Annotated in this window: 53 protein-coding genes, 1 tRNA gene and 4 pseudogenes (2 of these 58 running past the window's edge); 20 read left to right on the top strand and 38 right to left on the bottom strand. The window is 68.9% G+C overall.

What is annotated here, in order from left to right; genetic code table 11:
* Positions 1-259: the 3' end of an L-aspartate oxidase gene (locus DFJ65_RS08935; protein WP_115922725.1), read on the top strand. The gene continues 1,184 nt to the left of window position 1, outside the view; 259 of the gene's 1,443 nt are visible here — the last part of the coding sequence; its start codon lies beyond the left edge, outside the window; it ends in the stop codon at positions 257-259.
* Entirely contained in the window at positions 256-1,140 is an 885-nt protein-coding gene (gene nadC / locus DFJ65_RS08930) for a carboxylating nicotinate-nucleotide diphosphorylase (protein ID WP_115922724.1), read from the top strand. Before DFJ65_RS08935 ends, nadC begins: the two co-directional genes overlap by 4 nt.
* A 45-nt stretch (positions 1,141-1,185) precedes the next feature.
* Here nadC and DFJ65_RS08925 read toward each other — a convergent pair whose 3' ends face one another.
* The 3 genes from DFJ65_RS08925 to DFJ65_RS08915 form a co-directional block, all read right to left on the bottom strand.
* The gene (locus DFJ65_RS08925) at positions 1,186-1,782 is read right to left on the bottom strand and encodes an MOSC domain-containing protein (protein ID WP_115922723.1); all 597 of its coding nucleotides are present in this window, start codon (positions 1,780-1,782) and stop codon (positions 1,186-1,188) included.
* A gap of 138 nt (positions 1,783-1,920) precedes the next feature.
* On the bottom strand, positions 1,921-3,144 hold the full coding sequence (gene hemW / locus DFJ65_RS08920) for a radical SAM family heme chaperone HemW (protein ID WP_115924215.1): 1,224 nt from the start codon (positions 3,142-3,144) through the stop codon (positions 1,921-1,923).
* Positions 3,145-3,276: 132 nt separating this feature from the next.
* Positions 3,277-4,320, bottom strand: coding sequence for a YeiH family protein (locus DFJ65_RS08915; RefSeq protein ID WP_211308404.1), 1,044 nt, complete (start codon positions 4,318-4,320; stop codon positions 3,277-3,279).
* Positions 4,321-4,402: 82 nt separating this feature from the next.
* Here DFJ65_RS08915 and DFJ65_RS08910 point away from each other — a divergent pair, with 82 nt between their 5' ends.
* On the top strand, positions 4,403-5,305 hold the full coding sequence (locus tag DFJ65_RS08910) for a LysR family transcriptional regulator (protein ID WP_115922721.1): 903 nt from the start codon (positions 4,403-4,405) through the stop codon (positions 5,303-5,305).
* Here DFJ65_RS08910 and DFJ65_RS08905 read toward each other — a convergent pair.
* The 3 genes from DFJ65_RS08905 to lepA all read right to left on the bottom strand — a co-directional run bounded on the left by DFJ65_RS08905 (position 5,289) and on the right by lepA (position 8,506).
* On the bottom strand, positions 5,289-5,753 hold the full coding sequence (locus DFJ65_RS08905) for a hotdog fold domain-containing protein (protein WP_115922720.1): 465 nt from the start codon (positions 5,751-5,753) through the stop codon (positions 5,289-5,291). The genes DFJ65_RS08910 and DFJ65_RS08905 overlap by 17 nt on opposite strands.
* Before the next feature lie 97 nt (positions 5,754-5,850).
* Positions 5,851-6,657 (bottom strand): tRNA (guanosine(46)-N7)-methyltransferase TrmB, encoded by an 807-nt coding sequence (gene trmB / locus DFJ65_RS08900; RefSeq protein ID WP_245950138.1) that lies wholly within the window; start codon positions 6,655-6,657, stop codon positions 5,851-5,853.
* Positions 6,658-6,661: 4 nt separating this feature from the next.
* Entirely contained in the window at positions 6,662-8,506 is a 1,845-nt protein-coding gene (gene lepA / locus DFJ65_RS08895) for a translation elongation factor 4 (protein ID WP_115922718.1), read from the bottom strand.
* 260 nt (positions 8,507-8,766) lie between these two features.
* Between lepA and DFJ65_RS08890 the strand changes: the two genes are divergently transcribed.
* Positions 8,767-9,384, top strand: a complete 618-nt coding sequence (locus DFJ65_RS08890; protein WP_115922717.1) for a hypothetical protein — start codon at positions 8,767-8,769, stop codon at positions 9,382-9,384.
* Positions 9,385-9,447: 63 nt separating this feature from the next.
* On the opposite strand, the gene DFJ65_RS08885 is transcribed toward DFJ65_RS08890, so the two are convergent.
* Positions 9,448-10,668 (bottom strand): MFS transporter, encoded by a 1,221-nt coding sequence (locus DFJ65_RS08885; protein WP_115922716.1) that lies wholly within the window; start codon positions 10,666-10,668, stop codon positions 9,448-9,450.
* A gap of 205 nt (positions 10,669-10,873) precedes the next feature.
* On the opposite strand from DFJ65_RS08885, the gene aceB reads away from it, so the two are divergent.
* From aceB to DFJ65_RS08850, 8 genes and pseudogenes are all read left to right on the top strand, one after another.
* Complete coding sequence (gene aceB / locus DFJ65_RS08880) at positions 10,874-12,472, top strand: malate synthase A (protein ID WP_115922715.1); 1,599 nt, start codon at positions 10,874-10,876, stop codon at positions 12,470-12,472.
* Between the two features lie 3 nt (positions 12,473-12,475).
* Positions 12,476-13,948 (top strand): FAD-linked oxidase C-terminal domain-containing protein, encoded by a 1,473-nt coding sequence (locus tag DFJ65_RS08875; protein ID WP_115922714.1) that lies wholly within the window; start codon positions 12,476-12,478, stop codon positions 13,946-13,948.
* Positions 13,948-14,382: pseudogene (locus DFJ65_RS18475) on the top strand (FAD-binding oxidoreductase); the annotation flags it as partial. The gene DFJ65_RS08875 and the pseudogene DFJ65_RS18475, both read left to right, overlap by 1 nt.
* Before the next feature lie 30 nt (positions 14,383-14,412).
* The gene (locus DFJ65_RS18060) at positions 14,413-15,153 is read left to right on the top strand and encodes an FAD-binding oxidoreductase (RefSeq protein WP_245950134.1); all 741 of its coding nucleotides are present in this window, start codon (positions 14,413-14,415) and stop codon (positions 15,151-15,153) included.
* A 65-nt stretch (positions 15,154-15,218) separates the two neighbouring features.
* Positions 15,219-16,529, top strand: a complete 1,311-nt coding sequence (locus tag DFJ65_RS08865) for a (Fe-S)-binding protein (RefSeq protein ID WP_115922712.1) — start codon at positions 15,219-15,221, stop codon at positions 16,527-16,529.
* A gap of 253 nt (positions 16,530-16,782) precedes the next feature.
* The gene (locus DFJ65_RS18470) at positions 16,783-17,166 is read left to right on the top strand and encodes a type II toxin-antitoxin system PemK/MazF family toxin (RefSeq protein ID WP_425452974.1); all 384 of its coding nucleotides are present in this window, start codon (positions 16,783-16,785) and stop codon (positions 17,164-17,166) included.
* Between the two features lie 204 nt (positions 17,167-17,370).
* Complete coding sequence (locus tag DFJ65_RS08855) at positions 17,371-18,699, top strand: acyl-CoA dehydrogenase family protein (protein ID WP_115922710.1); 1,329 nt, start codon at positions 17,371-17,373, stop codon at positions 18,697-18,699.
* A gap of 10 nt (positions 18,700-18,709) precedes the next feature.
* Positions 18,710-19,954 carry an acyl-CoA dehydrogenase family protein gene (locus DFJ65_RS08850; RefSeq protein WP_115922709.1) on the top strand — a complete coding sequence of 415 codons (1,245 nt, stop codon included), beginning with the start codon at positions 18,710-18,712 and terminating at the stop codon, positions 19,952-19,954.
* Positions 19,955-20,047: 93 nt separating this feature from the next.
* Here DFJ65_RS08850 and DFJ65_RS08845 read toward each other — a convergent pair whose 3' ends face one another.
* Both DFJ65_RS08845 and DFJ65_RS17465 read right to left on the bottom strand, forming a co-directional pair.
* Positions 20,048-20,413 carry a GntR family transcriptional regulator gene (locus DFJ65_RS08845; protein WP_115922708.1) on the bottom strand — a complete coding sequence of 122 codons (366 nt, stop codon included), beginning with the start codon at positions 20,411-20,413 and terminating at the stop codon, positions 20,048-20,050.
* Positions 20,414-20,543: 130 nt separating this feature from the next.
* A complete protein-coding gene (locus DFJ65_RS17465) occupies positions 20,544-20,684 on the bottom strand; it encodes a hypothetical protein (RefSeq protein WP_170144044.1) in 141 nt (46 codons plus the stop codon).
* Between the two features lie 198 nt (positions 20,685-20,882).
* Here DFJ65_RS17465 and DFJ65_RS08840 point away from each other — a divergent pair, with 198 nt between their 5' ends.
* Entirely contained in the window at positions 20,883-22,577 is a 1,695-nt protein-coding gene (locus DFJ65_RS08840) for an ABC-F family ATP-binding cassette domain-containing protein (RefSeq protein WP_115924214.1), read from the top strand.
* Between the two features lie 81 nt (positions 22,578-22,658).
* Entirely contained in the window at positions 22,659-23,327 is a 669-nt protein-coding gene (locus DFJ65_RS08835; protein WP_115922707.1) for a trimeric intracellular cation channel family protein, read from the top strand.
* Positions 23,328-23,340: 13 nt separating this feature from the next.
* On the opposite strand, the gene DFJ65_RS08830 is transcribed toward DFJ65_RS08835, so the two are convergent.
* From DFJ65_RS08830 to DFJ65_RS17455, 3 genes are all read right to left on the bottom strand, one after another.
* Entirely contained in the window at positions 23,341-23,814 is a 474-nt protein-coding gene (locus DFJ65_RS08830) for an ROK family protein (protein WP_170144043.1), read from the bottom strand.
* Positions 23,780-23,998 carry a hypothetical protein gene (locus tag DFJ65_RS17460; protein WP_170144042.1) on the bottom strand — a complete coding sequence of 73 codons (219 nt, stop codon included), beginning with the start codon at positions 23,996-23,998 and terminating at the stop codon, positions 23,780-23,782. Before DFJ65_RS17460 ends, DFJ65_RS08830 begins: the two co-directional genes overlap by 35 nt.
* A gap of 87 nt (positions 23,999-24,085) precedes the next feature.
* Entirely contained in the window at positions 24,086-24,235 is a 150-nt protein-coding gene (locus DFJ65_RS17455; protein WP_170144041.1) for a hypothetical protein, read from the bottom strand.
* On the opposite strand from DFJ65_RS17455, the pseudogene DFJ65_RS18465 reads away from it, so the two are divergent.
* From DFJ65_RS18465 to DFJ65_RS08805, 4 genes and pseudogenes are all read left to right on the top strand, one after another.
* Positions 24,229-24,786 (top strand): annotated as a pseudogene (locus DFJ65_RS18465) (MBL fold metallo-hydrolase); the annotation flags it as partial. The gene DFJ65_RS17455 and the pseudogene DFJ65_RS18465 overlap by 7 nt on opposite strands.
* A 58-nt stretch (positions 24,787-24,844) precedes the next feature.
* Complete coding sequence (locus DFJ65_RS08815) at positions 24,845-25,444, top strand: MBL fold metallo-hydrolase (RefSeq protein ID WP_115922704.1); 600 nt, start codon at positions 24,845-24,847, stop codon at positions 25,442-25,444.
* A 185-nt stretch (positions 25,445-25,629) separates the two neighbouring features.
* Positions 25,630-25,722 (top strand): annotated as a pseudogene (locus DFJ65_RS18260) (toxin-antitoxin system HicB family antitoxin); the annotation flags it as partial.
* A gap of 203 nt (positions 25,723-25,925) precedes the next feature.
* On the top strand, positions 25,926-26,582 hold the full coding sequence (locus DFJ65_RS08805; RefSeq protein ID WP_245950131.1) for a DinB family protein: 657 nt from the start codon (positions 25,926-25,928) through the stop codon (positions 26,580-26,582).
* 641 nt (positions 26,583-27,223) lie between these two features.
* Here DFJ65_RS08805 and DFJ65_RS08795 read toward each other — a convergent pair.
* Positions 27,224-27,296: transfer RNA gene (locus tag DFJ65_RS08795), tRNA-Ala, on the bottom strand.
* Positions 27,297-27,423: 127 nt separating this feature from the next.
* Between DFJ65_RS08795 and DFJ65_RS18350 the strand changes: the two are divergent.
* Positions 27,424-28,850: pseudogene (locus DFJ65_RS18350) on the top strand (amino acid permease).
* Positions 28,851-28,881: 31 nt separating this feature from the next.
* Here DFJ65_RS18350 and DFJ65_RS08785 read toward each other — a convergent pair.
* The 21 genes from DFJ65_RS08785 to rbfA all read right to left on the bottom strand — a co-directional run bounded on the left by DFJ65_RS08785 (position 28,882) and on the right by rbfA (position 50,474).
* Entirely contained in the window at positions 28,882-29,460 is a 579-nt protein-coding gene (locus DFJ65_RS08785) for a DUF4442 domain-containing protein (protein ID WP_245950130.1), read from the bottom strand.
* On the bottom strand, positions 29,457-30,113 hold the full coding sequence (locus DFJ65_RS08780) for a histidine phosphatase family protein (protein ID WP_115922702.1): 657 nt from the start codon (positions 30,111-30,113) through the stop codon (positions 29,457-29,459). Before DFJ65_RS08780 ends, DFJ65_RS08785 begins: the two co-directional genes overlap by 4 nt.
* The gene (rsfS, locus tag DFJ65_RS08775) at positions 30,110-30,559 is read right to left on the bottom strand and encodes a ribosome silencing factor (RefSeq protein ID WP_115922701.1); all 450 of its coding nucleotides are present in this window, start codon (positions 30,557-30,559) and stop codon (positions 30,110-30,112) included. Before rsfS ends, DFJ65_RS08780 begins: the two co-directional genes overlap by 4 nt.
* The gene (gene nadD, locus DFJ65_RS08770; protein WP_281269890.1) at positions 30,556-31,161 is read right to left on the bottom strand and encodes a nicotinate-nucleotide adenylyltransferase; all 606 of its coding nucleotides are present in this window, start codon (positions 31,159-31,161) and stop codon (positions 30,556-30,558) included. Before nadD ends, rsfS begins: the two co-directional genes overlap by 4 nt.
* 2 nt (positions 31,162-31,163) lie before the next feature.
* Positions 31,164-31,391 carry a hypothetical protein gene (locus DFJ65_RS08765; protein WP_115922699.1) on the bottom strand — a complete coding sequence of 76 codons (228 nt, stop codon included), beginning with the start codon at positions 31,389-31,391 and terminating at the stop codon, positions 31,164-31,166.
* Positions 31,392-31,467: 76 nt separating this feature from the next.
* On the bottom strand, positions 31,468-32,739 hold the full coding sequence (locus DFJ65_RS08760) for a glutamate-5-semialdehyde dehydrogenase (RefSeq protein WP_115922698.1): 1,272 nt from the start codon (positions 32,737-32,739) through the stop codon (positions 31,468-31,470).
* A gap of 96 nt (positions 32,740-32,835) precedes the next feature.
* Positions 32,836-33,519, bottom strand: coding sequence for a 4a-hydroxytetrahydrobiopterin dehydratase (locus tag DFJ65_RS08755; RefSeq protein ID WP_115924212.1), 684 nt, complete (start codon positions 33,517-33,519; stop codon positions 32,836-32,838).
* A gap of 194 nt (positions 33,520-33,713) precedes the next feature.
* Positions 33,714-34,538, bottom strand: coding sequence for an SDR family oxidoreductase (locus DFJ65_RS08750; protein WP_115922697.1), 825 nt, complete (start codon positions 34,536-34,538; stop codon positions 33,714-33,716).
* Position 34,539: 1 nt separating this feature from the next.
* Positions 34,540-35,379 (bottom strand): DedA family protein, encoded by an 840-nt coding sequence (locus DFJ65_RS08745; protein WP_115922696.1) that lies wholly within the window; start codon positions 35,377-35,379, stop codon positions 34,540-34,542.
* On the bottom strand, positions 35,376-36,509 hold the full coding sequence (proB, locus tag DFJ65_RS08740; RefSeq protein WP_211308402.1) for a glutamate 5-kinase: 1,134 nt from the start codon (positions 36,507-36,509) through the stop codon (positions 35,376-35,378). Before proB ends, DFJ65_RS08745 begins: the two co-directional genes overlap by 4 nt.
* 73 nt (positions 36,510-36,582) lie before the next feature.
* Positions 36,583-38,091 carry a GTPase ObgE gene (obgE, locus tag DFJ65_RS08735; RefSeq protein WP_115922695.1) on the bottom strand — a complete coding sequence of 503 codons (1,509 nt, stop codon included), beginning with the start codon at positions 38,089-38,091 and terminating at the stop codon, positions 36,583-36,585.
* A gap of 127 nt (positions 38,092-38,218) precedes the next feature.
* Positions 38,219-38,476 carry a 50S ribosomal protein L27 gene (rpmA, locus tag DFJ65_RS08730; protein ID WP_115922694.1) on the bottom strand — a complete coding sequence of 86 codons (258 nt, stop codon included), beginning with the start codon at positions 38,474-38,476 and terminating at the stop codon, positions 38,219-38,221.
* Positions 38,477-38,519: 43 nt separating this feature from the next.
* Complete coding sequence (gene rplU / locus DFJ65_RS08725) at positions 38,520-38,828, bottom strand: 50S ribosomal protein L21 (protein ID WP_115922693.1); 309 nt, start codon at positions 38,826-38,828, stop codon at positions 38,520-38,522.
* Positions 38,829-38,928: 100 nt separating this feature from the next.
* Entirely contained in the window at positions 38,929-41,667 is a 2,739-nt protein-coding gene (locus DFJ65_RS08720) for an Rne/Rng family ribonuclease (protein WP_115922692.1), read from the bottom strand.
* A gap of 381 nt (positions 41,668-42,048) precedes the next feature.
* The gene (locus DFJ65_RS08715) at positions 42,049-42,756 is read right to left on the bottom strand and encodes a TIGR03936 family radical SAM-associated protein (protein WP_115922691.1); all 708 of its coding nucleotides are present in this window, start codon (positions 42,754-42,756) and stop codon (positions 42,049-42,051) included.
* Between the two features lie 81 nt (positions 42,757-42,837).
* Positions 42,838-44,817 (bottom strand): TIGR03960 family B12-binding radical SAM protein, encoded by a 1,980-nt coding sequence (locus tag DFJ65_RS08710; protein WP_115922690.1) that lies wholly within the window; start codon positions 44,815-44,817, stop codon positions 42,838-42,840.
* 114 nt (positions 44,818-44,931) lie between these two features.
* On the bottom strand, positions 44,932-46,782 hold the full coding sequence (locus tag DFJ65_RS08705; protein WP_115922689.1) for an AMP-dependent synthetase/ligase: 1,851 nt from the start codon (positions 46,780-46,782) through the stop codon (positions 44,932-44,934).
* A gap of 118 nt (positions 46,783-46,900) precedes the next feature.
* Entirely contained in the window at positions 46,901-48,055 is a 1,155-nt protein-coding gene (gene rodA / locus DFJ65_RS08700; protein WP_245950128.1) for a rod shape-determining protein RodA, read from the bottom strand.
* 34 nt (positions 48,056-48,089) lie between these two features.
* A complete protein-coding gene (locus tag DFJ65_RS08695) occupies positions 48,090-49,055 on the bottom strand; it encodes a bifunctional riboflavin kinase/FAD synthetase (RefSeq protein WP_115922688.1) in 966 nt (321 codons plus the stop codon).
* A 67-nt stretch (positions 49,056-49,122) separates the two neighbouring features.
* Positions 49,123-50,040 (bottom strand): tRNA pseudouridine(55) synthase TruB, encoded by a 918-nt coding sequence (gene truB / locus DFJ65_RS08690; RefSeq protein ID WP_115922687.1) that lies wholly within the window; start codon positions 50,038-50,040, stop codon positions 49,123-49,125.
* Entirely contained in the window at positions 50,037-50,474 is a 438-nt protein-coding gene (rbfA, locus tag DFJ65_RS08685) for a 30S ribosome-binding factor RbfA (RefSeq protein WP_115922686.1), read from the bottom strand. The genes truB and rbfA overlap by 4 nt, the downstream gene beginning before the upstream one ends.
* A 170-nt stretch (positions 50,475-50,644) precedes the next feature.
* Between rbfA and DFJ65_RS08680 the strand changes: the two genes are divergently transcribed.
* Positions 50,645-51,199: a hypothetical protein gene (locus DFJ65_RS08680; RefSeq protein WP_147301362.1), complete on the top strand. Its 555-nt coding sequence runs from the start codon at positions 50,645-50,647 to the stop codon at positions 51,197-51,199.
* Between the two features lie 70 nt (positions 51,200-51,269).
* Here DFJ65_RS08680 and DFJ65_RS08675 read toward each other — a convergent pair whose 3' ends face one another.
* The 4 genes from DFJ65_RS08675 to nusA all read right to left on the bottom strand — a co-directional run.
* Positions 51,270-52,286, bottom strand: coding sequence for a TRM11 family SAM-dependent methyltransferase (locus DFJ65_RS08675; RefSeq protein ID WP_115922684.1), 1,017 nt, complete (start codon positions 52,284-52,286; stop codon positions 51,270-51,272).
* Positions 52,287-52,373: 87 nt separating this feature from the next.
* Positions 52,374-55,319 (bottom strand): translation initiation factor IF-2, encoded by a 2,946-nt coding sequence (gene infB, locus DFJ65_RS08670; RefSeq protein WP_115922683.1) that lies wholly within the window; start codon positions 55,317-55,319, stop codon positions 52,374-52,376.
* Positions 55,320-55,426: 107 nt separating this feature from the next.
* Positions 55,427-55,693, bottom strand: a complete 267-nt coding sequence (locus tag DFJ65_RS08665; protein WP_245950126.1) for a YlxR family protein — start codon at positions 55,691-55,693, stop codon at positions 55,427-55,429.
* 113 nt (positions 55,694-55,806) lie between these two features.
* Positions 55,807-56,636 carry the 3' portion of a transcription termination factor NusA gene (gene nusA, locus DFJ65_RS08660; RefSeq protein ID WP_115922681.1) on the bottom strand. The gene runs 199 nt beyond the window's last position, so only the last 830 of its 1,029 coding nucleotides appear in the window; its start codon lies beyond the right edge, outside the window; its stop codon occupies positions 55,807-55,809.

The raw sequence follows: 56,636 nt of genomic DNA, 5'->3' as shown, positions 1-56,636 counted from the left end.
CGTGGTGCCGCCGTCCGCGGGCGCTGCGGTCGACCTCGGCGAGGTGCGAGCGATCCTCGGCGCCAGCTGTGGGGTGTTGCGCGACGGCGAGTCGCTCGAGGGCGCGGTCGACCGACTCGCCGAGTTGCGGCACGACGATGCGGGCTACGTCGCCTGGCTCGTCGCCCGCTCGGCCCTGTTGCACCCGCACACCGTGGGCGCCCACCGGCGCATCGACGAACAGCTCGAAACCGCTGCGGCACAGGAGGTTCCGGCATGATCGACACTCAGATCGGGATGGAGATCGACCGCATCGTGCGCACGGCGCTTGCCGAAGACCTCGGCCAGGCCGGCGATCTCACCACCGCGACCACCGTGCCGTCCGACATCCAGGGCAGCGCGCACCTGGTCGCCCGTCAGGACGGTGTCGTCTCCGGGGTGCGCGCGGCGCAGCACGCCTTCGACCTGGTCGACGCCTCGCTGGAGGTCGACTGGTTCGTGTCAGACGGTGCGACGGTCGCGCCGGGCACGCGCATCGCGACGGTCACCGGGAGTGCCGCATCGATCCTCACGGCCGAACGCACCGCGCTGAACCTGCTCGGCCACCTCGGCGGCATCGCCACCCGCACCGCAGGGTTCGTGCGTCTCGTCGACGGCACGGGTGCCCGCATCGCCGACACCCGCAAGACCACGCCCGGGCTGCGCGCCCTGGAGAAGCGCGCGGTGGCCGACGGCGGTGGAGTGAACCACCGCTTCGGGTTGCACGACGCAATTCTGGTGAAGGACAACCACATCGGCCTCGGCGGCGGACTCGACAAGGTGCTCGCCCGCCTCGCCGAACACACCGGTCACCTGGTGCGAGTCGAGGTGGAGGTCGACACGCTCGACCAACTGCGTGAGTTGCTCGCCTTCGATGCCGACCGGCTCGGGCGCCGCCTCCCGCCGGTGGTGCACGGTGTGCTGCTCGACAACATGACGCCCGACCTCATCCGCGAGGCCGTCGGCCTGATCGACGACCACCCTGCATCGCTGGTCATCGAGGTCTCCGGTGGCGTCGACGAGACGACCGTGCGCGGGTTGGCCGAGGCGGGTGCGCAGATCATTTCGATCGGTGCCCTGACCCACAGCGTCCGGACGCTCGACATCGGCCTCGACCTGTAGGCAGACCGATTGGGCGGCGCCGATCGTTGCCGAGTCGCCGCGCGCTCAGACGGGACCCAACGCGACCCCGGCGCCGTCCGGCAGCTCGACCGTGATCGGGTCACCCGCTCGCACCGTCCCGCTCCGCTCGACGACCGACATCACGCCCGCCCGGCGAATGACCTGCACCGTCCGCGCCTCGGGTGAGGCCGTCGACGGGGCGGGTTCGTCGGTCGGGGTGCCGTCGGCCCGGGAGAGCACCACTTTGAGCAGACCCGGCTTGAAGTCGTTGATCTGCACGCACGGGTTGCGCAGGCCGGTGAGCCGCACGACGGCCTCGTCGCCGAGGTGCAGGCGGGTGTCGACCGGGAGCGCATGCAGGTCGACACCGCTGGTCAGCACGTTCTCGCCGAGGTCGCCCGCGGCCAGGGTGTAGCCCATGCGCTCGGCGGTTTCGAACACCTCGCTGGGCACGAGATGCACCTGCCGCAGGTTGGGTTGGTTCGGGTCGCGATGCACCCGGGACCGGTGTTGCACAAGGGTTCCCGCGTGCGCGTCACCTCGCACCCCCAGGTCGGCGACCAACTCGATCGCCTCCACCGGCGCCTTGGAGAAGCGGTGCAGCTCGTCCCGGCAGACGGCGGCCACGCGAGGCTTAATCATGAGTCGATCCTCGCGCACTCGTCGGCCAGGCGGCACCCACGCCCCCGCACCAACTCGCGTCGGACGCGACTTACTCGGCGGTTCGGCTCCGTACGCGTGAGTAACTCGCGCCTGACGCGAGTTCGTGCGGTGCGCCGGTCAGAAGTCGAGCAGCCGACGGACGGCGGTGTCGGCGAGCAGCCGTCCACGCAGGGTGAGCACGAGTCGCCGATCGCGCAGGGCCGTGGGCCCGTCGACGAGACCGTCGCCGATCAGCCCGGCGACGGCGGTGCGCCCGGCGGGTTCGAGGTCCTCGAGGGCGAGGCCGGCGTCGCGACGGATGCCGAGGAGCACGCGCTCCTCGTATCGCTGTGTGTCCGTGAGCAATTCGCGTCCGGCGCCCGGCGAGTTGCCCTCGGCCAGCACCGAGGCGTACGCCGCAGGGTGCTTGCGATTCCACCAGCGCACCCCACCCACGTGACTGTGCGCGCCGGGCCCGATCCCCCACCAGTTCGCGTCCGACCAGTACAGCTCGTTGTGGCGGCAGCGCAGCGCGGGGTCGGTGGCCCAGTTCGACACCTCGTACCAGGAGTAGCCGGCCCCGGCCAGCAGTGAGTCGGCGAGCTCGTACTTGTCGGCCTCGTCGTCGTCATCGGGCATCGTCACCTGACCGCGGCGCACCTGGGCGGCGAGCTTGGTGCCCTCCTCGACGACCAACGCGTAGGCGCTGATGTGCCCGGGCTCCAACGCGATTGCGGCCTCGAGCGAGGTGCGCCAGTCGTCGAGCGACTCCCCCGGTGTGCCGTAGATGAGGTCGACGCTGGTCGCGAGCCCGGCCGCCTTCGCCGCTTCGACGCTGCGGCCGACGTTGGCGGGGTCGTGCGTGCGCTCGAGGGTGTGCAGCACGTGCGGCACCGCCGATTGCATCCCGAACGACACCCGGGTGAAGCCGCCGTCCGCCAGCACCTGCAGCGGGTCGGGGGTCACCGAATCGGGGTTCGCTTCGGTGGTGATCTCGACGTCGTCGGCAAACCCGAAGCGCTCCCGCAGCGCCCCGACCATCCGCACCAGGTCGTCCGCCGCGAGCATCGTGGGTGTGCCTCCACCCACGAACACCGTCGAGACGGCGGGCGCCGCGTCACCCAGCACCCGCGCAGCGAGCTCGATCTCGCGGATCGCGGTGTCGGCGTAGGAACCGACGCTCGCGCCGGGGCCGAGCTCGGTCAGCGTGTAGGTGTTGAAGTCGCAGTAGCCACACCGCACCCAGCAGAACGGAACGTGCAGATAGACCCCGAACGGCTTGTGCGGCAACGACTCCAGCGCCGCGACGGGCAGACTTCCGTCGGTCGGTACGGGTTCACCGTCGGGCAGCGCGCTGGGCATTGCTCCATTCTCGCCGACGTCGACCCGCACGCCGAATCGCTGCACCAACCGCCACAGTCGCTGCACCTGCGTCCGGCCACTGCTGGTGCACCACCAATGGCCGGCGAGTAGCGCAGCGTTTGCGGGCGGGGGTCAGAGGGAGCCGGTCAGCGCCTGCACGCCCAGGCTGGTCGACGCGACGAGCACCGACAGGATCGCCCCCAACAGCAACGGACGGACGCCGGTGCGGCGCAGTTCCGACGGACGCATGGACAGCCCGATCGCGGTGAGCGCCAGGGTGATTCCGAAGGTCGCGATCGACGAGAGGGCCGGGTGCCACGACGACGGGACGAGTCCGCCCGAGTTGACGGCCGCGGCGACCACGAACCCGACGAGGAACCAGGGCACCACCTGACTCAGTGGAATGCGCACCGGCGAGCGGCCACCTGCCACCGACCCGGCCGACGAAGCAGCCGCAGCCGACCGGCGCGCGGTCAGGTACGCCAGCACCATCGTGATCGGGATGATCATCAGCGACCGGGTGAGCTTGACGACGATCGCGTGATCGCCGGCCCCGTCACCGAAGCCGTACGCCGCAGCCACCACCGACGACGTGTCGTTGATCGCCGTGCCCGCCCACAGGCCGAAGCTCTCACCGGTCATGCCGAGCAGGTGACCGATCGCCGGGAAGGTCAGCACGCCGATCACGTTGAAGACGAAGATCGTGCCGAGGGCGTACGCCGCGTCGGCCTTCTTGGGGCGCATCACCGCGGTGCTCGCCGCGATCGCCGACGCACCACAGATGCCGGTGCCCACCCCGATCAAGGTGCGGACGTCGCGCCCCACCCCCAGCCGCCGTCCGATGAGCGTGGCGCCGCCGAGGGCGACCACCAGGCTGGCGAGCATCACCGGCAGCGACGACGCCCCCACCTTGGCGACCTGACGCAGCGACAACCCCGTGCCGAGCAGCACCACCGATGCTTGGAGCACCTGTTTGGCACAGAAGTCATATCCGGCGCTCAGACGCGACGACCGCAGCCGAGGCACGACGACCCCGGCAAGGAGACCCAGCACGATGCCGCACACCGGGCCTCCGAGCACGGGCAAGAAACGACCGAAAACCGTTGCCACGCAGGCGATAACAATCACCACGAGCGCACCGACAATGGCACCCCGGCGTGCGGTGCGAACAGGCATGGCGTGCAACATGCCTCCACCATCGGGCATCAGTGCCGCCGCCGGTAGCCGGAGAACACGCAGGAGGGCATATCCTTCGCATATGGCAGATCGCCCCGACCCGGCAGCCCTGGAGCTCCTGGTTGCCGTGTCCGACACCGGAAGCGTCGGCGCCGCCGCACGCTCGATCGGCATGGCACAACCCAATGCCACCCGTTCGCTCGCCAGGCTCGAACGCCAACTCGGCCTCGACCTCGTCGTGCGGTCGACTCGCGGATCGACCCTCACTGATGCGGGGACGGTGCTGGTCGATCTGGCCCGCCAGGCACTCGCGGCGATGGACGCCGTCACCGAATCGGCCGCCGCCCTACGAGGCGAAGCCGCGCCGCCGCTGGCGGTCGCGGCGAGTCAGACGATCGCCGAACATCTGCTCCCCCACTGGCTGTCGACGCTGCGCACCAGCAGGCCGAGCAGCACCGTCGCCGTGCACGTGCACAACTCCCACGACGTCGTCGATGATGTGCGATCCGGCCGCACCGCACTGGGATTCGTCGAGGAACCCACCGTGCCCGGCGACCTGCACAGCATGATCGTGGCCCATGACGAGATGGTGCTGGTCGTCGCGCCCCATCACGTATGGGCCGGCCGACGCCGCGCCGTCACCGCCGACGAACTCGCACGCACCGCCCTGATCACCCGCGAGCCGGGCTCGGGAACGCGAATGGCTCTTGACGAGGCGCTCGACCAGCAGGTGCGGCCGCACCTCGAGCTTCCGAGCAACGCCGCGGTGCGGGTGAGCGTTGCGTCCGGCGCGGCACCCGCCGTACTCAGCCGCCTTGCGGTCGCCGACGCCCTGTCGGTCGGCACCCTGGTGACGGTGCCGCTCGGCTTCGACCTGCACCGACCGCTACGCGCGGTCTGGACCGGGTCGCGGCGCTTGTCCGGCCTCGCGGCCGACCTCGTCGCTATCGCCCGCGACGAGGGGGCGGTCAACTCTTCGCGGTGACCCAGACCGGGATGACGCCCGACACCACTTCACTGCCGTCCTCGATGTAGGCGGTGCAGCGCACGTCGACCTGGAAGGGCGGCTGCTTGTCCCAGTCGGCCATGTCGGTGCGCGCTTCACACCGGACGTCGGTGGGCACCTTGGCGCTGTAGTCGAGCCGAATCCCCTTGGGAATCCAGCGCATTCCCTTCGGCGTGGTCGCCTCGCAGAGCAGACCCATCGCCGCCTCGAGACCGTTCGCGACGGCGATCGCGTGCACCGTGCCGATGTGGTTGTGCACGCCGCGCCGCTTGCGGATCGTCACCACGCCGCGATGTGGCTCCATGACCTCCACCTTCGGTCGCACGGTCGCGAAGTAGGGCGCCTTGAGCATGAAGGCGAGCGAGAACGCCCGCTTGCCGAGCGGCTTGCTTTCGATCTGGCGGTACAGCTGGAAGGTCGAGGCCATGCGCAGATGTTACTCAGAAGTAACTTCGGCGCGCCAGCCCCGCGGAAGCAGCCATCCGCAAACCGCTGCCCGGCAACGGCTGCCACCCGGCAAACAGCTACAGCCGCGTCACCGCAAGATCGCGCACGATGCGCTCGACCCGCAGCCCCTTCTTCTCGAAGCGGGTCATCGGACGGTCCTCGAAGCGCGGCGCGAACCCGCCCCGCGAACCCTCCGGGTCGACGTCCGGATCGCCGGGGTCGGCGAACCGTCCGGCGTACGGGTTCGTGAACTGCGCGCAGCCTTCGACGACGTCGCGCATCTGCCAGGCGTAGTCGGCCCAGTCGGTCGCGAGGCGCCACACGCCGCCCGGCTCCAACAACTCGGCGACCTCGAGCGCGAACGACGGCTGCACCATGCGGCGCTTGTGGTGCTTGGTCTTCGGCCACGGGTCGGGGAAGAAGGTCCACACCTCGTGCAGCGAGCCCGGCTCGAACATCAACGGCATCGACCACGCGGCGTCGGCGATCGCGATCCGCAGGTTCGTGACGCTGGCAGCCACCGCCTTGGTGATGGTGTGCGCGACGCCGGGCCGCCACACCTCGAAGGCAAGGAAGTCGACGTCCGGGTGAAGCGTCGCCGCATGCACGACGGCGTCGCCGGCGCCCGACCCGATCTCGACGATCAGCGGCGCCGACCGACCGAACACCGCCTCCTTGTCGAAGCGGTACTCCGGGTCGAGTGTGGTGTCGGTGCCGTTGAGCGGCAGGTCGAGCAGGTAGGTCGCGCCGTGCTCCTCCATCGCCCGCTCGTGCCGGTCGGGCATCCGTCCACCGCGCCGGGTGAACGATCGCGTGCGGGCGAGCGGACGCCCGTCCGGGGTCGTCGGAACAACCGGGTCGAGACCCGAATCACGTTGTGCCACAGTGCTACTTCTTCGCCTTCTCGGGCGCGGAGTCTTGCGACAAGGCAGCGATGAAGGCTTCCTGCGGCACCTCGACGGAGCCGACCATCTTCATCCGCTTCTTGCCTTCCTTCTGCTTCTCCAGCAGCTTGCGCTTACGCGAGATGTCACCGCCGTAACACTTCGCGAGCACGTCCTTGCGGATCGCCCGGATGTTCTCGCGGGCGATGACCCTCGCACCGATCGCGGCCTGGATCGGCACCTCGAACTGCTGCCTCGGGATGAGCTCCTTGAGCTTGCCGGCCATCATCACGCCGTAGGCGTACGCCTTGTCACGGTGGACGACGGTACTGAACGCGTCGACCTTGTCACCCTGCAGGAGGATGTCGACCTTCACCAGGTCGGCCTGCTGCTCGCCGTCGGGTTCGTAGTCGAGAGAGGCGTAGCCGCGGGTGCGCGACTTCAGGGAATCGAAGAAGTCGAAGACGATCTCGGCGAGCGGCAGCGTGTAGCGCATCTCGACGCGATCCTCGGACAGGTAGTCCATGCCGCGCAGGGTGCCGCGCCGGCTCTGACACAACTCCATGATCGCGCCGATGAACTCGCTCGGCGCGAGGATCGTGGCCCGCACCACCGGCTCGGTGATCGACTCGATCTTGCCCTCGGGGAACTCCGACGGGTTGGTCACCACGACCGTGCGCCCGTCGTCGAGCTTCACCTCGTAGACCACCGACGGCAGGGTCGAGATGAGGTCGAGGTCGAACTCGCGCTCGAGGCGCTCGCGCACGATCTCCAGGTGCAACATGCCGAGGAAGCCGATGCGGAACCCGAACCCGAGGGCCGCGGAGGTCTCCGGCTCGTAGACCAGCGCGGCGTCGTTGAGCTTGAGCTTGTCGAGGGCATCACGCAGCACCGGGTAGTCGGAACCGTCGATCGGGTACAGACCGGAGAAGACCATCGGCTTCGGGTCGCGGTAGCCACCCAGCGGCTGCGTCGCACCGTCGCGGGCCGAGGTGATCGTGTCGCCGACGCGCGACTGGCGCACGTCCTTCACGCCGGTGATCAGGTAGCCCACCTCGCCGACGCCGAGCCCCTTCGCCGGTTCCGGCTCCGGGGAGATGACGCCGATCTCCAGCAGTTCGTGGTTGGCCTTGGTCGACATCATCTGAATCCGCTCGCGCGGGTTGAGGCTGCCGTCGACCACACGCACGTAGGTGACCACGCCGCGGTAGGTGTCGTAGACGGAGTCGAAGATCATCGCGCGGGCTGGAGCCGACGCATCGCCGACCGGCGCGGGAATCTGCCGCACGATCTCGTCGAGCAGCGGCTCGACACCGACGCCGGTCTTGCCCGACACCTTGAGGCAGTCTTCGGGCTCACAGCCGATGAGCCCGGCGAGTTCCTCGGCGTACTTCTCCGGCTGGGCCGCCGGCAGGTCGATCTTGTTGAGCACCGGGATGATCGTGAGGTCGTTCTCCATCGCGAGATAGAGGTTCGCGAGGGTCTGCGCCTCGATGCCCTGCGCGGCGTCGACCAGCAGCACCGCACCCTCGCAGGCGGCCAGCGACCGGGACACCTCGTAGGTGAAGTCGACGTGGCCCGGGGTGTCGATCATGTTGAGGCAGAAGGTCTCGCCGTCGAGCTCCCACGGCATCCGCACGGCCTGGCTCTTGATCGTGATGCCGCGCTCACGCTCGATGTCCATACGGTCGAGGTACTGCGCACGCATCGCCCGATCGTCGACGACCCCGGTGATCTGGAGCATGCGGTCGGCAAGCGTGGACTTGCCGTGGTCGATGTGCGCGATGATGCAGAAGTTGCGGATCTGCGAAGGCGGCGTCGCGGCTGGTTGCAGCGCGGTGCGTGCCATGGGTGCCACAGATGTTCCTCGAGGTCTCAGTCGTCGGACGGGTATTCGGTCCAGTCTCCCACGTCCGGCCGTGAGGTCGAATCGACCGGGCAGACCCGCGAACAGGACCGCGCACCCGATCCAGCACACGACGTCCCGTCGCCGTCGAAACCGACGAGTAACTTCGTGTGCTCCAACTCACACGGGCGACCTCACGCCTTGTTACTCTCCGGTAGCCCGCCCGATCCATTCAGGCGGCTTTCCCTACCGAGGAGCACCCGATGAAGACCCTCGTCCGACGCACGACCCTCACGGCAGGCGCCCTGGCCACTTGTGCCGGCGTCATCCTCGCAACGAGCCCCGGCGCCTGCGCGGCGACCGTGTGGACGTTGAACTACAACGCCACCGCGACCACGACCATCGCCAAGATGGGCAAGAGCGTGACCACCACCGGCACCAGCACCACCGACGTCACGCTCGAGACCCGGACGCTCACGTCGTCGTTGACGTTGGCTCCGGTGACGACGTCCGCGGTCGACCTGGGCAGCCTCCCGCTGGCCTACGCGACCGTCGCGGTGGAGCCGACCGCGAAGGCCACCGGGACCATCGACGACAACCAGGTCATCCACATCACGCAGTACGCCTACCTGCACATCACCAAGCTCACCGGACCGGCGAAGCTGGTCAACCTGGTCGGCGCGAACTGCCGCACCGCCACCCCGGTCAGGATGGACCTCAGCGGCAAGATGCAGGGCCTGTTCGACCCGACGAAGCTGTCGGGCACGTTCACCATCCCGCAGTTCAGCGGTTGCGGAGCCTTCGGCATCCTCAACTCGGTCGTCTCCTCGAAGATGTCCGGTCCCGGCAACACGGTCGCGCTCACGCTCACCCCGCGCTGAACCACCGGCCCCCTCCCCGCTCGTACGCCCGCCTGTTGTTCTGGCGGGCGTACGGCGTTCTCCTCAGGCGGGCGTACGGCGCTGCAGCGCCGCCGACACGGCCGTGATGAACAGACCGCCGACGGCGAGCAGCGCACCGAACCGGCTGGGCCACTCGTAACCCATCCCCCGGTCGAGCACGACGCTGCCGAGCCAGGCACCCAGTGCGTTGGCGGCGTTGAGCGTCGAGTGATTGAGCGCGGCCGCGAGCGACTGACCCTCGTGTGCCACGTCCATCAGTCGGGTCTGCAACATCGGCACGAGGATCGTCGGCAGGAAGCCGAGCAGGAACACCCCGATGACCGCGGTCACCTTGCCGTGGGCGAGGTCGCCGAAGACGGCAAGCAGGATCGAGATGCAGACCAGCGACCCGAAGATGCCGCGCAGGATGCCGAATTGCGCGACGCGCCCGGCCACTGTCGCACCGATCGTCATGCCGATCCCGTAGACGACCAGGATGAGCGGGACGGTGCTCTCGGCGAAGCCGGCCAGCTCGGTCATCGTCGGGGTGATGTAGGAGAACGTGGCGAACATGCCGCCGAACCCGACGGTGCCGATGCCGAGCGCCAGCCACACCTGCACCCGGGTGAGGGCCTTGAGTTCCTTTGCGGCGGAAGCGTGTTCGTCGGCCGGCTGGCGAGGCACCCAGGCGAGCACCGCGCCCACGCACAGCAACGAGATCAACCCGACGAAGACGTACGGGTACTGCCAGCCCAGGTGCTGACCGAGCACGGTCAACAGCGGAACTCCGATGATGTTGGCGACGGTCAGCCCGGCGAGCATCATCGACACCGCCCAGGTGCGCCGGTGCGGTGCCACCAGTGAGGCCGCGACGACCGAACCGATGCCGAAGTAGGCGCCGTGCGGCAGACCGGACAGGAAGCGCGCCACCATCAGGGTGCCGTAGGAGCCGGCGAGCGCCGAGGCGATGTTGGCTGCGGCGAACGCCACCATGAGGCCGACCAGTTGGGCCCTGCGCGGCGCCCGCGCGGCCAGGGTGGCGATCAGCGGCGCGCCGATCACGACTCCGAGGGCATACGCCGATACGACGTGGCCGGCCGCCGGAATCGAGATCTGCACCCCGTCGGCGATCTGCGGCAGCAGCCCCATCGTGACGTACTCGGTGGTGCCGATCGCGAATCCGCCGAGCGCGAGCGCGAAGAGCGCGAGCCCGACATGCTGCGGTCGGGCGACCGTCCGATCATCGTCGACGTCGCGGGTCTGCGGGGCGCTTGCTTCGGTCACCGATCGAGTCTCCCGGCAACCGGAAGTTGTCCGCGAATCCGCGCGCTGGTTCGTGAGGAACGTCACCCGTCGCGGTGGCGACCGGCCGCGACGATCGGAACCCACCCACCCACAGCATCGAAACGATTGCTACGGTATTCCATACAGAAGGAAATTCATTCCGCAATGCGGAATTCCGTGCACGTCAGCCAGACAGAGGAGTCGCATGTCCACCTTGAAGCTGCCGGATGGCGTCGAAGTCACCGGTCCGGTGAAGGACCGTTACGAGGAGATCCTTTCCCCCAAGGCGCTCGAACTGATCGCCAAGCTGCACCGTAAGCTCAACGCTCGTCGCCTCGAGCTCCTCGCCGCGCGCGAGGAGAGGGTGAAGAAGGTCGCCGCCGGCGAAGACCTCGACTTCCTGCCCGAGACCAAGAACATCCGTGAGGACGACAGCTGGAAGGTCGCCCCGCTCGCGCCGGGCTTGGAGGACCGACGCGTCGAGATGACCGGTCCGACCGACCGCAAGATGACGATCAACGCCCTCAACTCCGGTGCCAAGGCCTGGCTGGCCGACCAGGAGGACGCCAACACCCCAATGTGGGGCAACGTCGTCCAGGGTCCGATGAACCTGATGGACGCCCTTGACGGCACCATCGACTTCACCAGCCCGGAGGGCAAGGAGTACAAGCTCGTCGAGCCCGAGAAGCAGCCGACGATCATCGTGCGCCCGCGCGGCTGGCACCTGCCGGAGAAGCACATCCTGGTCGACGGCGAGGAGACCTCCGGTTCCCTCGTCGACTTCGCGCTCTACTTGACCGCCTGCGGTCAGAAGCAGATCGACCGCGGCAAGGGCCCGTACTTCTACTGCCCGAAGATGGAAAGCCACCTGGAGGCTCGCCTCTGGAATGACGCGTTCGTCATCGGCCAGGACTTCCTCGGCATCCCCCAGGGCACCATCCGTGCCACCTGCCTCATCGAGACCTTCCCAGCCGCGTTCGAGATGGAGGAGATCCTCTACGAACTGCGCGACCACTCCTCCGGCCTCAACGCCGGACGCTGGGACTATCTGTTCTCGGTGATCAAGACCTACCGCACCCGTGGCGCCGACTTCATCGTGCCCGACCGCAACACGGTCACCATGACGGTGCCGTTCATGCGGGCCTACACCGAATTACTCGTGCGCACCTGCCACAAGCGTGGCGCGTCGGCGATCGGCGGCATGGCCGCCTTCATCCCGAGCAAGGACGAGGCCGTCAACAAGAACGCGTTCGAGAAGCTCAACGCCGACAAGAGCCGCGAAGCGAACGACGGCTTCGACGGTTCGTGGGTGGCGCACCCGGGCATGGTGCAGGCCTGCGACGAGGTCTTCTCCGCGAAGTTCGCCGAGGGCAAGACCAACCAGCTCGACAACCTGCGCGAGGACGTCGAAGTGACCGCCGCGCAGCTGCTCGACGTGAAGTCGACGCCCGGCGAGGTCACCGAGGCCGGTCTGCGCGCGAACATTGACATCGCGCTGCAGTACCTGCGCTCCTGGCTGGCCGGCCGCGGCGCCGTGGGCATCCACAACCTGATGGAGGACGCCGCGACCGCGGAGATCTCCCGTTCGCAGATCTGGCAGCAGATCAAGAACGAGGTCACGACGGCCGACACCGGCAAGCTCATCACCAAGGAGTTGGTGCTGGAGTTGATCGACGAGGTCATCGCCGAGCTGCCGGGCGAGGCGAGCGACTACGACGACGCCAAGGAGACCTTCCTGGAGGTGGCCGTCGCCGACGACTACGCCAACTTCCTCACCCTGCCGGCCTACGAGCGGATGCCATAGCCGATGTCTACCCCGAGCGGGCCGATCGCAGCCGTCATCGAGCGGCTGCGGTCGGCCCTGCCGCATTCGCAGGTGTTGACCGACCCCGCGCAACTGGCGTCGTACGACTGTGACGGCCTGCTCGTGCACCGCGTGCGTCCCGCCGTGGTTGCGCTCACCGACGACGCGGAGCAGGTGCGCGCGGCGGTGCAGGCGTGCGCCGACCTCGACGTGCCGTTCGTCGCCCGGGGGTCCGGCACCGGCCTGTCCGGTGGCGCGCTGCCGCACGCCGACGGCGTCCTGATCGTGATGAGTGGGTTCCGGGAGATCAAGGAGATCTCTGCCGCCGACCATCGCGCAGTGGTCGACCCTGGCGTGATCAATCTTTCTGTGACACAAGCGAGTTCGCCCGAGGGATACTACTTCGCGCCCGATCCGTCGAGCCAGCAGATCTGCTCGATCGGCGGCAACGTGGCCGAGAACTCCGGCGGCGCCCACTGCCTGAAGTACGGCTTCACCAGCAACCACGTGCTCGCCGCCGAGGTCGTCATGCCCGACGGCTCCGCGGTGCGGCTCGGGCAGCGGGCCCCCGATGCTCCCGGCTACGACCTGCTGGGCGCATTCGTCGGGTCGGAGGGCACGCTCGGCGTGACCACCGAGGTCACGGTGAAGCTGTTGCGCAGCGCCGAGTCGGTGCAGACCTTCCTGGCCGGGTTCGAGTCGACCGACGCCGCGGGAGCGGCGACCTCGGCGATCATCGCCGCGGGCATCGTGCCGGCCGCGATCGAGATGATGGACGCCCTCGCCATCGAGGCGGCCGAGGCGGCGGTCGCCTGCAACTACCCCGCGCGAGCGGGGGCGGTGCTGGTCGTCGAACTCGATGGCCCGACTGTCGAGGTCGAGGCCGAATCGCTTGCCGCACAACAGATGTGCCGCGACGCCGGCGCATTCGAGATCCGGCTGGCGGCCGACGCCGAGGAGCGCGCGGCGATCTGGCGCGGCCGAAAGTCGGCCTTCGCCGCGGTCGGTCGCATCTCCCCCGATTACATCGTGCAGGACGGCGTCATCCCGCGCACCAAGCTCTCGGAGGTGCTGCACCGGATGGGTGAACTCGCTGCCGAAAAGGGAGTGCGCGTCGCGAACGTGTTCCATGCGGGCGACGGGAACCTCCACCCTCTGGTGCTCTTCGACGGTGGCGTGCCCGGCGAGAGCGAACGCGCCGAGGAGGTGTCCGGAGCGATCCTCGACCTGTGCCTGGAACACGGCGGATCGATCACCGGCGAGCACGGTGTGGGCTTCGACAAAGCGAAGCACATGCCGAAGATGTTCACCGAAGTCGATCTCGACACCATGCAGCGGGTGCGCTGTGCCTTCGATCCGCACGGACTGTCGAACCCCGGCAAGATCTACCCGACGCCGCGGCTGTGCGGCGAGGTGCCGCGCAAGCGGTCGGCGAACGATCCGAACCCCTACGAGGGCAAGGCGGAAATCTTCTGATGAGCTTGCGAGAAACATTGCAGCACCGTGGAATCGATGTCGAGCAGGGCACAACGGCGACGCTGTTCGACGGACGCGCGCCGAGTTGCGTCGCGCGGCCGGCGTCGACCGAAGAGGTAGCCGAAACAGTCCGAGCCGCTCGTGAGCACGGCGCGGTCGTCGCGGTGCGGGGTGCCGGCACGAAACTGACATGGGGTTCCCCCGCCGGCCACCACGACCTGGTCCTCGACCTGTCGGCGATGAACCGGGTGCTCGAACACCAGCCCGGCGATCTCATCGTCAGCGCGGAGGCCGGTTGCCCGCTGAACGTCGTCCAGAGCACCGTCGCTCGAGCGGGCCAGCGGCTCGCGCTCGACGAAATGGTGCCGGGCACCACTGTCGGTGGGCTCATCGCAACCAATACGAGCGGGCCGCTGCGTGTGCTCGCGGGCACCGTGCGCGACCTGCTCATCGGGGTGACGGTCGTGCTGGCCGACGGCACCGTCGCCCACGCAGGCGGCAAAGTGGTCAAGAATGTCGCTGGCTACGACCTCGGCAAGTTGATGGTCGGCTCGTACGGCACGCTCGCGATCGTCACTGAGGCGACCTTCCGGCTGCACCCGGTGCCGCAGGCGTCCGAGTGGGTCGTCGGTCAACACCCGATCGCCGAATTGCCGCACATACTCAACGACCTTTTGCATAGTCAAGACGCACCGAGCGCGGTCGAGATCCGTTGCGAGACTGCGGATTCGGTAGTTCTCGCCGTGCTGATCGAAGGCACTGAGGGGGGCGTTTCCGCCCGCTCCGGGCGGATCCGCGCGACCGTCGCCGGAGAGAAGGCGCCAGCACCCGGGTGGACCGGCACCTACCCGTGGGCCGTGGGCGAGGGCATCGGACTGAAGATCACCGCGCAACTGTCCGCTGTGCCGAGTGTCGTTGCGGCAGCGGCCGAACTCGGCTGGACGATCCAGGGATCAGCCGGTGCGGGAGTGCTGTACGCATCTGCGTCCGGCGCAGCCGAACCGGATGATGTCGAGGCCACCGCAGCACGTTTTCGTGAGGTCGCCCTCGGCGGCAGCGTGATCGTGCTCGATGCGCCGAAGGAGATGCGCGGGCAGGTCGATGTGTGGGGTCCGATCCCGGCCATCGACATCATGCGCCGTGTGAAACAGCAGTTCGATCCGGAAAACCATTTGGCCCCAGGCCGATTCGTGGGAGGAATCTGATGCCCGACCCCCGCACCGCCTCTGAACCGGCTATCACGCCAGGCGTTGACGTCAGTGTCGAACCGATGTCGCTGATCACTGGGTTCGACGAGCACAACCCACCCGACCCGAGCCTGCTGTCCGACTGCGTGCACTGTGGTTTCTGCTTGACGACCTGCCCGACGTATGTGCTGTGGGGCGAGGAAATGGACTCCCCGCGCGGCCGTATCCACCTGATGAAGAACGTCACCGAGGGCGCACCGCTCGACGACACCGTGGTGGGTCACATCGACGCCTGCCTCGGCTGCATGGCGTGCGTGACGGCGTGCCCGAGTGGGGTGCAGTACGACCGACTACTGGAACAGACCCGCGCGCAGGTCGAGCGCAAGGCGCACCGCTCTCGCTCGAACAACGCGTTGCGTGGAGCGGTCTTCAAGCTGTTCCCTTACCCCAAGCGACTCAAGGCCCTGCGCGGGCCGCTGCGGGCCGGCCAGCGTCTCGGGCTCGACCGCGCCATCGCGAAAAGCGTTCTGCTCGAACGCATTTCGCCGTCGCTGGCAATGCTGCAAAGCCTCACCCCCGAGCTGACCAAGCCGGAAAGGCTGCCCGAACGCATCCCGGCGAAGGGCACCAAGCGGGCGACCGTCGCGATGCTCACCGGCTGCGTGCAGGACGCGTTCTTCTCCGGGGTCAACGCCGCTACCGCGCGGGTGCTTGCCGCCGAAGGATGCGACGTGGTGGTGCCGCCGAACCAAGGATGTTGCGGTGCGCTGTCGAGCCACTCCGGCCGTGAACCCGAGGCCCAGAACTTCGCCCGCGCGCTCATCGACACCTTCGAGCAGCACGACGTCGACTACATCGTGGTCAACTCCGCCGGGTGTGGCAGCGCGATGAAGGAGTACGAGTTCCTGCTCGCCGACGACACGACCCACGAGGCCGACGAACGCGTCAAGCGTTTCCGCGCCAAGGTGCGTGATGTGAGCGAACTGCTCGCCGACCTCGGCCCGGTGGCCACCTACCACCCGCTGCCGATCACCGTCGCCTACCACGATGCCTGCCACCTCGGCCACGCCCAGGGCATCCGCAACCAGCCGCGTGAGCTGCTGCGCGCGGTGCCGGAGCTGACCGTGAAGGAGATCAAGGACGCGTCGATCTGCTGCGGCTCGGCGGGCATCTACAACGTTCTGAACCCCGAGCCGGCCAAGCAACTCGGCGACGCGAAGGCCGCCAACGTGATCGCGACGGGTGCGCAGTTGCTGGTGACGGCAAACCCTGGGTGCATCATGCAGATCGCCCTGGGTGTCGAGAGAGCGGGCGGACGCATCGGCACGGCCCACATCGTCACCGTGCTCGACCACTCGCAACGAGGACTTCCGACTGACGGTCTGCTGAAGTAGCGCTATGCGCTTTTCCATCAACGACGCCCGACGGATCACCCGGCGGGTGCTGGAGGCTGTCGGCTCGGCCACGTCCTCGTCGACGTCCAGGTCCTCGTCCTCGTCCACTCGGCGTACGCATTCCGAGCGCGCGGACGACGGTGCGCCCGCTCGGCGCGGAGCACCGTCCGGCAGCGAAGCACCGTCCCGTAGCAGTGCACCGTCCGAAACCGCTGCGCAGCAACGGATTTCGTACGCCGGAGACTTCAGGGGTATGCCCGCCTTCGAGTACGCACCGAACCCGGACGGCCTGCCCGACCCGGGCGAGATCGTGTGGACCTGGGTGTCGTACGAGGAGGACCACAGCCAGGGCAAGGACCGTCCGGTGCTGCTCGTCGGCCGCGACGGACGTTGGCTGCTGGGGATGCCGCTGACCAGCAAGGACCACGACCGGGACGCGGCGCAGGAGGCCCACGCCGGCCGCACCTGGGTCGACATCGGGTCGGGCCCGTGGGACACCGGCGGACGCCCGAGCGAGGTGCGCACGAACCGGGTGATCCGGGTCGACCCCGACGCGGTGCGACGCGAGGGGGCGGTGCTCGATCGCGCCCGCTTCGAGCAGGTCGCCGCAGCCGCCCGCGCCGCCCGCGGCCGCTGAACCACCCCACGCGCCGCCCCCATCCCCGTCACTCCTCCCCCCAAACCAACACCCCACCCCGCAAACGCTGCACCGCCCGTGCAGCGTTTGCGGGGTTGAAATATTCGGTACGGGATGTTTCCGATACTTGGAGTATCAGTTTCAGCTAGGGTTGATCGCACGGGCGCCGTGCCGGCGCCGCTCAATCTTTCTGGGGAGGCTGAGATGTCGCTGCAGAGCAAGGCATCCCTCGCCGACCGGGGCCAGGCGTTCGGGATGCGCCTGATCACCCGGGCCGGCGGGCTCGATGCACTGAAGAACCCCGTGCTGCGGGGCAAGGTCGAGAAGGTGCTGTACCGCGGCGCCAAATCGGGCTTCACGGCGCAGACCGTCGCCGGCCGCGCGTTCGCCCGCAAGCCCGGATCGGGTGACCCCACCCGTCCGGCCCCGACCAAGCCGCGCCGGGAGTTCGATCTGACCCCGACCGACGACCAGCAGATGATCCAGGAGGCCGCTCGCGAGCTGGCCACTGAGGTGCTGCGGCCCGCCGCGGCCGATGCCGACGCCGAGCGTCGCACCCCTGACACCGTGTTCGAGCAGGCCGCCGCGATGGGCATGACGCTGCTCGGTGTGCCGGCCGAGCTCGGTGGCGTGGCCGAGGAGCGCTCGACCGTCGCGGGTGTGCTCGTGACGGAGGAGCTCGCCCGCGGCGACATGGGCCTCGCCGTGTCGATCATGGCGAGCGCCGCAGTCGCGAATGCGCTTGCCAACTATGGTGATTCCGCCCAGCAGGCGACCTTCCTGCCGCCGTTCACCAACGAGAAGGAGCCGGCCGGCGGGGCGCTCGCACTGCAGGAACCGCAGCCGCTGTTCGACCCCTTGGCGCCCGCCACCACCGCCGTCCGGCAGGGCGACCAGTTGGTGCTCAACGGCCGCAAGTCGCTGGTGCCCGGCGCCGAGAACGCCGACCTGTTCATCGTGTCGGCGCTGCTCGACGGCGAGGCACGCCTCGTCATCGTCGAGCCCGGCACCACCGGCCTGACCGTCGGCGAAGACCCCGCGATGGGGCTGCGCGCCGCGCGCACCAGTTCACTCCAACTCTGCGACGTCCGGGTGCCCACCACCAACCTGCTCGGCACTGCCGACGACCATCTGGATGCCGTCCGCCGGGCCCGGCTGGCCTGGGCGGCAGCCGCGGTCGGCACCGGACAGGCAGTGCTCGACCACCTCAAGACGTACACGGTGGAGCGCAAGGCGTTCGGCGAGCCGATCGCCTACCGGCAAGCGGTCGCCTTCACGGTGTCCAACATCGCCATCGAGGTCGACGCGCTGCGACTGGTCGTGTGGCGCGCCGCCGCCCTGCTGGACGCCGGCAAGGACGCCTCCTCGCTGATCGCCCAGGCGCGGGTGCTCGCCGCCCGCCACGGCGCGCAGATCGGCAGCGACGGCGTGCAGATGCTCGGCGGACACGGCTTCGTCAAGGAATTCGACAACGAGCGCTGGTTCCGCGACCTGCGCGCGACGGGCGTGCTCGAGGGCATGCTGCTGGTCTGAGGAGCAACCGATGATTGATCTCGAGGTCCCCCGCAAGTTCACTCCCCTGCTGAAGCAGGCGGGCGCGCTCGCCGACGAGGTGTTCCGTCCGATCAGCCGCAAGTACGACCTCGCCGAGCACGAGTACCCGCGCGAACTCGACCTGCTGTCGGCGCTCATCGACGGCCTGAGCGACTCCGGCGCGAGCCAGGGCGCCGGCGCGTCCGGTTCGGCGAAGGCGACGTCGGACGAGGAGCCGAAGGGTGTCGGCTCCGGCCGCAACACCGGGTCGGCCAACCGCAACGGCACCAACCTGTCATCGGTGCTGTCGATCATGCAGACCTGCCGCGGCGACGTCGGACTCACCCTGTCGATCCCCCGCCAGGGTCTCGGCAACGCCGCCATCGCGGCTGTCGCCAACGACGAGCAGAAGGCGCGCTACGGCAACCGCTGGGCGGCCATGGCGATCACCGAACCCGACACCGGGTCTGACTCCGGCGCCATCCGCACCACTGCGGTCAAGGACGGCGACGAGTACGTGCTCAACGGGGAGAAGATCTTCGTCACCGCCGGTGAGCGTGCCGAACTCGTCGTGGTCTGGGCGACGCTCGACCGTGCCCTCGGCAAGCAGGCGATCAAGTCGTTCGTGGTGGAGCGCTCCAACCCGGGCATGAAGCTGGTGCGGTTGGAGCACAAGCTCGGCATCCGCGCCTCCGACACCGCAGCGTTCAGCCTGCAGGACTGCCGCGTGCCAGCCGAAGACCTTCTCGGCGACCCGGAGATCCGCATCGAGGGCGGTTTCGGCGGCGCGATGCAGACCTTCGACAACACCCGTCCGCTGGTGGCGGCGATGGCGGTCGGCCTCACCCGTGCGTGCCTCGACACGACGACCAAGCTGCTCGCCGACGCGGGCATCACGCCCGACCCCGACCGTCCGCTGGCGAGCCAGCCGCAGGCAGCCGCGCGTCTGCTGCAGTTCGAGGCGGAGTTCCAGGCCGCCTACCTGTTGGCGTTGCGCGCGGCCTGGATGGCCGACAACGGCAAGCCGAACTCGATGGAGGCGTCGATGGCCAAGGCGCAGGCCGGGCGCACCTGCGTCGAGGTCGCCCTTGGCTGCGTGGAGCTCTGTGGCGCAACGGGTTACGCCGAGACCGCGCTGCTCGAGAAATGGGCGCGCGACTCCAAGATCCTCGACATCTTCGAGGGCACCCAGCAGATCCAGTTGCTGGTGGTGGCGCGGCGTCTGCTCGGCCTGAGCTCGGCCCAGCTGAAGTAACGCCGGCAGACCACGAGCCCCCACACGGCAAAGGCCCGGCCATCCCCCCACGGGTGACCGGGCCTTTGCCACGGTCAGGCACGCTGCGATCGCCTACTCGATGCCCTCCTGGCGCAGCGCCTCCGCCACGACGGCCATCACCTCGGTGCGTTGCGGGCTCCAGCGCCGCACTCGCACGACGAGTTCGCGGGCGGCCGCCTGGAGTTCCTGTGCCGCGGAGTCCTGACCGGCCGAGATGAAGGTGCCGGCGCGGCCACGCGTGACGATCAATCCCGATCGTTCGAGTTCGGTATAGGCCTTGGCGACCGTCCCCGGGGCGATCTTCAGTTCGGCGGCGAGTCCCCGCACGGTCGGGAGTTTGCTGCCGACGACGAGGGACCCGTCACGCACACCTTCGGCCACCTGCTCGCAAATTTGCTCGTAGGTCGCCAGGGGGTTGTCCCTGTCGATGGTGAACACGTGATCATTCTCACTGATCCGATACCCCTTGCGCCGCGGAATCGCAACTATTGGCACAAAGGCCCAGTCCGTCACATATTGGGAACGCCCCCGCCGCAAGGGCGAGGGCGTAGCCGCGATGCGGCCGGAATCAGAAACCGGAGCGCTGCCAGGCCATGATCAGGTCGTCGCGCGACGCCGGGGTGCCGGCGTTCTCGATCGCCTTGGAGAAAGCGCGACGGGCGCGTGCGGTCTCACGGTGCTGCTTGATCGACTTCGCGAGCGAGGTCATGGCGGGTGGCTCCTTTGCCGGTCCGAGTGGTCTGGGTCACTTAAGTTCCATTTGGAACTTTTCGATATCGAAACTCTACTCCTGTCGCCATGGTCGGACCAAACCGGAAACCACCTTCGTGAGGGATCTCACACCGTCCGCGGGCCACGCGGGATATCCGGGTGACTACGGCCACCCGGATGAGCCATGCTGGCACTCGTGGGACATATCGAAGCCAACTCCGTCGACTACTTCCTGCCCGACGGCAGGCCGCTGCTCGGCGGTGTGAGCCTGCGCGTCGGCGAGGGCGCGAAGGTGGCCTTGGTCGGCCCGAACGGCACCGGCAAGACGACCCTCCTGCGCATCATCGCCGGCGAACTCGACCCACACGACGGCGCGATCACCCGCAGCGGAACCCTCGGTGTGATGCCCCAGTTCATCGGCCGGGTGGGCCGCGACGACGACCAGCAGGTGACCATCCGTGACCTGCTCCTGACCGTTGCTCCCGACAAGATCCGCCAGGCGGCGGCTGCTGTCGACCGCACCGAACTCGCTGTGATGGAACGCGACAGCGAGGACGACCAGATGGCTTACGCGCAGGCCCTGGCCGACTGGGCGGAGGTGGGCGGCTACGAGTGGGAGACGCTGGCCGACGTGTGCACCGTTGCGGCACTGTCGATCCCGTTCGAGAAGGCGCAGTGGCGCGACGTCAACACCCTCAGCGGCGGTGAGCAGAAGCGAGTCGTGCTCGAGGCCCTGCTGCGCGGCCCCGAGGACGTCCTCCTGCTCGACGAGCCCGACAACTACCTCGACGTGCCGACCAAGCGTTGGCTGGAGGAACAACTCGTCGCGTCACCCAAGACGGTGCTGTTCATCAGCCACGACCGCGAACTGCTCAGCGCGGTCGCCACCCGCATCGCGACCCTCGAACCGCAAGCCGCGGGCGCGATCTGTTGGATGCACGCGGGGTCGTTCACGACTTACCACGAGGCGCGCAAGGAACGGAACGCCAAGCTGGCCGAGCTGCGCAAGCGGTGGGACGAGGAGCACGCCAAGCTCAAGGCGCTCGTGCAGATGTACAAGCAGAAGGCCGCGTACAACAGCGACATGGCGGCCCGCTACCAAGCGGCGCAGACCCGGCTGGCGCGGTTCGAGGACGCCGGGCCGCCGGAGGCGCTGCCGTTCGAGCAGAAGGTGACGATGCGGTTGCGCGGCGGTCGCACCGCCAACCGAGCGGTGATCTGCGAGGGCTTGGAGCTCACCGGGTTGATGAAGCCCTTCGACAACGAGATCTGGTACGGCGAACGGGTCGCGGTGCTCGGATCGAACGGTTCGGGCAAGTCGCACTTCCTGCGTCTGCTCGCCGCCGGTGGGTCCGACCCCGGTCCCGAACACCGTCCGGTGGGTGACTTTCAGCCGGAGCCTGTGCAACACAACGGGATTGCGCGGCTGGGGTCTCGCGTGCGGCCGGGTTGGTTCGCGCAGACCCACCAGCACGCGTCGCTGCTCGATCGCAGGCTCCTCGACGTGTTGCACCGCGGCGATGACCATCGCGACGGGATGCCGCGGGAGCAGGCGTCCCGGGCGCTCGACCGGTACGAGTTGGCACGCAGCGCCGAGCAGAAGTTCGGCTCGCTGTCGGGTGGCCAGCAGGCACGTTTCCAGATTCTGCTGCTCGAACTCAGTGGCGCCACGTTGTTGCTGCTCGACGAGCCGACCGACAACCTCGATCTCCACTCGGCCGAGGCGCTGGAGGAGGGCCTGGACGCGTTCGACGGCACGGTGATCGCGGTGACGCACGACCGCTGGTTCGCCCGCGGGTTCGACCGGTTCTTGGTGTTCGGCGCCGACGGACGGGTCTACGAGACCCCGGAGCCGGTGTGGGACGAGGGACGGGTCGTGCGGGCGCGCTGACCGGGCAAATGCCCGTGCGGCTGCGGTGCAGGTTGAGCTAGTAGGTTCTCGCGCAGGCAAACCGGTCGTAGGAGGGTCCGCATGAGCGCCGATCTCGGTGACATCATCCGCGTCGTCGACCTCGTCGGTGTTGCGGTCAACGGCCTGCTGGGCGGCGAGATCGCGCGGCGGGAACGCTTGGACCCCATCGGTTTTGCGGTGCTCGGCATACTCTCGGCCCTCGGCGGCGGAATGCTGCGCGACACCCTGTTGCAGCGCGGCACCCCGGTCGCCCTGACCGACCCGTGGTACCTGGTCGTTGCCCTGGTCGCCGCACTCGTCGCGTTCGTCGTCCCGTTCGAAGGGCGCACCTGGAATGCGATCTACCCCTCACTCGACGGTCTCGCACTCGGCACCTGGGCGGCGGTCGGCACCCAGAAGGCGCTGAGCTTCGGCCTCGGCTGGTTGCCGGCGTTGTTGCTAGGCACGATCACCGCCGTCGGCGGCGGCATGATCCGCGACATCGTGCTGGCGCGAAGGCCCGCCTTCCTCGGCGGCAACACGCTCTACGCGACGTGCGCGATCATCGCCTGCGGCGTCGCCATCCTGTTGAACGGACTGGTGACCGCCGAGGTCGCGGTGCTGGTGTCGGCCGCCATCGGCGCCCCGCTGGTCGTGATCGCGAAGGCGCGCGGCTGGAAACTGCCCGGCGAGTCGGCGCGCGAGGGTGTGCGCGCTATCCGGCGTCGCTATCCGCGCACGCCGTCCTGACCCGCACGCGACCTCAGCCGATACATTCCGCCGGGGCGTCGTGCCCGGCCGCGTGCCAGGCGGTGATCGAGGCGCCGGCGAGGCCGACCCGCGGCCCGAGGGCCGAGGCCACCACGGACGGCGCCTGCCGCCACACGATCTTGTCGGCCAGCGCCCTGCGCACCGGCACGACCAGTTCCTCACCGGCGGCGGACAGACCGCCGCTGAACACCACCACGCTCGGGTCGAGCAACATCGTCGCCGTCGCGATCGCGAGCGCCAACGCCTCGACGGCTTCGTCCCAGACCCGTGCGGCCACTGCGTCGGTGCCGAGTTGCAGCACAACCGAATTGCGGGCGGCAGCCGGCTCGTGACCGCCGTAGGTCAGCTCGGCGATGCCGCCCGCGGTGACGTCGTGACCGAGTCGGGTCGGCAGGCCGGTGTGATCGGCGAGCAGTCGCGCGAACGGCACGTCACGCCACCCCAGGTTCGCCGAGTAGACGGCCACCCCCGCTTCCACATCGCCCCTGCCCGGGCACGACGACACCGAGCCCGACCGGTCGACGCCCCCGCTCGATGCTCTCCCGACGCAACTGGTCGGCGAGGTCGAGGATCAGCGCGATGCTGTCGTCGGGGCGCGGCGGTGTCGGCTCGGCGAGCGACAACGGCTCCCGTGCCGTCGACGACGGCACCCTTCATGGTGGTGCCGCCGACGTCGATGGCGACGACGACGTCCGGCCCGATCGCATCGACCGAGCCGGACGTGAGCGGTGCGGTGCTCAGGGCGTCGGCGCCTGGCCGTCGATGGCGGTGGCGGTCGAACCCTGGCCGAGGCTGCCGCCGTAGACGTTGAAGCCGCGGGGGGTGCCGGGTGCGATGCCGTCGTCGGTGACGACCGCACCGGTCACTGTGCCGCTGTCAGATGCCATGCCCCCGTTATAGCGGAGACACCCGAACGGCGGCTGTCAGCTTGCTCTCAACCTCCCCCCTGCTTCGGTCGACCCGGCACAGCGACCGAATGGCGGACTGGCAGTATCCGAAGCAGAAGCGAACAGCAGGCGACACGGAGGCCCCGACGATGAGCACCGACCCGACGATCGAGGTGACCGGGGTTGCCCAGAAGCAGCACTGGGCCGACAAGACCTTCCCGGACGTCGAGGAGGTGCGCTCCGGCCTGTGGTCGATCCCGGTGCCGATGGGCGCCATCCCGGTGCGGTACACGCTGGCCTGCGCGTTCGTCGCACCCGAAGGTGTCCTGCTGGTCGACCCGGGCTACGCCGACGACGAGAGCCACGCGGCGCTGCGGGCCGGCTACGAGAAGGCGGGGGTCACGCTCGCCGACACGGTCGGCGTCCTCATCACGCACGCCCACCTCGACCACTTCGGGCTGGCACGGGCCGTGCAGCAGGAGTCGGGCGCGTGGGTCGGGATGCACCAGGACGATGTCGCCGTGCTCACGTCGGCATTGGCCCGGACCGCTGAGGACGAGCGTGCCTCGTTGACGCCGTGGGGTGTGCCGGCCGAGCTGACCGACGAAAATGCTCTGGTCGTCAACCGAACACGGCGAGCGGATGCCGCTGCCGGAATGGAACAAGCAGATCAGCGACGGCATGGTGATCCGGCACGGCGACCGCGATTTCGTGCTCATCACAACGCCCGGCCACACCGCCGGGCACACGTGCATCTACGTGCCGCAGGACGACGTGCTGCTCACCGGCGACCACGTGCTGCCGCGCATCTCCTCGCACGTCGGCGACCCGGGCTGGCACGCCGAGCCGCCGGCGCTGGCCCGCTACTCCGACTCGTTGCACAAGCTCACCCAGTACGCGTCGGCCGAGGTGCTGCCGGCCCACGAGTACCGCTTCCGGGACATCGGTGCACGCGTGGCGCAGCTGGAGGCCCACCTCGCGCAGCGATCGGACGAGATCGTCGACGCGTTGCGCTCGTTGGCCGACGAGACCACCTGGGAGATCGCCAAGCAGCTCACCTGGTCGCGCGGCTGGGACGCGCTGAACAGCCACTCGCTGCGGATGGCTGCCGCCGAGACCTCGTCGCACCTCAACCTCCTGCGCGAGCAGGGACGCGTGGTGTTCGAGGGCACGGCACCGGCCCGTTACCGGGTCGGTGCGAACGACTGACGGTCTACCCTGACCATCGCCGAGAAACGAAGCAACCCTGCCGCCGATTACGGGGGCAGGGTCGAACCTCGACCAAATGGTGGACCTACGTAGAGAGTTCGACAACCTGGCTCCGCCGCGCGAACCGTATGTTCACGCCGCGGTCGAAGCGGCACTACTCGGGCAAGTTGTAGCTCCGTCTCGGCGAGGAACTGCACCGTCGTCTGGCGATCGAAGCCGCCGAGCAGCATCTCGGCCTGAACCAGTACGTCGCACGCAAGCTCGCCGCCGCGGCCTGAACTGCCGTCGCTGGAGCCGAGGGCCAGACTCACCAATGTTCCGCCACGTGGCATTCCCAGTCACGTGCCGAATCGAGCGAGGGCGCGCCCGAGACAAGCTATACATTCGCGCCATGGGATGCCAAGAATTCAGCTCTCGTGATCTGTCGAACTCGATCTTCCGGGACGTGAGCCTCAGGGACGCGGTCATGCGGGGTGTTGACGTGGACGGCCTCGACATCGACGCTCCGTGGCTGCTCGAGGAGCCGGGGCGGCTCATCGTCAACGGGGTGGATGTCGCGCCCCTAGTCGACGATGAGCTCGACCGCCGGTTCCCCGGCCGTGCCCTTCGTCGAGCTTCCAGTGCGGACGGTCTGCGCGACGCCTGGGCCGCCGTCGAACACGCATGGCAGTCGGCGATCCGACGCGTGGACGCCATGCAACCAGGTTCGGTGGATGCCCAGATCGGGGACGAATGGTCATTCGCACAGACGGTGCGCCACCTTGTCATGGCGACGGACACGTGGCTCCGCAAGGCAGTGCAGGGCGTGGAGCAGCCCTATCACCCCGCTGGTCTGCCGGACACAAGCTTCGTCGAGGACGGTCGCGACACCAGCGTTTTCAGCGTGGGGTCCCCCAGCTGGGCCGAGGTGCTGCAGGCCCGAGCCGACCGAGTGGGCATGGTCCGGGAATTCCTGGGGTCCGTCTCCGAGGACGAACTGACGTCGACTCGACCCAACCCGCATGCCCCTGAGCACCAGGAGACTGTCCTGTCGTGCGTCCGGACGATCCTCGAAGAGGAGTGGGAGCACTTGCGGTACGCAACCCGCGATCTGGACGCTCTCGAGAGGAGCCAGCAGGAGGACGCTCCCAGAGGCTAGACCAGATGGAAGCCTTTGGTAGGTCTTCGAACCCGGGCTCGCCCCGCTCCAGTCGCGCTCATGAGCAGAAGAACAGTGAGGCCCACCCACAGTTTTCTGCGAGCACGCGCCGGCGGCACGCTTGCCCCGCCAGCCGTCAGTTCGGTCGCGGAGCAGTTGGACGTGACGTTTCCCTCATGACGAAAGTCGATCGTTCTTTCCAACCCAGTTCGCCGTGTGAAGGATCCATCCGAGCGCTCGCGAGCACGACGTCGACGATGGGGACGTGCTTCAGGCGGCCTAATGGACGCAGTAGGTCGAGTTCCTGGAGGACGACACTGGCCCATTGGGATTCGACACCCACCTCCGACTACTGGAGGCCATCGTGCTGGCCTTCGAGAGCGGCAACGAGCTGGCGTTCCGCCACCGGCGCCGATGTCTACGAACGCTGCGACAACACCAACCGACGCCTCTGCAGCCAAGCCTTCTTCACCAAGATCTACATCGACGAAGACGACCAACTCCGCGTCGAGAACAACCGCCCTTCGAAATGCTCCTCGATCCCCAGATCAACGCCAACGCCCTCACCTGGGCCCAAGACAGCGACAAGGCCCGAACCGAAACCATCCAAGATGGCAAGGGTTCGAGCCTTGTGCGTGGGGTGGAGCATAGGGGATTCGAACCCCTGACCTCTTCCATGCCATGGAAGCGCGCTACCAACTGCGCCAATGCCCCAGGTGGGTTGTCTCCCTCGTTCGGGCGACTGGACTAGCTTACTGACCCCTCCCCCGCGACACCAAATCGGGTCGGGGGAAACGCTCTTGACCCCGGCTTTACTCGTCGGCGGGCATCCTTGTCGGTCATGAACGACCACGTCACAGCTCCGGACGAAGCGCCCACCTCCGCGCTCGGCCACGGACTCAAGCAACGTCACGTCACGTTGATCTCGATCGCCGGTGTCATCGGCGCGGGCTTGTTCGTCGGCTCGGCGAACGCGATCAGCAAGGCCGGCCCGGCCGTGCTCATCTCCTATGCATTGGCCGGCACGCTCGTCGTGCTGGTGATGCGGATGCTCGGTGAGATGGCAACCGCCCACCCCGACACCGGCTCCTTCTCGACGTACGCCGACCGCGCGCTCGGCCGGTGGGCCGGTTTCTCCATCGGCTGGCTGTACTGGTGGTTCTGGGTGGTGGTGATTCCGATCGAGGCCACCGCGGGCGCGGCGATCCTCAACCACTGGACGGGTGCGCCGCAATGGCTGTTCGCCCTGCTGATCACGGCGTTGCTGATGGGCACCAACCTGCTGTCGGTCGGCAACTACGGCGAGTTCGAGTTCTGGTTCGCGCTGGTGAAGGTGGTCGCGATCGTCGCGATCGTCGCGTTCATCGGGGTCGGCCTGCTGGCGATCTTCGGCCTGTTGCCGGGATCGCACACGTCCGGCGTCTCCCACCTGACGTCCGAGGTTTCATGCCCAAGGGCTGGAGCGGTGTGATCGCCGCGATGCTCACCACGATGTTCACCTTCATGGGCACCGAGATCGTCACGATCGCGGCCGCCGAGTCGCCCGATCCGGAGCACGGAATCCGCAAGGCGGTGAACTCGGTGATCTGGCGAATCTCGTTGTTCTACCTGGGTTCGATCTTCGTCGTGGTGTCGCTGGTCAGCTGGAAGTCGCCCGGCCTCACCGAGCACGGTTCCTACCAGTTCACGCTCGAGCAGGTCGGCCTGGGCAACCTGACGTGGCTGCTCGACCTGGTGATCCTGACGGCGGTGGCGTCGTGTCTGAACTCCGCCCTCTACACCGCATCGCGGATGGCGTTCTCGCTGTCGCAGCGCGGTGATGCACCACGCGCCTGGTCGAAGGTCACGGGCCGCGGGGTGCCGGCGTGGGCGATCATCGTCAGCTCCGTCGTCGGCTTCCTCGGCGTCATCGGCAACTACCTGCTGCCCGACAAGATCTTCGGGTACCTGCTGGCGACGTCCGGGGCCATCGCACTGTTCGTCTACATCGTCATCGCGTTGTCGCAGTTGCGAACTCGCATGGGTTCACCGGACGCCCTGCGGGGCGCGTCGGTGAAGATGTGGGCCTTCCCCTACCTGACCATCGCGACCATCGCGTTCATCGTCGTGGTGCTCGTGCTGATGGGCGTCATGCCGGGACAGCGTCTGGAATTGGGTCTGTCACTTGCCCTGGCGGTAGTGATCGTGGCCGCCGGGTTCGTGGTGCAGAGTCGCCACGGTCGCGCCGGCCGCGAGTCGACCGAGGCCGAGGACGCGCGGGTGAACTGAGCCGAAAAGGTTCTGCTGCAGCCCGATCCGGTCAGTCGGCCGGGTCGGGCTGCGGGCCGTCCGGGACGTCGGCGCGGGCCTCGCGCTTCTTGCGCACATACAACTGCCGGCGGACGCGGGCCACGACGGTTCCGTCGGCCAGGGTCAGCTCGGTCTCGAACCACGGCAGCACCTTCTGTCCCGACAGCGCCTCGGCGCGAATCTGGTCGGTGCGTTCGAGCGGCACCTCGAAGGTGCCGTATACCGTCGACGTGCCGGGGCTGACGTATTCGATCTGCGCGGCCTTGTCCCACACGTGGTAGTCCGGTCCGAGCTGATGCATCAGCAGCAGCGCGTAGAACGCGTCGGTCATCGCGCCGATCGACCCGCCGAAGGCGGTGCCCTGCTGGTTGCGGTTCAACCGGTTGAGCTTGAGTTCGACCCGGCACATCGTCCAGTCGTCGCTGACTTCCTTGACCCGCAGCCCCATTCCGAGGAACGGCGGGAAGAAGTTCATGATTTTCTGGAAGGTGCCCGGCGCGAGGCGGCGGCGCTCACCGTGTCGTGAACTGTGCGACCCGACCTTCGCATCATGCTTCGCGGTCAGCTGATTGTCCCGGGCCATGCTCATGCGTGCGCGTTCCACTTCTCGATCCGCCACCCATGGGCACCCTCGGTGAGCTCCACCCAGTGGCAGTTGTGCAGCCCACCGAGGCCAAGCCAGGCGGCGTGCAACTCGATGCCGACGAGGGCCGCCGCGAGGGCGCGTCCGGCGACACCGTGGGTGACGATCACGCCCAGCTGTCCGGGCGCGAGGTCGGCGATGGCGTCCTTGGTCGCCGCGAGCGCTCGCTCGGCGACCTCGGCGACGGTCTCACCCGTGTCGCCGCGACGGCGGTCTTCGCCGGCGGCGATGGCCTCGAGGTCGTCACCGTGCGTCTCACGCACCTGATCACTCGAACGGCCTTGCCACGAACCGACATCGATCTCGCGCAGACGCTCGTCGGCCTGGATGGCCAGCCCCGTGCCGGCCGCAATGGCCTCGGCCGTCGCGTAGGCACGCTGCAGGTCACTGGCCCTGATCAGGTCGGGTCGACACTCGGCGATCGCGATGCCCGCGGCCCGCGCCTGGTCACGTCCGACTGCGGACAGTTCGGTGTCGAGCTGTCCCTGCCAGATGCCGCCGACATTGTGGGCGGTCTGTCCGTGCCGCAGCACGATGAGGCGCTTCGGGTCGGCACCGAGCATCAACCGCTCGGACGGCCCGGGAACCGCGCCGCTCATTCCGTGTCGGACTCCGTGCCGGACTCCGTGTCGGACTCCCTGCCGGACTCGTCGTCCGACTCGGCGTCGGAATCGTCGGATTCACCGGCGGGCAACTCCAGGTCGACCGTCGGGCAGTCGCGCCAGAGCCGCTCGAGCTGGTAGAACTCCCGCTCGTCGTCGTGCTGCACGTGCACGACGATGTCGCCGAAGTCGACGAGCACCCAGCGGCCGTCGCCGCGTCCCTCACGACGCTTCGGCTTCACGCCGCGTTCGAGCAGGGCGTCCTCGACCGAGTCGACGATCGCATTGACCTGCCGCTCGTTGTCGGCCGACGCGATCACGAAGATGTCGGTGAGGGCGAGGTGCTCGCTCACGTCCAGCGCGATCACGGTCGTGGCCTTGAGTTCGTCGGCCGCGTGGGCTGCTGCCTTGGCGAGCTCGATCGACTCGGTGGTGGCGGTCACTTGTCCTCCTGCAGCTCCCCGCCGCCGGGCAGGTAGAGCTGATATTTGTTGATGTACTGGACGACGCCGTCGGGCACGAGGTACCACACGGGTTCCTCTTCGCGCACCCGGTCGCGGCAGTCGGTCGAGCTGATCGACATCGCCGGCACCTCTTTGAGCACGACCTTGTCCTTGGGCAGGCCCTTATCGGACAGTTCATGGCCCGGACGGGTCACGCCGACGAACTGCGCGAGATCCCACAGCTGGTCGACGCCCTTCCACGACAGGATCTGCGAGAGCGCATCGGCGCCGGTGATGAAGTAGAGCTCCGCGTCGGGACGCTGCTTCTTCAGGTCGCGCAGGGTGTCGAGCGTGTAGGTCGGCCCCGGACGGTCGATGTCGACCCGGCTCACGGTGAACCGCGGGTTGGACGCGGTGGCGATGACCGTCATGAGGTAGCGGTGCTCGGCCGGCGCGACGTCGCGGCCTTCCTTCTGCCACGGCTGCCCGGTCGGCACGAAGACCACCTCGTCGAGGTCGAGCAACGACTGGACCTCGCTCGCGGCCACCAGGTGGCCGTGGTGGATGGGGTCGAAGGTGCCACCCATGACCCCCAGACGGATGGTCAGTGACCCGACCGTTCGACGTCGGTGCCGCGGGCGGTGCCGTGCTCGGCACCGTGCTGCTCGCTGAGCTTGGGTGCGGTGTTGCGGAACGACCACAGGAAAGCGAGCATCGCCATGAAGACGATGAACGCGATCACGCCGTACATGAGGTGGCTCATCGGCAGCTCGTTGTGGTGCAGCTCCGGAACATCGCCCTCGGAGACAAGGGCCAGGACACGCGACGTCATGCGGCCACCTTACCGCCTGGTTCGGCGGCGATCCGGGCGACCTCGCCGCTAGCCGCCGATCTCGCCGGCCGGGCACTCAGCGGATCTGACCGTCGCCCTCGACGACCCACTTGGTGGAGGTGAGCTCGGGCAGTGCCATCGGCCCGCGGGCGTGCAACTTCTGGGTGGAGATGCCGATCTCGGCGCCGAAGCCGAACTCGCCGCCGTCGGTGAACCGCGACGACGCGTTGACCATCACCACGGCGGCGTCGACCCGGGCGACGAACTCGCGGGCGGCGGCGCGGTCTTGGGTGACGATCACCTCGGTGTGCTTGGTGCCGAACCGATCGATGTGCGCGATCGCGGCATCGAGTGAGTCAACAACCCCGACGCTCATCTCGAGTCCGTGGAACTCGGTGGCGAACAGGTCGTCGGTCACCGGTTCGCCCTCGACACCGGCCAGCCCACGCGCGGTGTCGTCGAGGTAGAGCTTCACCCCGGCGCCGGCGAGCGCTTCCAACGCCGCGGGCAGGAAGGCCGCGGCCACGTCACGGTGCACCAGCAGCGATTCGGCCGCATTGCACACGCTCGGACGGTGGGTCTTGGCGTTGAGGGTGATCTGCGTGGCCATCGCCAGGTCGGCGGACGCGTCGACGTAGACGTGGACGTTGCCGATGCCGGTCTCGATCACCGGCACGGTCGCACCCAGCACGACGGTGCGGATGAGCGACGCGCCGCCGCGCGGGATGACCAGGTCGACCAACCCGCGCGCGGTGATCAGCGCCTCGACATCGTCGTGTCCGCCGTCGAGCAACTGGACGGCGTCGGCGGGCAGGTCGCGCTGCTCCAGCGCCTCGCGCAGCACGTCGACGATGACGGCATTGCTGGACGCGGCGGCCGACCCACCGCGCAGGATCATCGCGTTGCCGCTCTTGAGGCCGAGCCCGGCGGCGTCGACCGTGACGTTGGGGCGGGCCTCGTAGACCATCCCGATGACACCCATCGGCACCCGCACCTGCTTGATCTGCAGACCGTTGGCCAGCGTCGAACCGCGCACGACCTCACCGATCGGATCCGGCAGCGCGGCGACGTCCTGCAGTGCCCGCGCGATCGACGCGACGCGTTCGGGGGTGAGCCGCAGACGGTCCTGCAGGCTCTCGGTCATGCCGCCGTCCCGGCCGCGGGCGAGGTCGTCGGCGTTCGCGGCGACGATGCGGTCGGTCGCGGCCCGCAGCGCATCGGCGAGGGCGACGAGGGCGGCGTCCTTCTCGGCGCGGCTCAACAGTGCCAGACGCTTGCTCGCCGCCTGGGCGCGCAGGCCGGCTTCCTGGACCCGCTGGGTCGCGGTGATCGGCGCGGTGGTGCTCATTGCTCAAGGGTAGGTCGGCCCCGACCCGCTTGCCGCCGGTGTCCGAGGAACGACCCGGCGGCAGGGCGGCAGGGCGCAACGACCCGCGGCGCCCGGTCAGCGGTCGAGCGGTGTGCAGATGCACGCCCGGTTGCCGTCGGCGTCTTCGATCACCCAGTAACTCGGCGCCGCCTTGTCACTGACCAGCGTGCCTCCTGCGTCGAGCGCGGCCTGCATCCGGCGCTCGCCCTCGTCGTGCGGCACCCACACGTCGAGGTGCCAGCGCTGCTCGAATTCCTGTGCGGGCAAGGAGAATTCATCACGCTCGCCCGCCCCCGGGCCCTGCCACCAGACCGTCGGCACCTGACCACTGGGGTCGACCGGTTCACCGTTTCGGATCTCGCCGCCGAGCAGCGCGGCATAGAACTCCCCCAGTCGCGAACCATCGCCCGTCGCGGTGTCGAGCCCGAGCTCGACCTGGGTGATGCCGTGGACGTCGGCCTCGACGCCGAGCGTCTTCGCGTGCGCGCTGATCTGCTGGGCGAGGTCGATGTCGCGGGAGGTGATGCCGTCGACATCGTGACTGGCCAGCGCAACGATCACGTCCGTGTAGCTCAGCGAGACATCGGGGTGGTGGTTCGCCTGCTCGGCCGACTCCCCGATGAGATTCACCAACTTCAGGCCGGTCGCGAAGTCACCGGTGCGGAAGCGCGCCTTGATGCGTCCGAGCACCTGCCGCCAGTCGTCGAGGCCGGCCTCGCGGATCTGGGCCGGGTTCAGTGTCGCTTCGGGGTCGCTCATCTCATGCTCCTTGCCGATCGGTTGTGCGTGCACTCGCGGTACTCGATGTGGTCGACGTACTCGGTCACCGTAGAAGTGGATCCGGACGATTGCCTTCCCCTTTGCGGAGGGTGACGGAGCTCAGTCGCCGACGTTCGCCGTCTGGCAGACGGTCTCGGCGTGAGCTGCACACCGACAGTGCACCCGGATCGGCATCAACCCGTCGCGAGAAACTCCCGCGCGCCACGCAAGCGGGTGCGCAACAGCGCCTGGGTCGCGGTGCAATCGAGGCGCAGGTCGAGGGCGCCGGGCACCGGCAGGTCGGCCCGCAGGCCCGGCACCAATCGGTCGGCGGGCAGTCCGTCGCGGACACAGACGAGTTCGCCGATCGCCATGCGGGACAGCGCATCCGGGCCACCGACGTGGAACATCCCCGGCCGGCGTGCGTCCGCGAGTTCGAGCAGCGCGGCGACGAGGTCGTCGACATGCACCGGGCAGCGGACGTCGTCGGTGAACAGCACCCCGTCGCGCTCACCGGTCGCGAGGGCGCGGCTGAGGGTTTCCATCGGTGCGGCGCGGTGACCCATGATCAGCGTCGTGCGCACGACGGTCGAGTCGGGTGCGGCGAGCCGCACGCCGACCTCGGCGGCGGCCTTCGCAGCGCCGTACGGAATGAGCGGATCCGGCAGATCGGTCTCGACGTACGCGGGCTTGTGGCCGGAGAACACCGCGTCGGAGGAGATGTGCACGACCTGCGCACCGGCGTCCGTGGCCGCTGCGGCGAGCACGCCCGGCGCGACCGCGGTCACCGTCCAGTCGGCATAGGCGTAGGCGGTGTTGACGACCAGGTCGGGTCGCACCTCGCGCACCAGGGAGGTCACCGCGGCCGCATCGGCGAGGTCGAGCGGCACCGTCTGCACCCCGGCCACCAACACAGGCACCCGATGCCCGGTGGCCACGACGTCGTCGCCGCGGCGCAGCAGCGCGGCGCTCAGGTGACTGCCGAGCGCGCCCGAGCCGCCGGTGACCAGGACGCGCACGTCAGGAGGCTCGAGCCTGTTGTTGCTTGCGGGCCCGCATGAAGGTCGTGACGAAGATGAAGACCAGCATCACGATCGCGAAGTAGTTGGCGTAGCGCGCGATGACGTTGACGAGGTCCTTGGCAGGCTCCCCGATGCGGAAGCCGAGGTACATCCACAGGCCGCGGTAGACCAGCGCTGCGAAAAGGTCGATCGCCATGTACCGGCGCAGTTTCATGCCGACATCGCCGACGAACGCGGCGACGATCGCCCCGGGGATGAACGGGATGAACCAGGCCAGGAAGATCGCGGGTCCACCGAACCGGCGGGCCAGCCGTTCGGCGGCGGCACCGGTCTTGGCCGCCCACTTCGAGCGTCCCGACATCACCTTGATGATGTTGTGGCCCCACAGTTTTCCGGCCCACCAGAAGATCCAGTCGAACTTGATCGACGTCAGCGAGGCCGCGATCCAGGCCACCCACCACCACGGCTCGTGACCGGTCGCGAGCTTCGCACCGATGTCTGCCATCGCGATGTTCGAGCCGGTGACGAACGCCAGCACGTAGGAGTCGAGGCCGAGCAGGATCGGCCGCAACGGCAGCAGCACGATGCCGTAGACACCGAGCAACGCGATCGACAGCCAGCACAGCTTGTCGGCGCGGGTCGGTTTGCCCTGCCAGGGCAGGTTCGGGTCTTCCCACCATTCCTTCTTCTCGGCCTGCTCGGACGCCGTCGGTTCGGTGTCGTCCTCGACCGGGACGTCGGCATTGCCCTCGACCGGAAGCTCGGTGATGGGCTCGGTGCCGGGCTCGGTGATGGGATCCTCGTGCGACCCCCGGGCGGGTTCGGAGGGCTGACTCATCGAATGGCCTTTCGCAGCACGACGAGGTCGTCGCGGTGGATCACTTCACGTTCGTACTCCGGCCCCAACGCCGCAGCGAGTTCCTTGGTGCCACGCCCGAGCAAGGCGGGCAGTTCGTGGGCGTCGTAGTTGACCAGTCCCCGCGCGACCGTCGCGCCGTCGAGACCGACCAGGTCGACCGCGTCGCCCGCACTGAACTTCCCGCTGACGGATCGAATCCCGGCGGGTAGCAACGATTTTCCGCGCTCGACCACGGCCGCCACAGCGCCGTCGTCGAGCACGAGCCGTCCGCGCGCCGTGGTGGCGTGCTCCAGCCAGAGGTGCCGCGCGCGCCGGGTGCGTGCCTGGGGGGCGAAGACGGTGCCGACGCTCTCCCCCGCGACCGCTGCGGCGGCGTTGGCGGCGCTGGTGAGCACGGTGGTGATGCCGGCACCGGTCGCGATCCGCGCCGCCTCGACCTTGGTGACCATGCCACCGGTGCCAACGCCTGACCCGGTGCCGGCGATGTCGATGCCGTCCAGCTCGGATTCGTCGAGCACGGTGTCGATGCGGGACGTGCCGGGCCGCGAGGGCGGCCCGTCGTAGAGGGCGTCGACGTCGGAGAGCAGCACCAGCGCGTCGGCACCGACCAGATGTGCGACGAGGGCGGCCAGACGGTCGTTGTCGCCGAAGCGGATCTCGTGGGTGGCGACCGTGTCGTTCTCGTTGACGATCGGCACGGCCCCCATCGCGAACAGCTTCTCCAGGGTGCGGCGGGCATTGGTGTAGTGCCCGCGCCGGGTGACGTCGTCGCTGGTGAGCAGCACCTGCCCGACCACGAGGTCGTGCCGCGCGAAAGCCTGCGTGTAGGCGGCCATGAGCACGCTCTGACCCACGCTCGCCGCGGCCTGCTGCCGGGCGAGATCACGCGGACGGCGTTTCATGGCCAGCGGGGCGAGTCCGGCCGCGATCGCACCGGAGGACACGAGCACCACGTCGTGGCCGGCCCGGCGACGCCGGGCCAGAACGTCGGCGAGCGCGCCGACGACGTCCGGGTCGAGACCGCCCTGCGGTCGGGTCAGGGAACTCGAGCCGACCTTCACCACGAGGCGGTGCGCCGTGGCGACGGCGGAGCGCAGGTCGGCAGTCACGACGGCGAGGATACGGGGTCAGATACGGGGTCGCAGTCAACGGCCGGCACGCACCGACCGACGCAGTGCCGCATCAGTCGTCGGTCCAGACCCCGGCGTCGCGTTCGGTCCAGAGCTCTTCGCGGGCCTCGCGCTGGGCATCCTTGCGGGCGTGGAAGTCGTCGCGCTTCTCCGAGCGGGTCGGGCGTGCGTTCTCCTCCAGGCGCAGGTCGGTGCCACGGGCACCGAGCAACTCGGCGCCGGCCTGCAGCGTCGGCTCCCAGTCGAAGACGACCGCGTTGTCCTCGGGGCCGATGACGACGGTCGAGCCGGGCACGGCTCCCGCCTTGAACAGTTCTTCCTCGACGCCGAGGCGGGCCAGCCGGTCGGCGAGGTAGCCGACCGCTTCGTCGTTGGCGAAGTCGGTCTGGCGCACCCATCGGGTCGGACGCTCACCGAGCACCCGGAACACCGGCGACTCGGTCGAGCCCTCCTTGCGGATGCGGAACCCGCTGTCGTCGACCGCCTTGGGCCGCAGCACGACCCGGGTCGGTTCGGTGTCGCGTTCGATCTCGGCGCGCGCCTCGGCCACGTGCTTGGCGAGGGAGAAGGACAGTTCCTTCAGTCCGCGGTGGGCGACGGCCGACACGATGTGCACCTCGAGGCCGCGCGCCTCCAGGTCGGGCTTGACGAACTCGGCCAGCTCCTGCGCGTCTGGCACATCGGACTTGTTCAGCACCACGATGCGGGTGCGTTCGGCCAACGGCTTGCCGCCGAGGGTCGCGTCGGGCACGTACTCCGACAGTTCGTGCTCGATGACGTCGAGGTCGGTCATCGGGTCGCGGCCGGGCTCGAGGGTGGCGCAGTCGACGACGTGCACCAGCACGGAGCAGCGCTCGACGTGCCGCAGGAACTCCAGGCCGAGCCCCTTGCCCTGGCTCGCGCCCGGGATGAGCCCGGGCACGTCGGCGATCGTGTAGCGCTCGCCGCCGGCGGTGACCACACCCAGGTTGGGCACGAGGGTGGTGAACGGGTAGTCGGCGATCTTCGGCTTCGCGGCCGACATCACCGACACCAGCGACGACTTGCCGGCCGACGGGAAACCGATGAGCGCCACGTCGGCGAGCGTCTTCAGCTCCAGCACGACGTCGAGTTCGTCGCCGGGCTCGCCGAGCAGCGCGAAACCGGGTGCCTTGCGCCGCGGGGAGGCGAGGGCCTTGTTGCCGAGTCCGCCGCGTCCGCCCCGGGCGACGACGAAGCGGGTGCCGTCGCCGACCATGTCGGCGAGGATGTCGCCGCGCGAGTCCTTCACCACGGTGCCCTCGGGCACGGGCAGCACGAGGTCTTGCCCGTCGGCGCCGTTGCGCTCGTCACCGGCGCCGGGCTTGCCGTTGGTGGCCTTGCGGTGCGGGGTGTGGTGGTACTCCAGCAACGTCGTGACCTGCGGGTCGACGGCGAGGATCACGTCACCGCCGCGGCCACCGTTGCCGCCGTCGGGGCCGCCGAGCGGCTTGAACTTCTCCCGGTGCACGGACGCGACGCCGTGGCCGCCCTTGCCGGCGGCGACGTGCAGCACGACCCGGTCTACGAAGTTGGTGGCCATCGACGGCACCTTCCGATTGTGAACGCTCTGTGAAAGCTGGGGCCCGACGCGATCTCGCGCCGGGGACCGAACAGGGTGGGCCGGTTTGACCGGACCCACCCTGTTCGAGGTTGGAGCGAAGCCTTTGTCAGGCCTCGGTCTGAACGATGTTGACCGTCTTGCGGCCGCGCTTGGCGCCGAACTGCACCGAGCCCGGGACGAGCGCGAACAGCGTGTCGTCCTTGCCGCGGCCGACGCCCTCACCGGGGTGGAAGTGCGTGCCACGCTGGCGGACGATGATCTCGCCGGCGCCGACGACCTCGCCACCGAAGCGCTTCACGCCAAGACGCTGTGCGTTGGAGTCGCGACCGTTACGGGTCGAAGACGCACCCTTCTTGTGTGCCATGTCTGTACCTACCTGATCCTTGTTCGAACGCGGGTGATGAGGCTCAGGCCTCGATCGCGGTGACCTTCACGCGGGTCAGCGGCTGACGGTGGCCCTGACGCTTGCGGTAGCCGGTCTTGTTCTTGTACTTGATGATGGTGATCTTCGGGCCCTTGGCGGACTCGACGACCTCAGCCTTGACCGTCACCTTCGCCAGCTTCTCGGCGTCGGAGGTCACCTTGTCGCCGTCGACCAGCAGCAGGGCCGGGAACTCAACGGACTCGCCGGCCTTCACGGCCACCTTGTCGATGGTCAGGACGTCGCCCACGGAGACCTTCTCCTGGCGACCGCCCGCGCGAACAATCGCGTACACGTCACAACTCACTTTCGTCTTGGCGCACTCGCTCTGTCTGAACCGGCCAACAGCTACCCCTGACGGGACGTCGGCTCGGTGGGCGCACCGAGGATCAACTTTACCGGTCGGTGTCGTCGGTCTCCAAATTCACCGGAGGACCGGCCGGGGCGACGACACGCGCCCGCTTCGGACGGCGCTTCACCGGCTCTGGTGCCGCGACGGGAGTGGTGTCGGCCACCGACTCCCCCGCGTCGGGCGCCTCGGCGGCGACAACCGTGGTCGGCACCTCCTGCGGCTGCGGCGCGTGCGCCGGTGCGACGGACGGCGACCCGGCGCGCCGCGAACCGCGGCGACGCTTCGGGGCGGGCTGCTCGGCCACGGGTGCCGCAGCCGGCTCGACGACGGGCTCGCTGACGGGTTCGGTGACGGGTTCGGCGGTCTGCCCCGCAGGCTTGTCCTCGACCTGCTGGGCCGGTGCGACATCGACCGGAGCGGCGACGACTGCCCCCGCACCGTCCGCGACGCCGTCCGCTGCAACGACCTCGGTGACCGCATCGGTCACAGCGTCGGTCGCGGCGTCGCTCACGGCGTCGGCGACATCGGCCGATGCGGTCTTGCTCGCGGCGGCGTGTGCGGCGGCGGCGATCTGCGCGGCGGTCGGCCCGCTCGGCTTCGCGTCGGTCTGCTCGGGCTCGTCGTTCTTGCGGCCACGCTTGCTGCGTCGGCTGCCGGAACCGTTGCCGCCACCACCGCTGCCGCCGTTGTTGCCGCCGCCGTGGTTGTGGTTGCCCGACTTCTCGACCGGTGCGTCGTGCACGATCACGCCGCGTCCGTCGCAGCTTGCACACGGCTCGGAGAAGATCTCCAGCAGGCCGCTGCCCACGCGCTTGCGGGTCATCTGCACGAGGCCGAGCGAGGTGACCTCGGCGACCTGGTGCTTGGTGCGGTCGCGGCCGAGGCACTCCAGCAGCCGGCGCACGACCAGGTCGCGGTTCGACTCCAGCACCATGTCGATGAAGTCGACGACGATGATGCCGCCGATGTCGCGCAGCCGCAGCTGGCGCACGATCTCCTCGGCAGCCTCGAGGTTGTTGCGGGTGACCGTCTCCTCCAGGTTGCCGCCCGACCCCACGAACTTGCCGGTGTTGACGTCGATGACGGTCATCGCCTCGGTGCGGTCGATGATCAGCGAGCCACCCGAGGGCAGCCACACCTTGCGGTCGAGCGCCTTGGTGAGCTGCTCGTCGACCCGGTGCACGCTGAACAGGTCGGTCTCGCCGGTCCACTTCTCCAGGCGCTCGGCCAGGTCGGGGGCGACGTTGCCGATGTAGTTCGACACCTCGTTCCACGCCTTGTCGCCGGAGACGATCAGCTTGGAGAAGTCCTCGTTGAAGACGTCGCGGATGACGCGCAGCGTGAGGTCGGGCTCGCCGTGCAACAGCGACGGCGCCGACTGGCTCTTGCTGGCCTTCTGGATCTGCTCCCAGGTGTTCTGCAGACGCTCGATGTCGGCGCGCAGGTCTTCCTCGCTGGCGCCTTCCGCCGCGGTGCGGACGATGACGCCGGCTTCCGCGGGGACGATCTCCTTGAGGATCTTCTTCAGCCGCGCGCGCTCGTTGTCGGGCAGCTTGCGGGAGATGCCGGTCATCGAGTTGCCCGGCACGTAGACCAGGAACCGGCCCGGCAGCGAGATCTGCGAGGTGAGGCGGGCGCCCTTGTGACCGATCGGGTCCTTGGTCACCTGCACCAGCACCGATTCGCCCGAGGAGAGCGCGTGCTCGATCCGCTTGGGCTGGTTGTCGAGGCCGGCGGCGTCCCAGTTGACCTCGCCGGCGTAGAGCACGGCGTTGCGACCGCGGCCGATATCGACGAACGCGGCCTCCATGCTCGGCAGGACGTTCTGCACGCGACCGAGGTAGACGTTGCCGGCCATCGAGGCCTGCTGGGTGTCGCGCGAGACGTAGTGCTCGACAAGCACACCGTCTTCGAGCACACCGATCTGGGTGCGGCCATCGCGCTCACGCACGACCATGACGCGCTCGACGCTCTCGCGGCGGGCGAGGAACTCGGCCTCGGTGATCGAGGTGCGGCGACGGCCGGCTTCGCGACCCTCGCGGCGGCGCTGCTTCTTCGCCTCGAGCCGCGTCGATCCCTTGATCGCGGTGACCTCGTCGCGCTCCTTGCGGGGCTCGCGCACCTTGGTGACGGTGCCGGGCGGGTCGTCGGAGTCGCCGGTCGAACCGCTGCGCCGACGGCGGCGGGTGCGGCGACGGTTCGACCCCTCGTCCGCGGAGTCGTCGTGGCCGTTGTCCGCCCCGTCGTTGCTGTCGTTGTCGGCCTCGTCACCGGACTGGGTCGAGTCGTCCGAAGCATCCGAGGCGTTGTTCGCACCCGAGCGCTTGCCGCGCGTCGAGTCGCCGTTGCCATCGCCGTCGGACTCGCCGCGGGAGTCGTTGCGCGAGTCGTTCTTCGACTCGTTGCCGTCGGCGTCCTGCGAACGCGCGCGGCGCCCACGACCGCCACGGCGGCGGCCCCGAGAACCGGACTGCTCGCCGTCGCCGGAGTCACCGGAATCGCCCGCGTCGGCCGAGTCGTTCGAGTCGTTCGAGTCCGAACGGTCATCGTCCCGGCCGGTGGTGCCGTTGCTGTGATCGTCGTGCTCGTCGTCGCGGTCGTCGAACCCCTCGGCGTCCTGCTCGGCGCGGCGGCGCGGTGCGCGCACCTCGAGATCGGGGGTCTGGAACAGCAGTCCGAAGCTCATCGGGCTCTGGATCGCCGGGGCTTCCTGTGGTTGTGCTTCCTCGGCTTCGACCGGTTCGGAGAACAAGTTGCCGGGTTCGTTGATCTGGGGGCCCATGGCCCTCCTTTGTCATCAGCATGCGAAGCGGCCCACGCCGAAGGTTCGCACCCTGCACACTCCGCATGACGCGGTGTCTGCCGTCGCGCCCGAAGTCCGGGGGCGACGAGAAGTCGACTGTTACACCAAGGCAGCTCGCGCGGTGCGCGGCACTGCTTCGATGCCGTCGGGCGCTTGACCGGCTGCGCGCTCGCAGATGGGGCGCAGCGATCGATGTCTCGACGGGGCACGGCGCCGGCGTGGCAAGCGGCGTGACCGAGGTCGATTATCGCACACGCTCGCGCTACCGAGTCGTAACCGGTGACCTGTACCACCGGACGGTGTGCTGCGGACGCCGCCGGATCAGCCGAGCAGCCCGGTCGAGCAGACCGGTCGAGCAGCTCAGTCGAGCGGGTCGGTGATCGCGCCGTCCGGCGCCGGGGTGCCCTGGCGCAACCGCGTGATCAACGGGGTGCGGTCGACGACCAGCCCCGACACCTCGCGCAACGCGGTGAGCACGTCGTCGGGGCGCACGCTGGGTGTCGTGTGGGTCAGCGTCAGGTCGAGGGTGGTGCCGTCGACCGACGCGCGCACGATCGCCTCGCGCACCTCGAAGGTGCGCGGGCCCGACTTCATCATCCGGGTGACCTCCACCCGGTCGCGCGCCAGCAACTGCTCGACCGCATGCGTCAGCACCGACTCCTCGACGTCGCCGAACGCCAGCCGCCAGTCGCTGGCGAGCAGGCCGTCGGCCAACGACCCGGTGCCGGACACGACCACCTTGAGGATGTCGAGTCCGTCGGGCAGCGCCTCGTCGAGGGCGGCGCGCACCTGTTCGGGGTCGCACTCACGTTGCAGCGCCAGCTCGAAGTACTCCGCCTCGCTCGCGGTGCCGGTGGCCGCCGCGTTCGCGTAACTGATCCGCGGGTGCGGGTGGAACCCGGCCGAGAACGCAATCGGCACCTGCGCCCGGCGGACGGCGCGTTCCAGCGCCCGCTGGAAGTCGCGGGTCGAAGTGAACCGCAGCCGGCCACGCTTGGCGTACTGCACGCGCAGTTTCTGCACCACCGGCGCGGGCGGCGGCCCCTCGGGCACACGCTGTCTGGCCATCGGTCTTCCTATCTGTCCTTCAGAGCACGCGGGAGTTGCGGGCCTCGTTGCAATACAACGGGACCCGGGAGCGGGGTCGGGTCAGACGACGGTGAGCGGCAACAGCTTCTTGCCGGTGGGGCCGATCTGGATCTCGGTGCCCATCTGCGGGCACACGCCGCAGTCGAAGCAGGGGGTCCAGCGGCAGTCGTCGACCTCGGTCTCGTCGAGCGCGTCCTGCCAGTCGTCCCACAGCCATTCCTTGTCGAGGCCGGAGTCGAGGTGGTCCCAGGGCAGCACCTCGGTCTCGCCCCGCTCGCGCGTGGTGTACCAGGCGACGTCGAGACCGTGCGGGCCGAGCGCTTCGGCCGCGCAGCGCATCCAGCGCTCGTAGGAGAAGTGCTCGCTCCAACCGTCGAAGCGTCCGCCGTCGCGCCACACCGCCTCGATGACCGACCCGACGCGGCGGTCGCCGCGCGAGAGCAGTCCTTCGACGATGCCCGGCTGGCCGTCGTGGTAGCGCATGCCGATCGAGCTGCCGTAGCGCTTGTCGGAGCGGATCGCGTCGCGCAGCTTCTGCAGCCGGGCGTCGGTCTCCTCCACACCGAGCTGGGCGCACCACTGGAACGGGGTGTGCGGCTTGGGCACGAACCCACCGATCGACACGGTGCAGCGAATGTCCTTGCGGCCGCTGACCTGCCGGCCGGTCTCGATGACCCGCTTGGCGAGTTCGGCGATCTGCAGCACGTCCTCGTCGGTCTCGGTCGGCAGGCCGCACATGAAGTAGAGCTTCACCTGTCGCCAGCCGGCACCGTAGGCCGCGGCGACCGTGTTGATGAGGTCGTCCTCGGTGACCATCTTGTTGATCACCTTGCGGATGCGCTCGGAGCCGCCCTCGGGTGCGAAGGTCAGACCCGAGCGGCGCCCGTTGCGGGTGAGCTCGTTCGCGAGGTCGATGTTGAACGCGTCGACACGGGTCGACGGCAGCGACAGCCCGGTCTGGGTGCCCTCGTAACGATCGGCCAGACCCTTGGTGATCTCGGCGATCTCGGTGTGGTCGGCCGAGCTGAGCGAGAGCAGACCCACCTCCTCGAACCCGGTCGCGGCGAGGCCCTGGCGCACCATGTCACCGATGCCGGTGATCGAACGCTCGCGCACCGGACGCGTGATCATGCCGGCCTGGCAGAACCGGCAGCCACGGGTGCAGCCGCGGAAGATCTCGACCGACATCCGCTCGTGCACGGTCTCTGCCAGCGGCACCAGCGGCTGCTTCGGGTAGGGCCACTCGTCGAGTTCCATGACGGTGTGCTTCGACACGCGCCACGGCACGCCGGTGGCGTCGGGCGCGGGTGCGACACGCTTGATCCGGCCGTCGGGCAGGTAGTCGACGTCGTACAGCGACGGCACGTATACACCACCGGTGCGGGCCAGTCGCAGCAGCAGTTCCTTGCGACCACCCGGGCGACCCTGCGCCTTCCAGGCGGCGACGTGCTGGGTGATCGCGAGCACAGCCTCCTCACCGTCGCCCACCACGGCGGCGTCGATGAAGTCGGCGATCGGCTCGGGGTTGAACGCGGCGTGCCCACCGGCCAGCACGATCGGTTCGTCGTCGCCGCGGTCGGCGGCGTGCAGCGCGATGCCGGCCAGGTCGAGGGCGGTGAGCATGTTGGTGTAACCGAGCTCGGTGGAGAACGACAGCCCGAAGACGTCGAAGTCACGCACTGCGCGGTGGCCGTCGACGGTGAACTGCGGCACGCCCTGCTCGCGCATGGCGGCCTCCATGTCGGGCCACACCGCGTAGGTGCGCTCGGCGAGCGCGTTCGGCTGCTCGTTGAGCACTTCGTACAGGATCATGACGCCCTGGTTGGGCAGGCCGACCTCGTAGGCGTCCGGGTACATCAACGACCAGCGGACGGTGAGTTCCTCGCCGTCCGGGCCGTGGCCACCGCAGTGCCAGTCCTTGGTCTGGGAGTTGAGCTCACCGCCGACGTACTGGATCGGTTTGGACACCTTCTCCAGCAATGGTTCGAGGCGGTGGAACAGGGACTCACCCGGGGATGTGGCGGAGGTGGGCACAGACATGAACTCCAGGGTAGGTCAGCGTCGGGTCCGCGTCGAACGCGAACGGCCGGCCCGCACCCGAGGGTACGAGCCGGCCGTCCGTGTGGTCGAGCCTGTGGTTGGTCGAGCCGGATGTCAGTCCGCGTACAGCGTGTCGAGGTCGTCCTTGAACTTCTGCACGACGATCTTGCGCTTGAGCTTCAGGCTCGGGGTGATCTCGCCCTCCTCGATGGACAGGTCACGCGGCAGGATGATGAACCGCTTGACCTGCTCCCAACGGGCGAGGCCCCGGTTGAGCTCGTCGATGTAACCCTGGACGAGGTCGCGCACCTTGTCGCTGGTGACGATCGTCTGGTAGTCGGCGCCCTTGAGGTCGCCGCCGTGGTGCTCGGCCCATTCCTTGATGGAGTCCTCGTCGAGGGTGATCAGCGCCGACACGAACTTTCGCCCGTCGCCCTCCACGACCAACTGCGAGGCGAACGGGCAGATGCCCTTGAACGTGGCCTCGATCTGGCTCGGCGCGACGTACTTGCCGTTGGACGTCTTGAAGAGGTCCTTCTTGCGGTCGGTGATGCGCAGGTGACCGGTCGGGCTCAACTCGCCGATGTCGCCGGTGTGGAACCAGCCGTCCTCGGTGAGCACCTCCTTGGTGACGTCGTCGAGACCGCGGTAACCCTGCATGACACCGGGGCCCTTGACGAGGATCTCGCCGTCCTGCGCGATCTGCACCTCGGTGCCCGGCAGCGGCCAACCGACACTGCCCGGAACGTTGGCGTAGGGGCGGTTGACGAACGACGCCGCGCTGGTCTCGGTGAGGCCGTAGCCCTCGAGGATCGGGATGCCCATGCCGTCGAACCACTTCGCCACGTCGCGGTTCAGCGCCGCCGAACCCGAGATGAAGAAGCGGATGTTGCCGCCGAAGCGCTCCCGGATCTTCTTGGCGATGATCGCGTCGCCGACCTTGTGCTGCAGGGCCGTCGCGGCACCGATTTTCTGGCCGGACGCGTTGGCGTCGGACACCTTGCCGGCGTTGCCGGAGTGCCAGTCGAACAGCTTGGCCTTCACGCCGCCCTCGTCACGCATCATCATCGAGATGCGGCCGTAGACCTTCTCGAAGATGCGGGGTGCGGCGCCCATCCAGACCGGCTTCACGATCGGGAGGTTCTCGACGATCTTGTCGACGCGTCCGTCGATCGCGGTGGTGAAGCCGACCTGCAGCGGCAGCGTCAGCAGCACCTTGCCGAAAACGTGGGCCAGCGGCAGCCACAGGAAGGCCTTGTCGTCGGGTCCGAGGATGTGCACGGAGTCGACGGCGGCGGCCTCGTAGGTCCACGCGCTGTGCGGCAGACGAACGCCCTTCGGACGACCGGTGGTGCCGGAGGTGTAGATCAGCGTGGCCAGGTCGTCGGGCTTGATCTGCGCGACCCGCTCCTCGATCGATCCGGGGTTATCGGCCAGGTAGCCCTCGCCCAGCTTCTCGAGGTCGTCGAGCGAGATGATCCAGTCGCCGTCGGACGTGCCGTTGATCGTGACGACCTTGACCACGGAGTCGATCGCGTCGCGACCCTCGGTGAGGATCTTGTTGTGCGCGTCGGTCTCGGTGAAGACGACTTTGCTGCCGGAGTTGGTGACGATGTACAGGGTGTCGTCGACGGTGGACGTCGGGTAGATCGTCGTGGTGGCGGCGCCGGCGAGCATGATGCCCAGGTCGATCAGCGCCCATTCGACGCTGGTGGCACTGGCGATTGCGCAACGGTCCTCGAGTTCGACGCCGAGGCTGACCAGTCCGGCGGCGATGCGGCGGACGCGTTCGTCCACTTCCTGCCACGTCATCTGGTGCCAGTTCTCGTTGGCGTCGGGGAACTCGAAGGCGACCTTGTCGGGGGTCTTCGACACGCGATCCAGGAAGAGGTCGGCAACCGACTTGGCGGCGTTCTCGACCACCGCGAGATCGGGCTTCTCATCCTGCTGGGACATCATGGGCATGGGTTCTTCTCTCCTCCATCCGGGTTCGGACTCCCGGGTGATGTGACCCAGGTTACTTGCGAGTTCGGTGAGCGTCACGCGTTAGGTCGATAATTCGCCGTGATGGGTCGCGGCCCGCTCAGTAGAGGCGTCGCAGGCTGACCAGGTGGACGTTCTCCAGCAGACCGATCGCGATCCAGCAGGCGAACATGCTCGATCCGCCGTACGACACGAACGGCAGCGGCAGCCCGGTCACCGGCATGAGCCCGAGGTTCATGCCGAGGTTCTCCAGGATCTGGAACAGGAACCAACCCACCACCCCGACGGCCACCAGACGACCGAAGGAGTCCTGGGCGCGGCGGGCGATGAGGATGCCGCGCACCACCACCAGTCCGAGCAGCGCGACGACGATCAGGGCGCCGATGAAGCCGAACTCCTCCCCCGCGACGGAGAAGACGAAGTCGGTCTGTTGGAACGGGATGAACCCGCCCTGGGTCTGCCGTCCGCTGAACAGGCCCTGTCCGGTCCAGCCGCCCGACCCGATCGCGATCTTCACCTGCTGCACCTGGTAGCCGATGCCGGTGGGGTCGGCGCCGGGGTCGGCGAACGCGGTCAGCCGAGCCCGCTGGTACGGGTCGAGCAGGTCGGTGCGCACGGCGGCGAACACGCCCGCCGCCATCAGTGCGGCCGCCGACATCAGCCACCAGCGCGATGCGCCCGAGACCGCGACGACACCGAGGGTGAGCATCACCAACACCAGCGCCGACCCGAGGTCGGGTTGCGCAAGCACCAACAGGATCGGCACCCCCGCGATCACCACCGCGAGCCAGACGTCGGCCCGGGGCGGGGGCGCTGCGCGCTCGCCCCGTTCGGCCAGGATCATCGCCAACCCGACGCATAGCGCAACCTTCGCCAGTTCGGCCGGCTGGATCGAGAAGCCGGGCACCTGGATCCAGGAGCGCGATCCGTTGATCGTCGACCCGAGCGGGCTGAGCACGAGCACGAGTCCGAGCACCGCGCCGAGGTACACCCACGGCGCGAGCGCCCGGATGATCCGGGAATCGGTGCGGATGACGAGCACGGCGAGCGTCACTCCGATCGCGGTGTTGATGAGGTGTCGCACCAGGTAGCCGGCACCGTCGACGTGGCGGGTGGCCGACCACACCAGCAGTGCGCCGATCCCGCAGAGGGCACTCGCCGCCAGCAGCAGACCCCAGTCCGACCGGGTCCAGGACAGCTGCCGGGAGTCGGCGGTCCAGCCGCCCGGCGGTGCACCGGCGGCAGTGCGGGTCACGCTCACCGGTCGGCCCCGAGCGCCGCGCGGCGGCTCAGATGGTGGGGTCGGGGCACAGTTCGCGGGCCTGGTCGACGTCGCGCGTCATCTGCTCGATGAGCGGGTCGATGCCCTCGAAGCGGATGTTGCCCCGCAACCGGCGGACGAACTCGACGGTGACGACCTCGTCGTAGAGGTCGAGGTCGGTGCGGTCGATCACGTAGGCCTCGACCGTGCGCTTGGTGCCGTCGAAGGTCGGGTTGGTGCCCACCGAGATCGCGGCGGGCATCCGGTGGTCGGCGGCTCCGGCCGGCAGGTTCGGACGCACCAGGTATCCGGCGTAGACGCCATCCGCCGGCACCATGCCGGTGGCATCTTCGGCGAGGTTCGCGGTCGGGAAGCCGAGCTCGCGCCCGCGCTCGAAGCCGTGCACGACCATGCCGGTGACGGTGTGCGGACGGCCGAGCATGCGGGCCGCCTCGGTGACGTCGCCGTCGCGCAGCGCCTGGCGGACGCCGGTCGAGGAGAACCGGTGATGGGCCTCGTCGGCCATCACGTCGTTGATGACGACGACCTCGAAACCGTGGTCGGCACCCAGTTCGCGCAGCGTGTCGACGTCACCGGAGTTGCGCGCGCCGAAGCGGGTGTCGTGGCCGCAGACGACAGCCGTCGCGCGCAGCCGCTCGACGAACACCTGCTCGACGAACTCCTCGGGTGTCATCGCCGCGAGTTCGTGGGTGAACTCCAGCACCAAGGTCGCGGTGACGCCGGACTCGGCGAGCCGATCGAGGCGGGTCTGCAGGTCGGTGATCTGGTCGGGGGCGTCCTGCGGGCGCAGCACCGCGATCGGGTGCGGCTCGAAGGTGACGGCGACCGGCGCGGCGGAGCGTTCGGCCGCCAGCTCGCAGACACGGCGCAGCAGCGCCTGGTGGCCGCGATGCACCCCGTCGAAGTTGCCCATGACGACGACCGTGGGTCCGAGGTCTGTGGGCACGTCCTCGATGCGGGAGATCACAAGCACGGCGGCAACTGTAGTGCGCGACACGGTCGGCGGCGGCGGTGGTGTGGCGCGATCGACTCGATCGCGATCAGGCGAGCGGGAAGACCACACTCGAGCGGGGATGCGGCCCGCTCTGATCGAGGATCGCGACGAGATCGTCGGGCTCGCCTTCGTGACCGGGGGCGATGGCCGCGACGACGGCTTCGGTCGGCCCACCCGGCGCCAGCTTCTGGCCGTAGCGCAGCGTGCGCGCCTGTGCCTCGTCGAGTTCGCGCACCGCGAACTGCGCGCGTGCCGCGTCGGCCATCGGCAACACCGGCAGCGAGTCCCCGGCCTGGACCCGCGACGTCAGATCCTCGAGGGTCGGCACGTCGTCGACGCGATACCGCCCGACCCGGGTGCGGCGCAGCGCGGTCAGGTGTCCCCCGACCCCCAGCGCAGCGCCGAGATCGCGCGCCAGGGCACGGACGTAGGTGCCCGAGGAAACTTCGACCTCGACTTCAAGGTCAAGGACGCCGGGGCCAACCTCGGGGCGCGCCTCGATCGACCTCAGGTCGAAGCTCGACACAGTCACCGGCCGGGCCTTCAACTTGACCTCGTCACCGCCGCGCACCTTGGCGTAGGCGCGTTTGCCGTCGACCTTGATGGCGCTGACCGAGCTGGGCACCTGCTCGATGTCGCCGGTCAGTCCGGCGATCGCCGTCCGGATGGTCGCCTCGGACAGGCCGGTGGCATCGGCCGACGCGGTGATGTCGCCCTCGGCGTCGTCGGTGACCGTCGTCTGACCCAGTCGGATCGTCGCGGTGTAGGTCTTGTCGCAGCCGACGAGGAAGGTCAGCAGCTTGGTGGCCCGGTTGATGCCGAGCACCAGGAGGCCGGTGGCCATCGGGTCGAGCGTGCCGGCGTGTCCGACCCGCCGCGTGCCGGCCAGCCGCCGGGTGCGTGCGACGACGTCGTGACTGGTCCAGCCGGCCGGCTTGTCGACCAGCAGCAGGCCGTCGGTCATTCCTCCGGCCGGTCCTCGGCGGGCTTGCGGTAGGGGTCGGCGTCGCCCGCGTAGGCGGCCCCGCCGGCGTTGCGGGCGAGTTCGGCGTCACGCTCCTTGGCGGCTGCCAGCGCGGCCTCGATGTTGGCGGCACCCTCGGGGATGGCGTCGGGGATGAACTCCAGCGACGGTGTCAGCCGGATGCCGAGTCCCTTGCCGACGTGTGAGCGGATGCGGCCGCGGTTGTCGGCCAGCGCGGCCTCGGTGTCGGCGCGCGCCGCCTCGTCGCCGAACACGGTGTAGAAGACGGACGCGTGCTGCAGGTCGCCGGTCACCCGGACGTCGGTGACGGTGATGAATCCGAGCCGCTCGTCCTTGAGTCGGAACTCCAGGTATTCGGCCACGAGGGCCTTGATGCGTTCGGCGATCTTGCGGGCGCGTGCGGGGTCAGCCATTCCCCAAACCTATCGCGCCGCGACGGGTGCTCCTGCCGCCCGGTCACAACGTTCACCCAGCTTCACCCAGCGTGGTGCGAAGCCGGTGACAGCCTCCTGACAGGTGCGGCGCGGATGGTCGATCAACGAATGGCCAGAGCTCCGGCCCCACGCAAACAGGAAGGCACACCATGGCGAGGAAGAAGATTGTCGCAGCGGCGGCATTGGCCACCGTTGCGGCGGCCGGCGTCGGCACCGCAGCCACCGCGATGGCGGACGGCAGCAGCGCTGCGTCGGCCACCAGCACGTCGCCCTCCGGTTCGACCGACGCGAAGGACGACACGAAGGACGACACGAACGACAAGGCCGACCGTGGCGGGCACGAGCACACCACGGTCACCGGTACCGAGGCCGACAGCGTCAAGAAGGCCGTCACCGCGAAGTACTCCGGCGTCACGATCGAGCGAGTGCTGAAAGACCCCGACGGCTCGTACGACGTCATGGGCACCAAGTCGGGCAGCAAGGTGATGTACGAGGTGAGCAAGGACCTCAAGACGATCACCGAGCGCACCGGCGGCCCGGGACGCGACGGCAAGGGCGGCCCCGGTCGTGGTGCCCATGGCGATCACGGCCCGCGCGATGATCGGTCGGGCTCCTCCGAGGGCTCGAGCGGCTCGAGTGGTTCGAGCGGCTCCAGCCGCTCGACGTCGGATGCCGCGCCGAGCTCGTCGGCGACACCCGCCTGACCGATCCGGTTGGACGCAAGGGGTTCCGGTCACTGGACACAGTGTCCGGAACCCTTTGTCGTGGCAGCGATCAGTCCTTGCGGGCGACGATCAGGTCGCGGTCGATCGAGGCGTCGACCCGGTGCCGGAAGGGTGCCGCCTCGATGTCGGTGACCACGGTGAGCCCGTGTTGTTCGAGCAGGAGTGCCAGTTCGTCGGCCGGTGCCACGTGCCGGTTGTACGACAGCCCGACCGCACCGCCGGTGCGCAGCGTGGTGGTCCACGCGGGCAGGGCACGGTCGATGAGCTCCATCGGACGCCGTGACAGGCGGTCGCCGTGCGAGCCGTGCTGCACGCCGTACGGCGTGTCGGTGACGATGACATCGATACTCGCGGCACGCACCAGGCCGGAGAGTTCGGTGGTGTCGGTCGACAGGTAACGCACGGTGTGGGTCTCCCCCGCCTTGAACGCGTCCTTGTCCGGGGCCACCTCGAGGGTGAACTCCCGCCCGCGGGCCCGCCCACCGGTGGTGCTCGCGCCGCGATCCATCGTGTGCTTGAGCCGGTGGGTCTGGGCCCAGGTCTTCAGGAACGCCGCGTAGGTGTCGTAGTCCTTGCGGTCGATGTCGACGCCGGTCACCGAGTAGCCGGCGAGCAGCGCGATGTTGAGCGTGGTGCCGCGACCACACATCGGGTCCATCACGTCGAGCCGCCCGTCGAGCCAGCGGCCGGGCTGCTTGGTCGCGGCGGCGGTGACATTGAGCAGCAGGCGGGTCCACTGCTCGTTGGTCTTGCCTTGGTACTTCTGGATGGTCACCACGTCGTCGGGGTAGAACTGCCTGCGCTGCAACGGAATCGGACGCAGCAACTCGCCCTCAGCGGCGAAGATCGCGAAGGTGGCCGACAGGTTCGACAACACGTCGAGCGCGTGCTCGGAGTCGGACTCGACCCGCAGATAGTCGACCCCCGCGACCTGGGTCGGCGCGACCGCCGTCCACGACCCGAACGCCCCGAGCACTGCCATCGCCTCCTGCGCGGCGAGCCGAGGCGCGGCATCGGCATAGACCCGATTGGCGGACGGTGCGACCAGCACCAGGTACTCATTCACGCCCGCCAACGCTACCGGGCGCAGGAAACGACAACGGCCCAGGTCGTGACCTGGGCCGTTGTCGGCTGGCTGGAACTTCGCAAGGAACTAGTCCCTGGGCTTCTCGCGCATCTCGTAGGTCGCGATAAGGTCGCCCAACTGCAGGTCGTTGTACGACCCGAGGTTGATACCGCACTCGAAGCCCTCGCGGACCTCGGTGACCTCGTCCTTGAACCGGCGCAGACCGGCGATCTCGATGCCCTCGGCGACGACCACACCGTCACGGGTGATGCGGGCCTTGGAGCCACGCTTGATCTCACCCGAGCGCACGATCGAACCGGCGATGTTGCCGAACTTGGACGAACGGAAGATCTCCCGGATCTCCGCGGTGCCCAGCTCGTGCTCCTCGAACTCCGGCTTGAGCATGCCCTTGAGCGCGGCTTCGATCTCCTCGATGGCGTTGTAGATCACCGAGTAGTAGCGAATCTCAACGCCTTCCTTGTCGGCGTACTCCGCGTTCTGCCCCTCGGCTCGCACGTTGAAGCCGATGATCACCGCGTTGGAGGCCACCGCGAGGTTGATGTTGTTCATCGTGATCGCACCGACGCCGCGGTCGATGATGCGCAGGTCGACCTCGTCGCCCACGTCGATCTGCATGAGGGCGTCCTCGAGGGCCTCGACCGAACCCGACACGTCACCCTTGAGGATGAGGTTGAGGGTCTCGACCTTGCCGGCAGCGAGCTGCTCGTTGAGGTCTTCCAGGCTGATCCGCTTGCGGGCCTTCGCCAGGCTGGCCTGACGGTCGGCCGCTTCACGCTTCTCCGAGATCTGACGGGCGGTGCGGTCATCGGGCGCGACGATGAAGGTGTCACCGGCCCGCGGAACGGACGCAAGACCCATCACCTGCACCGGACGCGACGGACCGGCCTCGTCGAGGTTGTTGCCGTGCTCGTCGAGCATGGCACGGACGCGTCCGTGGGCCGTGCCGGCGACGATCGCGTCACCGACGTGCAGCGTTCCGGACTGGACCAGGACGGTGGCGACGGCGCCGCGTCCACGGTCGAGGTTGGCCTCGATCGCGACACCGCGGGCGTCCTTGTCCGGGTTGGCGCGCAGGTCGAGCGCGGCGTCGGCGGTGAGGAGCACGGCCTCGAGCAGCTGGTCGATGTTCTCGCCCTGCTTGGCCGAGACGTCGACGAACATGGTGTCGCCGCCGTACTCCTCGGCGATGAGGTTGTACTCGGTCAGCTGCTGACGGATCTTCGCCGGGTTCGCACCTTCGACGTCGATCTTGTTGACCGCGACCACGATCGGCACGTCGGCCGCCTGGGCGTGGTTCAACGCCTCGATCGTCTGCGGCATGACGCCGTCGTCGGCCGCGACTACGAGGATCGCGATGTCGGTGACCTTCGCACCACGGGCACGCATGGCGGTGAACGCCTCGTGACCGGGGGTGTCGATGAAGGTGATCGCACGGTCGACGCCCTCGTGGTCGGTGTGCACCTGGTAGGCACCGATGTGCTGGGTGATGCCACCGGCTTCGGAGGCCTGCACCTTCGCGTTACGGATCGCGTCGAGCAGTCGCGTCTTACCGTGGTCGACGTGACCCATGACGGTCACGACCGGCGGACGCGGCTTGAGGTCTTCGTCGGACTCCGCGTCGGCCTCGGCCTCGAGGTCGATGTTGAACGAGCTAAACAGCTCCTTCTCCTCGTCCTCTGGCGAGACGACCTGGACGTCGTAGCCCAACTCGGCGCCGAGCAGCTTGAAGGTGTCCTCGTCGAGCGACTGGGTCGCCGTGGCCATCTCACCGAGGTGGAACAGCACGGTGACCAGCGACGCGGGGTTCGCGTCGATCTTGTCGGCGAAGTCGGTCAGCGACGAGCCGCGACGCACCCGCACGATGGTCTTGCCGTCACCGCGGGGGACGGTGACACCACCGATCGACGGCGCCTGCATCTGCTCGAATTCCTGGCGCTTCGCGCGCTTGGACTTGCGGCCGCGGACCTTTCCGCCGCCTCGTCCGAACGCACCCTGCGTGCCGCCACGACCGCCGGGACGGTTGCCACCGCCACCGGGACGGCCGGCGAAACCGCCACCGCCCGGACGGGCGCCGCCACCGGCACCGGGACGACCGGCGCCGCCACCGCGGGCCGGACGCTCACCGGGGCGAGCGATCGATGACCGCTCCGGCATCATGCCGGGGCTGGGACGCGGACCACCCGGACGCGGCGCGCCACCACCGGGGCGGGGTCCCGCCGGACGCGGACCCGCGGCGCCACCGGTGCCGCGAGCGGCCGCCGGACGCGGCATGCCCTGGCTCGGGGCGAACGGGTTGTTGCCCGGACGCGCCTGCTGCGGACGCCCGGACTGCATGCCCTGGCTGGAGCTGAACGGGTTGTTGCCCGGGCGCGGGGCACCCGGACGGGCGCCACCACCGGCGCCAGGACGGCCCTGCGGACGCTGACCGTCGCCACCACGACCCTGCTGGCCCTGCTGACCGGGCTGGCCCGGACGTCCCTGCGGACGCTCCTCGCGAGCGGCCGGACGGGCACCCGGCTTGGGTGCTGCCGGACCCGGACGTGCCGAGGTCTGGCGGGCGGCCGGTGCCGCCGGAGCGGCAGGTGCTGCGGGTGCCGGTGCGGCCGGCTTGGCCGACTCGTCGGCCTGTGCCGCGGGCTTGCGCGGGGCAGCGTCGGCGGACGGCTGCGGGGCCGCTTCGGTCGTCTCGGCGGGCTTCGCCGCGGGCTTCGGACCCGGACGGGCACCGGCCGGCGACGGGGTCGCCGCGCCCGGCTTGGCGGCCGGCTTCGGTGCGGCGGCCTTTGCACCCGGCTTGGGGGCGGCCGGCTTGTCGGCGGCGCTGCCCGCGCCTGTCTGGTCGCCGCCCTTTGCGGAGGCCGGCGGGTTCTCCTTGATCTTGCGCACGACCGGAGCCTCGATGGTCGAGCTCGCCGTCTTGACGAACTCGCCTTGCTCCTTCAGGTACGCAAGAAGTTCTTTGCTTTCGATCCCGAGCTCTTTTGCGAGCTCGTGAACTCGGACCTTTGCCACGCTTCTCCTTTTGGGATTGCGACGGTCCGAGCGCGACAAGGGTCGCGAGCGAACCGTCAGTAGAGGGTGATGCTCATCGCTGAGTACTCATCGGGTGCTCATCAGCGTCAAACCCGCTTTCGGTTCTTTTCCTGGCTCGCGACACCGGGCGGTGTCTCGAGGTCTTGCATGGCCCACCACTCCTGCAACGGCGTGGTGTCCACTGGTTCCGGTGTGCGCAGCGCACGCCCGAACGCCTTGCGGGCGATGGCCCGTTCGACGCACTCGGCACGCGGATGCAACCAGGCTCCCCTGCCGGGCAGCCCACCTCGTTCGTCGACCACGACCTGCCACCGTGGTGGCGGGCCCCCAGCGGTCTGCGCGACGAGGTGCACCAGTGCGGACCGTTCGTCGCGGGCTCGGCAGCCGACACACGTCCGGAGACCGGCGTGGAGTGGCTTTCGGGGCGACGGCGGCGAACCGTCCGGCGGCAAGTCTACCGCAGGATTCACTCCCGGCCGGCGGCGGTTCCCGCCGCGGCACCCGGGCCGTCCGGTGCGGTGTCGGGACGGATGTCGATCCGCCAGCCGGTCAACTTCGCTGCGAGCCGGGCGTTCTGGCCTTCCTTGCCGATCGCGAGCGACAGCTGGAAGTCGGGCACGATCACCCGCGCCGCCTTCGCGGCCCGGTCGGTGATTTCCACCGAGGTCACCCGCGACGGCGACAGCGCCGCGGCCACGAACTCGGCCGGGTCTTCGGAGTAGTCGACGATGTCGATCTTCTCGCCGTGCAGTTCGGTCATGACCGCGCGCACCCGCGACCCCATCGGGCCGATACACGAACCCTTGGCGTTGACCCCGGGCACCTTGGTGTGGACCGCGAGCTTGGTGCGGTGCCCGGCCTCACGGGCGAGCGCGGCGATCTGCACCGTGCCGTCGGCGATCTCGGGCACCTCGAGCGCGAACAGCTTGCGGACGAGGTTGGGGTGGGTGCGCGACAGGCCGATCTGCGGACCCTTCGGGCCGCGCTTCACGCTGACGACGTAGCAACGCAGCCGCTCGCCGTGCTTGTAGACCTCACCCGGCACCTGCTCGGCGGTGGGCAGGAAGCCCTCGACGGTGCCGAAGTCGACGCGCACCACGCGCGGGTCGTTCGACTGCTGGATGACACCGGCCACGATGTCACCCTCGCGGCCCTTGAAGTCGCCGAGGATGGCTTCGTCCTCGACGTCGCGCATCCGCTGCACGATCACCTGACGGGCGGTGGCCGCGGCGACGCGACCGAAGTTGTCGGGGGTGTCGTCGAACTCCGGGCCGGGCTCGCCGCGCAGGCCGTCCT

Origin of the sequence: Calidifontibacter indicus, from assembly GCF_003386865.1 — a bacterium.
Taxonomy (GTDB): Bacteria; Actinomycetota; Actinomycetes; order Actinomycetales; family Dermatophilaceae; genus Yimella; species Yimella indica.
This window is presented reverse-complemented; position numbering and strand designations above follow the sequence as displayed.

What these genes read in the sequence shown, in the direction of transcription:
- nadC (WP_115922724.1), top strand. Translation starts at nt 256, where the DNA reads ATGATCGACACTCAGATCGGGATGGAGATCGACCGCATCGTGCGCACG.
- DFJ65_RS08925 (WP_115922723.1), bottom strand. Translation starts at nt 1,782, where the DNA reads ATGATTAAGCCTCGCGTGGCCGCCGTCTGCCGGGACGAGCTGCACCGC.
- hemW (WP_115924215.1), bottom strand. Translation starts at nt 3,144, where the DNA reads ATGCCCAGCGCGCTGCCCGACGGTGAACCCGTACCGACCGACGGAAGT.
- DFJ65_RS08915 (WP_211308404.1), bottom strand. Translation starts at nt 4,320, where the DNA reads ATGCCTGTTCGCACCGCACGCCGGGGTGCCATTGTCGGTGCGCTCGTG.
- DFJ65_RS08910 (WP_115922721.1), top strand. Translation starts at nt 4,403, where the DNA reads ATGGCAGATCGCCCCGACCCGGCAGCCCTGGAGCTCCTGGTTGCCGTG.
- DFJ65_RS08905 (WP_115922720.1), bottom strand. Translation starts at nt 5,753, where the DNA reads ATGGCCTCGACCTTCCAGCTGTACCGCCAGATCGAAAGCAAGCCGCTC.
- lepA (WP_115922718.1), bottom strand. Translation starts at nt 8,506, where the DNA reads ATGGCACGCACCGCGCTGCAACCAGCCGCGACGCCGCCTTCGCAGATC.
- DFJ65_RS08890 (WP_115922717.1), top strand. Translation starts at nt 8,767, where the DNA reads ATGAAGACCCTCGTCCGACGCACGACCCTCACGGCAGGCGCCCTGGCC.
- aceB (WP_115922715.1), top strand. Translation starts at nt 10,874, where the DNA reads ATGTCCACCTTGAAGCTGCCGGATGGCGTCGAAGTCACCGGTCCGGTG.
- DFJ65_RS08875 (WP_115922714.1), top strand. Translation starts at nt 12,476, where the DNA reads ATGTCTACCCCGAGCGGGCCGATCGCAGCCGTCATCGAGCGGCTGCGG.
- DFJ65_RS08865 (WP_115922712.1), top strand. Translation starts at nt 15,219, where the DNA reads ATGTCGCTGATCACTGGGTTCGACGAGCACAACCCACCCGACCCGAGC.
- DFJ65_RS18470 (WP_425452974.1), top strand. Translation starts at nt 16,783, where the DNA reads ATGCCCGCCTTCGAGTACGCACCGAACCCGGACGGCCTGCCCGACCCG.
- DFJ65_RS08855 (WP_115922710.1), top strand. Translation starts at nt 17,371, where the DNA reads ATGTCGCTGCAGAGCAAGGCATCCCTCGCCGACCGGGGCCAGGCGTTC.
- DFJ65_RS08850 (WP_115922709.1), top strand. Translation starts at nt 18,710, where the DNA reads ATGATTGATCTCGAGGTCCCCCGCAAGTTCACTCCCCTGCTGAAGCAG.
- DFJ65_RS17465 (WP_170144044.1), bottom strand. Translation starts at nt 20,684, where the DNA reads ATGACCTCGCTCGCGAAGTCGATCAAGCAGCACCGTGAGACCGCACGC.
- DFJ65_RS08835 (WP_115922707.1), top strand. Translation starts at nt 22,659, where the DNA reads ATGAGCGCCGATCTCGGTGACATCATCCGCGTCGTCGACCTCGTCGGT.
- DFJ65_RS17455 (WP_170144041.1), bottom strand. Translation starts at nt 24,235, where the DNA reads ATGGCATCTGACAGCGGCACAGTGACCGGTGCGGTCGTCACCGACGAC.
- DFJ65_RS08815 (WP_115922704.1), top strand. Translation starts at nt 24,845, where the DNA reads ATGCTCTGGTCGTCAACCGAACACGGCGAGCGGATGCCGCTGCCGGAA.
- DFJ65_RS08785 (WP_245950130.1), bottom strand. Translation starts at nt 29,460, where the DNA reads ATGAGCATGGCCCGGGACAATCAGCTGACCGCGAAGCATGATGCGAAG.
- DFJ65_RS08780 (WP_115922702.1), bottom strand. Translation starts at nt 30,113, where the DNA reads ATGAGCGGCGCGGTTCCCGGGCCGTCCGAGCGGTTGATGCTCGGTGCC.
- DFJ65_RS08765 (WP_115922699.1), bottom strand. Translation starts at nt 31,391, where the DNA reads ATGACGTCGCGTGTCCTGGCCCTTGTCTCCGAGGGCGATGTTCCGGAG.
- DFJ65_RS08760 (WP_115922698.1), bottom strand. Translation starts at nt 32,739, where the DNA reads ATGAGCACCACCGCGCCGATCACCGCGACCCAGCGGGTCCAGGAAGCC.
- DFJ65_RS08755 (WP_115924212.1), bottom strand. Translation starts at nt 33,519, where the DNA reads ATGAGCGACCCCGAAGCGACACTGAACCCGGCCCAGATCCGCGAGGCC.
- DFJ65_RS08745 (WP_115922696.1), bottom strand. Translation starts at nt 35,379, where the DNA reads ATGAGTCAGCCCTCCGAACCCGCCCGGGGGTCGCACGAGGATCCCATC.
- obgE (WP_115922695.1), bottom strand. Translation starts at nt 38,091, where the DNA reads ATGGCCACCAACTTCGTAGACCGGGTCGTGCTGCACGTCGCCGCCGGC.
- rpmA (WP_115922694.1), bottom strand. Translation starts at nt 38,476, where the DNA reads ATGGCACACAAGAAGGGTGCGTCTTCGACCCGTAACGGTCGCGACTCC.
- DFJ65_RS08720 (WP_115922692.1), bottom strand. Translation starts at nt 41,667, where the DNA reads ATGGGCCCCCAGATCAACGAACCCGGCAACTTGTTCTCCGAACCGGTC.
- DFJ65_RS08715 (WP_115922691.1), bottom strand. Translation starts at nt 42,756, where the DNA reads ATGGCCAGACAGCGTGTGCCCGAGGGGCCGCCGCCCGCGCCGGTGGTG.
- DFJ65_RS08710 (WP_115922690.1), bottom strand. Translation starts at nt 44,817, where the DNA reads ATGTCTGTGCCCACCTCCGCCACATCCCCGGGTGAGTCCCTGTTCCAC.
- DFJ65_RS08705 (WP_115922689.1), bottom strand. Translation starts at nt 46,782, where the DNA reads ATGCCCATGATGTCCCAGCAGGATGAGAAGCCCGATCTCGCGGTGGTC.
- truB (WP_115922687.1), bottom strand. Translation starts at nt 50,040, where the DNA reads ATGACCGACGGCCTGCTGCTGGTCGACAAGCCGGCCGGCTGGACCAGT.
- rbfA (WP_115922686.1), bottom strand. Translation starts at nt 50,474, where the DNA reads ATGGCTGACCCCGCACGCGCCCGCAAGATCGCCGAACGCATCAAGGCC.
- DFJ65_RS08680 (WP_147301362.1), top strand. Translation starts at nt 50,645, where the DNA reads ATGGCGAGGAAGAAGATTGTCGCAGCGGCGGCATTGGCCACCGTTGCG.